The organism is Nocardia sp. NPDC004123 (genome assembly GCF_053603795.1).
In genome coordinates this window covers 1-57,671 of sequence record NZ_JBSGGG010000043.1, presented here as the reverse complement: position 1 = coordinate 57,671, position 57,671 = coordinate 1, and the positions used below count along the sequence as shown (strand labels likewise).

The 57,671-nt window shown below is 66.4% G+C and carries 42 protein-coding genes and 1 pseudogene (1 of these 43 running past the window's edge); 24 read left to right on the top strand and 19 right to left on the bottom strand.

Annotation, left to right across the window (positions count from 1 at the left end):
* The 5 genes from ACWEQQ_RS42395 to ACWEQQ_RS42375 form a co-directional block, all read left to right on the top strand.
* On the top strand, positions 1-688 hold the end of the coding sequence (locus tag ACWEQQ_RS42395) for a flavin-containing monooxygenase (protein ID WP_452352209.1). It extends 743 nt beyond the left edge of the window; only the last 688 of its 1,431 coding nucleotides appear in the window; its start codon lies off the left edge, out of view; it ends in the stop codon at positions 686-688.
* Positions 689-704: 16 nt separating this feature from the next.
* Entirely contained in the window at positions 705-1,784 is a 1,080-nt protein-coding gene (locus tag ACWEQQ_RS42390; RefSeq protein WP_452352208.1) for an AraC family transcriptional regulator, read from the top strand.
* A gap of 80 nt (positions 1,785-1,864) precedes the next feature.
* Positions 1,865-1,987 (top strand): helix-turn-helix domain-containing protein, encoded by a 123-nt coding sequence (locus ACWEQQ_RS42385; RefSeq protein WP_452352207.1) that lies wholly within the window; start codon positions 1,865-1,867, stop codon positions 1,985-1,987.
* Positions 1,988-2,554: 567 nt separating this feature from the next.
* Positions 2,555-3,052 carry a YhgE/Pip domain-containing protein gene (locus tag ACWEQQ_RS42380; RefSeq protein WP_452352206.1) on the top strand — a complete coding sequence of 166 codons (498 nt, stop codon included), beginning with the start codon at positions 2,555-2,557 and terminating at the stop codon, positions 3,050-3,052.
* A gap of 266 nt (positions 3,053-3,318) precedes the next feature.
* Positions 3,319-3,891 (top strand): hypothetical protein, encoded by a 573-nt coding sequence (locus ACWEQQ_RS42375; protein WP_452352205.1) that lies wholly within the window; start codon positions 3,319-3,321, stop codon positions 3,889-3,891.
* Between the two features lie 945 nt (positions 3,892-4,836).
* Here the strand turns inward: ACWEQQ_RS42375 and ACWEQQ_RS42370 are convergent.
* The 3 genes from ACWEQQ_RS42370 to ACWEQQ_RS42360 all read right to left on the bottom strand — a co-directional run bounded on the left by ACWEQQ_RS42370 (position 4,837) and on the right by ACWEQQ_RS42360 (position 6,680).
* Positions 4,837-5,283, bottom strand: coding sequence for a hypothetical protein (locus tag ACWEQQ_RS42370; protein WP_452352204.1), 447 nt, complete (start codon positions 5,281-5,283; stop codon positions 4,837-4,839).
* Positions 5,284-5,299: 16 nt separating this feature from the next.
* Positions 5,300-5,470 (bottom strand): hypothetical protein, encoded by a 171-nt coding sequence (locus ACWEQQ_RS42365; RefSeq protein ID WP_452352203.1) that lies wholly within the window; start codon positions 5,468-5,470, stop codon positions 5,300-5,302.
* Between the two features lie 505 nt (positions 5,471-5,975).
* Complete coding sequence (locus ACWEQQ_RS42360; protein WP_452352202.1) at positions 5,976-6,680, bottom strand: TetR/AcrR family transcriptional regulator; 705 nt, start codon at positions 6,678-6,680, stop codon at positions 5,976-5,978.
* A gap of 84 nt (positions 6,681-6,764) precedes the next feature.
* Between ACWEQQ_RS42360 and ACWEQQ_RS42355 the strand changes: the two genes are divergently transcribed.
* Together ACWEQQ_RS42355 and ACWEQQ_RS42350 are read left to right on the top strand one after the other, a co-directional pair.
* Positions 6,765-9,356: a PEP/pyruvate-binding domain-containing protein gene (locus ACWEQQ_RS42355; protein WP_452352201.1), complete on the top strand. Its 2,592-nt coding sequence runs from the start codon at positions 6,765-6,767 to the stop codon at positions 9,354-9,356.
* Between the two features lie 39 nt (positions 9,357-9,395).
* The gene (locus tag ACWEQQ_RS42350; protein WP_452352200.1) at positions 9,396-10,388 is read left to right on the top strand and encodes a DUF7065 domain-containing protein; all 993 of its coding nucleotides are present in this window, start codon (positions 9,396-9,398) and stop codon (positions 10,386-10,388) included.
* A 194-nt stretch (positions 10,389-10,582) separates the two neighbouring features.
* Here the strand turns inward: ACWEQQ_RS42350 and ACWEQQ_RS42345 are convergent, their stop codons facing one another.
* The 5 genes and pseudogenes from ACWEQQ_RS42345 to ACWEQQ_RS42325 all read right to left on the bottom strand — a co-directional run bounded on the left by ACWEQQ_RS42345 (position 10,583) and on the right by ACWEQQ_RS42325 (position 17,328).
* Entirely contained in the window at positions 10,583-10,786 is a 204-nt protein-coding gene (locus ACWEQQ_RS42345) for a hypothetical protein (RefSeq protein ID WP_452352199.1), read from the bottom strand.
* A 31-nt stretch (positions 10,787-10,817) separates the two neighbouring features.
* Positions 10,818-11,063 (bottom strand): annotated as a pseudogene (locus ACWEQQ_RS42340) (IS110 family transposase); the annotation flags it as partial.
* 69 nt (positions 11,064-11,132) lie between these two features.
* A complete protein-coding gene (locus tag ACWEQQ_RS42335; RefSeq protein ID WP_452352198.1) occupies positions 11,133-14,435 on the bottom strand; it encodes a protein kinase domain-containing protein in 3,303 nt (1,100 codons plus the stop codon).
* A 762-nt stretch (positions 14,436-15,197) separates the two neighbouring features.
* Positions 15,198-15,989 (bottom strand): Zn-ribbon domain-containing OB-fold protein, encoded by a 792-nt coding sequence (locus tag ACWEQQ_RS42330; protein WP_452352197.1) that lies wholly within the window; start codon positions 15,987-15,989, stop codon positions 15,198-15,200.
* A 337-nt stretch (positions 15,990-16,326) separates the two neighbouring features.
* Positions 16,327-17,328: a helix-turn-helix transcriptional regulator gene (locus ACWEQQ_RS42325; RefSeq protein ID WP_452352196.1), complete on the bottom strand. Its 1,002-nt coding sequence runs from the start codon at positions 17,326-17,328 to the stop codon at positions 16,327-16,329.
* 113 nt (positions 17,329-17,441) lie between these two features.
* On the opposite strand from ACWEQQ_RS42325, the gene ACWEQQ_RS42320 reads away from it, so the two are divergent.
* From ACWEQQ_RS42320 to ACWEQQ_RS42280, 9 genes are all read left to right on the top strand, one after another.
* Positions 17,442-17,903: a VOC family protein gene (locus tag ACWEQQ_RS42320; RefSeq protein WP_452352195.1), complete on the top strand. Its 462-nt coding sequence runs from the start codon at positions 17,442-17,444 to the stop codon at positions 17,901-17,903.
* A gap of 453 nt (positions 17,904-18,356) precedes the next feature.
* Positions 18,357-18,827: an HIT family protein gene (locus ACWEQQ_RS42315; RefSeq protein ID WP_452352194.1), complete on the top strand. Its 471-nt coding sequence runs from the start codon at positions 18,357-18,359 to the stop codon at positions 18,825-18,827.
* Between the two features lie 570 nt (positions 18,828-19,397).
* Complete coding sequence (locus ACWEQQ_RS42310) at positions 19,398-20,342, top strand: SDR family NAD(P)-dependent oxidoreductase (RefSeq protein WP_452352193.1); 945 nt, start codon at positions 19,398-19,400, stop codon at positions 20,340-20,342.
* Between the two features lie 52 nt (positions 20,343-20,394).
* A complete protein-coding gene (locus ACWEQQ_RS42305) occupies positions 20,395-21,273 on the top strand; it encodes an LLM class F420-dependent oxidoreductase (RefSeq protein WP_452352192.1) in 879 nt (292 codons plus the stop codon).
* 51 nt (positions 21,274-21,324) lie between these two features.
* A complete protein-coding gene (locus ACWEQQ_RS42300; RefSeq protein ID WP_452352191.1) occupies positions 21,325-22,278 on the top strand; it encodes an amidohydrolase family protein in 954 nt (317 codons plus the stop codon).
* Between the two features lie 56 nt (positions 22,279-22,334).
* Positions 22,335-22,736 (top strand): hypothetical protein, encoded by a 402-nt coding sequence (locus ACWEQQ_RS42295; RefSeq protein ID WP_452352190.1) that lies wholly within the window; start codon positions 22,335-22,337, stop codon positions 22,734-22,736.
* Positions 22,733-23,377: an alpha/beta hydrolase gene (locus tag ACWEQQ_RS42290; protein ID WP_452352189.1), complete on the top strand. Its 645-nt coding sequence runs from the start codon at positions 22,733-22,735 to the stop codon at positions 23,375-23,377. The genes ACWEQQ_RS42295 and ACWEQQ_RS42290 overlap by 4 nt, the downstream gene beginning before the upstream one ends.
* 184 nt (positions 23,378-23,561) lie before the next feature.
* Positions 23,562-23,732, top strand: coding sequence for a hypothetical protein (locus ACWEQQ_RS42285; RefSeq protein WP_452345257.1), 171 nt, complete (start codon positions 23,562-23,564; stop codon positions 23,730-23,732).
* Positions 23,733-23,761: 29 nt separating this feature from the next.
* Positions 23,762-23,875: a DUF308 domain-containing protein gene (locus ACWEQQ_RS42280; protein ID WP_452345256.1), complete on the top strand. Its 114-nt coding sequence runs from the start codon at positions 23,762-23,764 to the stop codon at positions 23,873-23,875.
* Positions 23,876-23,883: 8 nt separating this feature from the next.
* On the opposite strand, the gene ACWEQQ_RS42275 is transcribed toward ACWEQQ_RS42280, so the two are convergent.
* Both ACWEQQ_RS42275 and ACWEQQ_RS42270 read right to left on the bottom strand, forming a co-directional pair.
* Positions 23,884-26,337, bottom strand: a complete 2,454-nt coding sequence (locus tag ACWEQQ_RS42275) for a flippase-like domain-containing protein (RefSeq protein ID WP_452352188.1) — start codon at positions 26,335-26,337, stop codon at positions 23,884-23,886.
* A 69-nt stretch (positions 26,338-26,406) separates the two neighbouring features.
* Positions 26,407-27,270: an SDR family oxidoreductase gene (locus ACWEQQ_RS42270; protein ID WP_452352187.1), complete on the bottom strand. Its 864-nt coding sequence runs from the start codon at positions 27,268-27,270 to the stop codon at positions 26,407-26,409.
* A 110-nt stretch (positions 27,271-27,380) separates the two neighbouring features.
* On the opposite strand from ACWEQQ_RS42270, the gene ACWEQQ_RS42265 reads away from it, so the two are divergent.
* Positions 27,381-28,037 (top strand): TetR family transcriptional regulator, encoded by a 657-nt coding sequence (locus ACWEQQ_RS42265; RefSeq protein ID WP_452352186.1) that lies wholly within the window; start codon positions 27,381-27,383, stop codon positions 28,035-28,037.
* Between the two features lie 79 nt (positions 28,038-28,116).
* On the opposite strand, the gene ACWEQQ_RS42260 is transcribed toward ACWEQQ_RS42265, so the two are convergent.
* A complete protein-coding gene (locus tag ACWEQQ_RS42260) occupies positions 28,117-29,043 on the bottom strand; it encodes a cupin domain-containing protein (protein WP_452352185.1) in 927 nt (308 codons plus the stop codon).
* Between the two features lie 75 nt (positions 29,044-29,118).
* Between ACWEQQ_RS42260 and ACWEQQ_RS42255 the strand changes: the two genes are divergently transcribed.
* Complete coding sequence (locus tag ACWEQQ_RS42255) at positions 29,119-29,970, top strand: NmrA family NAD(P)-binding protein (RefSeq protein ID WP_452352184.1); 852 nt, start codon at positions 29,119-29,121, stop codon at positions 29,968-29,970.
* Positions 29,967-30,407, top strand: coding sequence for a nuclear transport factor 2 family protein (locus ACWEQQ_RS42250; protein ID WP_452352183.1), 441 nt, complete (start codon positions 29,967-29,969; stop codon positions 30,405-30,407). Before ACWEQQ_RS42255 ends, ACWEQQ_RS42250 begins: the two co-directional genes overlap by 4 nt.
* A 97-nt stretch (positions 30,408-30,504) precedes the next feature.
* On the opposite strand, the gene ACWEQQ_RS42245 is transcribed toward ACWEQQ_RS42250, so the two are convergent.
* The gene (locus tag ACWEQQ_RS42245) at positions 30,505-31,200 is read right to left on the bottom strand and encodes an alpha/beta fold hydrolase (protein WP_452345249.1); all 696 of its coding nucleotides are present in this window, start codon (positions 31,198-31,200) and stop codon (positions 30,505-30,507) included.
* A 162-nt stretch (positions 31,201-31,362) separates the two neighbouring features.
* Complete coding sequence (locus ACWEQQ_RS42240) at positions 31,363-31,968, bottom strand: TetR/AcrR family transcriptional regulator (RefSeq protein WP_452352182.1); 606 nt, start codon at positions 31,966-31,968, stop codon at positions 31,363-31,365.
* Between the two features lie 56 nt (positions 31,969-32,024).
* Between ACWEQQ_RS42240 and ACWEQQ_RS42235 the strand changes: the two genes are divergently transcribed.
* Both ACWEQQ_RS42235 and ACWEQQ_RS42230 read left to right on the top strand, forming a co-directional pair.
* Positions 32,025-33,263, top strand: a complete 1,239-nt coding sequence (locus ACWEQQ_RS42235) for a cytochrome P450 (RefSeq protein ID WP_452352181.1) — start codon at positions 32,025-32,027, stop codon at positions 33,261-33,263.
* A 64-nt stretch (positions 33,264-33,327) separates the two neighbouring features.
* Positions 33,328-33,675: a nuclear transport factor 2 family protein gene (locus tag ACWEQQ_RS42230; RefSeq protein WP_452345246.1), complete on the top strand. Its 348-nt coding sequence runs from the start codon at positions 33,328-33,330 to the stop codon at positions 33,673-33,675.
* A 57-nt stretch (positions 33,676-33,732) separates the two neighbouring features.
* Here ACWEQQ_RS42230 and ACWEQQ_RS42225 read toward each other — a convergent pair whose 3' ends face one another.
* The 4 genes from ACWEQQ_RS42225 to ACWEQQ_RS42210 form a co-directional block, all read right to left on the bottom strand.
* On the bottom strand, positions 33,733-33,879 hold the full coding sequence (locus ACWEQQ_RS42225) for a hypothetical protein (RefSeq protein WP_452352180.1): 147 nt from the start codon (positions 33,877-33,879) through the stop codon (positions 33,733-33,735).
* A gap of 100 nt (positions 33,880-33,979) precedes the next feature.
* Positions 33,980-34,303 (bottom strand): putative quinol monooxygenase, encoded by a 324-nt coding sequence (locus ACWEQQ_RS42220; RefSeq protein WP_452352179.1) that lies wholly within the window; start codon positions 34,301-34,303, stop codon positions 33,980-33,982.
* A gap of 42 nt (positions 34,304-34,345) precedes the next feature.
* Entirely contained in the window at positions 34,346-34,480 is a 135-nt protein-coding gene (locus ACWEQQ_RS42215) for a hypothetical protein (protein ID WP_452352178.1), read from the bottom strand.
* Between the two features lie 5 nt (positions 34,481-34,485).
* Positions 34,486-34,719: a hypothetical protein gene (locus tag ACWEQQ_RS42210; protein ID WP_452352177.1), complete on the bottom strand. Its 234-nt coding sequence runs from the start codon at positions 34,717-34,719 to the stop codon at positions 34,486-34,488.
* Positions 34,720-34,847: 128 nt separating this feature from the next.
* On the opposite strand from ACWEQQ_RS42210, the gene ACWEQQ_RS42205 reads away from it, so the two are divergent.
* Entirely contained in the window at positions 34,848-35,666 is an 819-nt protein-coding gene (locus ACWEQQ_RS42205; RefSeq protein WP_452352176.1) for a MerR family transcriptional regulator, read from the top strand.
* A gap of 56 nt (positions 35,667-35,722) precedes the next feature.
* On the opposite strand, the gene ACWEQQ_RS42200 is transcribed toward ACWEQQ_RS42205, so the two are convergent.
* On the bottom strand, positions 35,723-36,376 hold the full coding sequence (locus ACWEQQ_RS42200; RefSeq protein WP_452345241.1) for a TMEM175 family protein: 654 nt from the start codon (positions 36,374-36,376) through the stop codon (positions 35,723-35,725).
* 979 nt (positions 36,377-37,355) lie between these two features.
* Here ACWEQQ_RS42200 and ACWEQQ_RS42195 point away from each other — a divergent pair.
* The gene (locus tag ACWEQQ_RS42195; protein ID WP_452352175.1) at positions 37,356-37,736 is read left to right on the top strand and encodes a hypothetical protein; all 381 of its coding nucleotides are present in this window, start codon (positions 37,356-37,358) and stop codon (positions 37,734-37,736) included.
* 8 nt (positions 37,737-37,744) lie between these two features.
* On the opposite strand, the gene ACWEQQ_RS42190 is transcribed toward ACWEQQ_RS42195, so the two are convergent.
* Positions 37,745-55,966 carry an amino acid adenylation domain-containing protein gene (locus ACWEQQ_RS42190; RefSeq protein WP_452352174.1) on the bottom strand — a complete coding sequence of 6,074 codons (18,222 nt, stop codon included), beginning with the start codon at positions 55,964-55,966 and terminating at the stop codon, positions 37,745-37,747.
* 850 nt (positions 55,967-56,816) lie between these two features.
* Between ACWEQQ_RS42190 and ACWEQQ_RS42185 the strand changes: the two genes are divergently transcribed.
* The gene (locus ACWEQQ_RS42185) at positions 56,817-57,563 is read left to right on the top strand and encodes a glucose 1-dehydrogenase (protein WP_452345238.1); all 747 of its coding nucleotides are present in this window, start codon (positions 56,817-56,819) and stop codon (positions 57,561-57,563) included.
* Positions 57,564-57,671: the final 108 nt, after the last annotated feature.

The following is a 57,671-nucleotide window of genomic DNA, read 5'->3' as shown; positions in this document are numbered from 1 at the left end:
CAGCGTTTCAGTGCCGCGCTGGATCGAGCGCCCGCTGGTGACAGCACTGCTGCGACTGATCGTCGGAGACGTCACCAGATGGGGGCTTCCCAAGCCCGATCACAAGTTGTTCGAAACACACCCGCTGCTCAACAGTCAACTGCTGCATCACCTCCAGCACGCCGATATCACCGTCAAACCAGATATCGCCCGATTCGACGGCCCTGACGTGGTTTTCACAGACGGATCCAGGACGCAGATCGACCTGGTGGTGTACGCGACCGGCTACGAGATGCGGCTCCCCTACCTCGACGCCGACCTGTTCAGCTGGAACGGAGATCGACCCGCGCAATACCTGACCGCTTTCAACCGCCGGCACCACAATCTCTTCACGGTCGGCTTCCTCGAGACCAACTCGAGCGCATACACGCTGTTCGACAACATCTCCAATGTGGTTGCCCAGTATCTGCGCGATCAGATGAACAACCCAGTGCGAGCTGAGCGATTCGACCGCCTGATTCGCGACGACCAGCCCAATCTCACCGGGGGTTTGCGCCTCGTCGATTCCGCTCGCCATGCCGGCTATATCGATTCCAAGACCTACAAGAAGGTGCTGACCGGCATCCGTCGGCAAATGGGCTGGCAGGCTCTGACACCGGGCTTCGCCGACCATCTGTCGCAGGCGACTCTGCCGGCAACTGTTCGCTGAGCGGCTGAATCACCGGGTGAGTACGCAGCTGGACTGGCCGATCATCCCGCCCTCGATATTGAGCGGCATCGTGAGGATCGGCCAACGCGAAGGCACTGACGTCGCGCCATGGTTCGCCGGCACGGAGGTGGATTACAGGCGTCTGGTGGCTGCGGACTCCCCGTCGGTCTCGTACCGCCAGGCGATTACCATTCTCCGTCGCGCAGTGCGAGATCTGCCCAACCGACCTCTCGGAATGGAGGTCGGTACGCGGGACCCGCTGCTGACGATGGGGATGGTGGGTGTGGCGATGCGGTCATGCGCAACGGTCGGGGAAGCACTATCGGTCGGGCTCGATTTTCACCTCACTGCGGGCAGCCTGCTGGATATCACGCTGGAGCAATATGGGGACGAAACGGCACTGCGTTTCCACGAGCGCAGCCCTGAGCCCGAACTCCTCACCTTTCTCTGTGAGGAGGCCCTGTGCAGCGCAACGGTTTTCGCGCGGTCCCTCATAGGCGAGCGGTGGTCGCCGACCAGAGTGGAGCTCGGATATCCGGCCCCGTCCTACGCCCGTGAGTACGGACTGCTGCTCCGATGTCCAATCCAGTTTTCCACCGAGGCCAACCGGGTCTGCTTCCCGTCGTCGATGTTGGCGCAGCCGCTGTCTACCCACTGCGAATCGATAAAGACGCTGGCGATCGATGTCTGTCATCGGATGCTGGGTCTTGGCAGGGCGGCGGACATCACGATGGCGGTCGAGACAGTCCTCGAACGCGACCTGCCTCGGCCGTTGTCCATGGCAGACGTCGCGGCGCGCCTTCATGTCTCCGAGCGCACTTTGCGCAGGCAGTTGGCCTTGGCGGGCGAAAATTTCAGCGCGATCCGCGACAGGGTTCGCCAACGTCGCGCAATGTACATCCTCCGCGAGTCGGCGCTATCGATCGCGGCCGTGGCCCGAGAAGTCGGCTACAAGGACATTCGAGATTTCCGGCGAGCATACATCCGCTGGACAGGGCACGTACCGAGCGCCGAGCGTCGAATATCCGGACAGCCGAACACGATTCCCGCGCCCGGCTCCAGGCATGAGGGGCCCGGCCGACCGGACACCCGGTAGGTCTGGAACATGACAATGGCACGGAATTCCAACGGGGAGAGCACATTCCCCCGCATCGTCCGTCTTCTCGATGCCTTCGAATGCGAGGATGTGGACACAACCATTTTGAGCTGGCCCAACGCACCGACATGACAGGCCCCGCCGTTTACCGGCTGGTGTCGGAGTTGGTGGAGCACGGATGGCTGCAGCGGACATCGGCGTGACGAGTGCGATTCGGAACACGACTGTGGGAGCTGACCTCGTCGACCGCCCGGTTCGCAGCAATACGGCGTGCCGCATTACCGGCACTTTCTCAGCTGCACCGCGTCATCGGCCAGGACACGATGCTGGCGGTGCTGGACGGCCAGCGGGCTATCGCTGTCGAACACCTCGCTCCACCTGGGACCGATCGCTGGCCGCGAGTTTTCGGCGACCGCTGATGTGACTCAGGCTGTTCGCGATCGTCCGGAGATCGGCTAGTTGCATGCGGATGCAGACGCCAGGCGATTGAACCGGCATCCGTTGCCGGTGGCTTTGTCTGTGTGTGGTGTCAATGCATGGCTCAGGACGGGGGATCGGCAGCCATACAGGGGGCTGTGGCGGCCAGCTTGTCGCCAGCAGATGTGATGGCGCCCACCTGGCCGTAATTTCCTCCACAGCTATTTGCGCGCTCTCGCTATGAGTGTCGCGGCTGCGCCGCCCGTATTCGGGGGCGTCGTCGAGAGAGGATCTCCATGCCACGTGTTCCGTTGTCACTGCCAACGAATCGGGAGCGTAGGTTGGCGCGACAGTTGCGCTTGATCAAAGGTTCCAGAGTCGCCGCCGCAGCGATGGTGCTGGTGCTGGTCGTCCCGACTCTGCTGTCGGCGCTATACATGTGGATTCTGTGGGATCCGACGAACTACCTCAGTGAGATTCCGGTCGCGGTTGCCAGTGACGATGCCGGCGGTACCTCCGACGGGCAGCGGGAGAACCTGGGCGCTGCGATTCTCGACAATCTCACGGCGGGTCGGCGGCTGGATTTCCACCGAGTTGACGGCGCGGAGGCAATCGAAGGATTGCGGCAGAACCGCTACACCTTTTCGGTGGTCATACCCTCGGACTTCACCAGTCTCGGAGCCGGATTGGCCGACGCCTCCACCGGTGCCGGGCAGTTGAACGGCGGTACCCAGCAATTGGCCGACCCGCATTCCAGCCGTTCACCGATCTCGCCCCGATGGCGTTCGCCCGCCGCGCAATTATCCGATGCCACATCGCTTTGTACGACCGAATGTTCGGGGTGCCCATAGGAATGCTGCGACCGGCGTAGGGGCTGGGGGATCGACGTCGTCCGCAGTCTGAAACCCGTCGAGTAGTTCACCTCGCCGTCGAGGCGGCTCTCGACACGAGTTCGAGCTCAGTCCAGCGGCGTGACAGGCAGGACCGCACGCGGAGGGCGAGAACGGACTGACATCTCGATGAAGACAGGAGGTAGCGGGCCCACCTATCGCAGAACAGGGCCCATCCTGCCCAGCAGCACCACGAAGTCGCTCGAACAACTCACGAAAGAACCGCCATGATGAAATACGACACTCGAGTCCGCATCGCAGCCACTGTAGCCGTCGCCGCGGTAATGGCGCTCGGGGCCGAGGCCGCCGCTGCGAGCGCCGCGCCGGTAGTCGCGCAGAGCACCGCCATGATCGCCAGCGATGAACCCCAAGCTATCGGGACCGACGTTGAAGCGGTTCCCATCGCCGGACTCGATACATCCGCAGAATTGACGGCGGTCACGCAGCCACAGACAGCGATCAGCAATAACGACGCGGTGCCCGTTCAAGCTGCCACGCCTGTCGATGCCCAAGCCGACATCAACAACGCCCTGAACCAGGCGGGCAGTGAATTCATGCTGGCGGCAACGATCGGAAGCATGGCAGGAGGCGTTGTCGGCCTTGTCGGTGGCTGCGTGGTCGGCGCAGTCGTCGGTGCGATCGGTGGGTGCATTCCCGGGTTGGGAATCGGAGCTGCGATCGGCCCGATCATCGGCGGAGTCGTCGTCGGCGTGCCTGCGGGTATCGCTGCGCTGATCCAGGCATACAACACTCTGAACGCAGCCGGCGAGATCAGCGCGCCCAGTGCGGCGATGCCCTGATCAATCGGCGAAGGTGTGGGGTTCGCTCCACACCTTCGCACCTGTGTCCGACCGTCCCAGGACGCGGTCAGCCGATCCGAACGACCTCGGCGGAGGAGGTAATACGATCAGCATCGGAGCAGGCCAAGCTGAACCAGTACTGGCTGGCCGACCCGAGCCGGGGCCAGCTTCTACTGTCGCGCTGAACCCCAACCCCACACCGATGCCCAGTCTTTCGCTGACACCATGTTCCGGGGAGTCAGGCGCGGTCCCGAGCGCGGATACCGACACCGCAACTGACATGATCACCAATTATTGGCGAAAACTGTTGCGAAACAATACAACCCAGGGGAGTACCCCACCCGCCCTTTGCGCCTCGACGTCATGACCGAAGGCCAGCCCGCGCTGCACATGCCGGTCCCCACCTCCTGTGCCGACCGGCAATTGACAGGCACTCGGAACAGGGCCGCCTGCTCTCCACACGCCTTGCCAACGTAGGGCGAGCCGGCGTGACAGAGTAGGGTCGGCATCGTCTGCCGAACTGGACAGCCGCTGCCGGTGGGTGGCAACACGGTTGCCACCCACACTCCCGGATATCACCCGTGCTGTCACGGTGACGTCATGAGTCCGAGTGGGGAACGGCGGACGCCATCGGCGGGTGCCGTGTAGCCCATGCCCCGCGCCTTCGCATGTCGGCCCGGATCAGCGCGGCACTGCTACGGACACCGGAGCAGGGAGTCGCCTAGGAAATGAAGCGGGGCCAGAGAAATTCCTTCAGTTCGGGCATAGGACCAATACGAGAACCTGCAGCTCGAGCGCTTCCAATATGAAGCAGGACTTGAGAACCTACAGTCGTCATCATAGTCGGGTATCTGAGTAGTGGTGTTCCCGACGAAGAATCGTGTCCACTCGCAACAGGTTTGGTCCCGACGTCAGCCAAATCACTGCAGCGCCAGAACCTCCTCGCTACAGCCAGTACTTTTTCGCCAGGGCTGCCAGTACAAACCCGATGAACATGCAGACGATGGACGTCCAGATCGCCACTTTGCCGAGCGGATGTCCCTTTCTGGCGGCCGTGAGCCCGAGAAAGATCCCGGCCCAACCGAATAGGCACGGCACCCCGAGTGACAGCACAGCGAAGATCAGGGCCGTGATCGCCAGCCCCTTGCCCTCCGGTGGCGAGCTCACTGGAATGTGGGCATAGGGCCGGTAGCGCGGCACCGGTGGCGTGGGCCGCACCGCCTGTTCGGGATAGTCGAATTGCGGGATGTATTCGCCACTGCCCTGGAGGTATTCAGGTGGCGGCGGGGGAATCGCGCCGGGCGCCTGCGGCTTCCAGTAGTCGTCGTCGGTAGGTGGCTGCGGTGGTGTGCCCATGACGTGATCCGTTCCGCTGTAGGTGGTTTCGAACATTACGTCGGGAACAGTTTCAGCGTCGGCGGGCCGGAGCCCTTACTTTCCGGGGCCGCTGAGCGGCCCACCAGTCGATGAGAGCGGGCACCTCGTTGCCCATCCACGCGATGACGTTGTGCATCTCGCGAACGCGGGCGGCGTCGGGCCGGCCTGGATTGTCGAACAGCGCCAGTCCACGTTTGGTCATCGCGGTGAGGTTTGTCGTAGGTGGTGCGCTGCCGGCGGGTGAGTTCGGGCAGGATGCTGGGCTGGATCAAGGACAGGTCGCGGCGCCGGGCCTGCTGGCCTATCGACCCACTGCACGGTGGTGAAGGTTTTGAGCCGGTTGGAGATGGATCCCTTGGAGTCCCGTGGCGCTGCGGGGACCTGAGTGACGTTCTGCTGCGGCTAGGAGCGCGCGGACGGCACGTCGTTCGGCCAACGAACTTGCTTGCTGATCGCGCATGTTCGACGGTCCCTTGGGGCCACCTTGTTGAACGCGCGGTCGGTCAGCGCAGACCTCGATCTCCCTGTCCGGTGTGCGCTGGTCAGGGGCGCGAACGCTACGAACGCGTCGCACAAGCATTTTCGCCTGTAGCGGCCTGTGCGAACGCTGCGTGTCGCGGCGACGATCACTGGCTCAGCGGAGCGTTCGATCAGCAGTCCAAGGACGGGTTGGCGGTATCGAACGATGTCGGCGGCCCGGTGTGGTGTCAGCTGAGCGGACTGGATGTGTCGTCCGGCGGTCTGTGCTCTTGCAGGGCCCGCAAGCCCAGGATCGTGGCGTCCAGACCGTACCGGGTCGCTTCCATCGAGTTGCGGTTCGAGTAGTTGTCGGCGAGGGCGCGCAAGACCGGGAATTCGGGGCCAGGCGATAGGGTCGCACGTTGCCCGTCGTCAGTGGGGCGGGTCCGGCGCTGACTGTCGGCGATGGCGACGCTGCCCAGAACGTATCTGCTCAGGGTGCCCAGTGCCGCCAACGCGTCGTCGCCGGCGAAGCCGCCGGCCATGAGCAGTTTCAGGAGGTGCTCCCGAATCCGGTTGGTCGCCGCGTCGTCGGCGGCACGGGCGATGAACAGCTGCGCGACCCCGGGATGGCGCACGATCGCGTCGTGGATATCGAGCAGATAGTCCCGTAGCTGTTCGTGCCATTGCTGAGCGGGGTCGATGGCAGGCTCCGGTGGCGCGGGCATCACCTTGGCCACCAGCGCAGTCTCCAGGTCGTCCTTGGATCTGAAGTACCCATAGAGCGCCGCGGCCGTCAGCCCGACCTCGGTGGCGAGGCGCCGCAACGACAGCCGGTCCGACCCCTCGGCGGCAATGATCGCCAGCCCTGCCTCGACGATGTCGTCGCGACTGAACCGGGGCTTGGGCCCTGGAGGGGTGCGCGGTCGTGTCATGGCGGTATTTCTCGTCACTCTAGTGAGGATATGTGACCGCTATCTCTAAACATTGTATAGTGTTAGCTCTTGGGTGCTGCCCATGTAGTACGAGGAGGTTCCATGAATGTCACAGCAATGAGCGGAGCGGACGTCGACGTGCCTGTCGTCCTGCCGCTGGCAGCCTGTTCCCCCAGGAGGGCAGGCGAAATCGGCGGCAAGACACGAGGGTTGTACAGCCTCATCGACCTCGGGCTGCCGGTGCCTGACGGCTTCGCCATCACCGCCCAGGCCTACCGGGACGCCATCGCTGCGACCGGCGCGGATGCTTCCATCGCAGAAATCCTGGCCAGCGCCGATGATGACGAGGCGAAATCCCAGCGCATCCGTGAGGTCTTCGCTGCGATGCGCCTTCCCGATGCATTGGCCGCCGAGATCACTCGCGCCTACACCGAGATCGACGCACCACCGGTCGCGGTGCGATCCAGCGGCATCGCCGAAGACACCGCCGCAGCGTCATTCGCCGGCCAGCACGACACCTACCTCTGGGTCGAAGGCGCCGACAATGTCTGCGCACATGTAGTGCGCTGCTGGGCGAGCCTGTTCAATGCTGGAGCAATCGGTTACCGCCGCCGCTTCTCGATACCCCCCGAAGACGTTGCGATGGCTGTTGTAGTCCAGCGCATGGTCGCGGCCCGAGCGGCGGGCGTGATGATGACGCTGGAACCGGTCACCGGGGACCGCGGCCTGATCTACATCGAGGCCGCCCACGGACTCGGAGAAGGGGTGGTCGTCGGAGATGTCTTGTCGGATCAGTTCTGGTACGACAAGGCCACATTGGAACTGTCACGCTCGAGCATCAAGGAGCAGACCAGTCAGCATGTCTTCGATGCCGACGCCGGCACGGTGGTGGTCAGCACGCTGGATCCCGCGATCGGGAGAACCCCGGCACTCGACCCCCACATGGGCTTGCAGCTCGTTCGCCTGGGCCGCGATGTCGAGGACGCGTTCGAGTGCCCGATGGACATCGAGTGGGCGGTGTCCGGTGACGGCGAAATCCTGTTATTGCAGGCCCGGCCCGAGACCGTCTGGAGTAACCGGCCTGCAGTATCGCCGACGGCCACCGTGTGCTGCGACAGTGTCACTCACGGCGACCTCGATCCCGAGAAGTTCTACACCACCTCCAATATCGGTGAGGCCGCTCCGGGCGTGCTCACTCCGCTGACGTGGTCGGTGTGGGGGCCTGCCGCGGAGATCGCCGCGCGCTACGGCTTCATCAAACTGGGCGCCCTGGAGTCCTCACGGTCGGGGGAACCCGTCGACCCGCATGACCGGTTCATACAGATCGCGTACGGTCGCGCGCTGATCTCGGCGAGCGCGTTTTACGAGATGGGTGAGCGGATACCCGGCACCAGCGGGGAGCTGCTGGTGAGTTCCTTCCTCGGTGAAGTGCCTGAGGGGATGCGCCCGCACCCCACCCGGCGCCGTTATCCACATGCGGTGTGGACGATGCCGCGTGCATTCGCCGAGACCAGGAAGCTGCTCGTCGCCGAACATGCAGACGTCGCGGCGTGGTGGCCGCGGGAACTGGCCCGTACGCCCCACCTCGACCTGGCCGGGGCACGAGCGCAGTTTTGTGCCGCCAGGCAGAGGTTCATTCGCGCCACCTCGTTGCAGTCGCAGGCCAACGTGGTGGCGATCCCTCCGGTATACCAGGCGCTGGAGAAGCTCGTTGCCGACGCTGGGATGCAGGAGCACATGGGGGCGATCACGGCTGGAGCCGGTGACCACGCCGAGGCCGAGGTCGTGATCGATCTGTGGGATCTGGGCCGAGGCGAGCTGTCGGAGTCAGAGTTTTTGAGCCGGCACGGCTTCCACGGAACCCATGAAGGCGACATCGCGGGCCGGGTGTGGCGTGAGGATCCCACCCCGATCCGGCGGCTGGCGGCCCTTTATCGCGAGCAGGACAGTAAAAAGGATCCGCGGGTCGCCGCGTTCCAGCGCACCCACGAGCGCCAAGCCGCAATTGCCGAGCTGATGTCTCGGTTGGGGCCGATAGGCCGAATCAAAGCGGGCGTTATTCTTCGGCTCGCTGACAGCCGTATGCCGTTGCGCGGCATCGGGAAGGCGACCTTTCTGCGCACGCTGGACATCACCCGCGCCGCTGCCCGGCGTATCGGCCAGATCCTTGTTGCGGAGGGGCTGATCGACGACGCTGACAACGTCATGTACCTCACCGCCGATGAGCTCACATCACCGCAACTACCGGCAAATATCGGCGTCCTGATCGCCGAACGCAAAGCCCAGCACGAGTTGTACCGCACCTATGAACTGCCACCGGCGTTCTGGGGCGTTCCGGAACCGGCGGCAGCCACCGCGAAGGCGGCAGTCGACCAGCTCTGCGGTGTCGGTGCCAGCGCAGGGATCGTCGAAGGCATCGCCAGGGTGGTCAGCGACCCGAGCTTCGCCGAGGTCGAACCCGGCGAGATCTTGGTCGCCTCCACCACCGACCCGTCCTGGGCGGCGGTGATGCTTATCTCGGCAGCGCTTGTCGTCGATATCGGCGGCGCGCTCAGTCACGCGGCAGTGGTGGCCCGCGAGCTTGGTATCCCGTGTGTGGTCAATACCGGCATCGGGACGACCGCGATAGTCACCGGTGACCGCCTGCGCGTCGACGGGCTCGCCGGCACGGTCGACGTGCTCGAACGTGCTTGAACACCAACGTGACTCAACGTTTCATTCGAAAGAGGAATCATGGCAATCTTCCCCGCTGACGACTATCTGCACGAGCCCTCACCCAGCCCGTACTGGAACGAGGTGGGATGGTTCTCGTTCATGGCACCCGAGCGCGATCTGTGCGGGTTCCTGTACATGTATCACCGGCCCAACGCAGGCTATACCGTCGCAGGTGTCGCGGTATGGGATCCGGCAGGCACCGAGACCTACGACTGCCTGCTCTACGACTGGGGCGAGGCCTACAAGATCAGCCCGGACACCGAGATGTTCGACTTTTCCGTGGACAACGGGTTGTCGGTGGCGGTCATCGAGCCGCTGCGCCAATTCCACTTCACCTATCACGGCCAGACGGCCTACAACGGGGACGTCAGCCTGGACTTGGTATTCACCTCAGATCAGGAGCCCTACGCAGGCGACTTGGCATCCGAGGGCATGCAGGAGTGGGGCGCAGGTCATTTCGACCAGTTCGGCAGAATGTCGGGCCATTTGGTGATCGACGGCGAAAAGATCACCATCGACTGCGCCGCCCAGCGGGACCGTTCCTGGGGTGTCCGCAACATCGTGAACAACCCCCGCGGAGAGTTCGTGTGGGGAGTCGGTGAGCACAGCAGCTTCCAGGTGCTGGCCGTCAACACCTTGCCGCCGGCAGCAGATCCCGGCGTCGGCACCACAGAGGACGTGGTCTTCGGCTACTACGTCAGGGACGGCCAGTACGGCGCGCTGACGAAAGGCACTGGCGGAAAAATCGAAGTTACCCAACGTGATACGCGCGGACGCCCGGTCACCCTGCGCATCGATGCCACCGATTCGCTCGGCCGGCACCTGGAGGCGACCGGACGCGTCCGCAGCCTGCTCAACTGGCAGGGCTATTCCTGGTTGACCATCTTCTGGTGCCTGGTCGAATGGGACTTCGACGGCCAGAAGGCCTTCGGTGAACTCCAGGATTACTGGCCGCTGCACCATGCCCGCAGTTTCCTTCGCGGCCAGTATGCGCTGACCAACCATTCGTGACGAGCCGGACGGCCGCCGCCGTTGACGCACCCCGAGCGTCATCGGGTGCCGGCGGCCGTCTGCGTCGTTCACGCCGATTACATCGGGTTGGCCGATGCTCAACCGGGCGTAAGTAGGTCACCCTCAGGTCGCTGGGGCCGGCGCCGTCGTAGAGATCGTTCGCAGGCCGGACACTGGGAATCTCAATGGTGTTGTCAAGCCGCGGATTTGGTAGTTATGGGCGGCTTGTCGGTGTAGTAGCGTTGGTCGCGCACGAGTGCCCAGAGGACATCGAGTCGACGTCGGGCCAGGGCGATGATGGCCTGGGTGTGGGTGCGTCCGCGCTCGCGTTTGTGCAGGTAGTAGTCGCGGTTGGGTCCGGCGCGCATGGAGCTGGTCCGCGCTGCCAGATAGAACACGTGCCGCAGTGGTCGGCTCGCCGGTGTAGGCGGCGCTCATCGCAGCCACCATCCGACCGGATGCGTAACGAATCGCCTGCTCGGCCCCAGTCAGCAGGGCCAGCAGCAATGCCGACGGTGCGCCGAGAATATCGACCGCCCAAACGATTTCATCGGCGAGCGACCTCACTCGCGAGATCGTGGTAGTGATCTCGTTCTCGTCGTTGGCCACTCTCGCCGACCACACTGCTGTGCCGGCACTGTCGACCAGGCACACCCAGTGGTAACGCTTGCCGATATCGACTCCAGCCCACGTGACCTGACGCTCTTGGGGTCGGCCTCGATCACACGTCCGGTCAACTCGAGGTCATGAACTCCCTTGTCTGGCATCGTCGATGACCCAGGCGGCGATCTGCACGCGCGAGGTGAATCCGAGTTTGGCCAGGATGTGCTCCACGTGGCCCGCCGCTGTGCGTTGCGAGATTACTAATTTCGTGGCGATCTGCCTATTGCTCAATCCTTGGGCGACCAGGCCGGCGACCTGCCGCTCACGCTTGGTCAACCCTACAAAGGTGCCCGAGGCATGCCCCTCATCGGCGGGCTGTTCTCCAAGTGCGTACGCGACAGCGGCATCGGCACCCATCGCCTGGCCGCGGCGGAAGGCCACCTCGAATCCACGGGGGCCGAGGATATCTCGCGTTATCCGCTCACATTCGTCGTGAAAGCCGGACATGTTCTGCACGACCGTCCTGACGTTGCTTCCACTCGGCCACAGTCCCTGCGCGGCTCCCAACAGGACAGCCGCGCGCCCGGCGTCGCGATCGGCGACGATCCAGGCGAGCGCCTCGAAAGCGAACGCGGTGAGGATCGGGCTCTTCGCCCGGTGAGCGACCCGCAGCGCTCCCTCGAGCAATTGCTGGGCACCGTCCCGCTCGCCTCGGTGCCATACGGCAACACCCATGCCGCGCAGGGCAAGCGAACGATAAAGAGTTTCGCCGCACGCTTCGGTGAGGGTAATTGTTCGGCGGTAGTACTCGATTGCTCGAGTTGTATCGCCCCGCAGTTCGTATGCCCAACCGAGGACGGTCAGAGCACTTATGTACAGAGATCCCGTTCTGCTCGAGCAGAGCAGTTCCACGGCGCGTTCGATGGCAGCGGATGCGTCTGGTGCGCCGCTGGTGAGTGCGAGGATACCGGCGGCATAGTTGATCTTCGCCTGGATGAGGGAGGTTGGAGCCCGCTCGGCTAGTACCCGTGCCTCCTCCAGAAACGCGGCCGCAGACTCGAAGTCCGCCTGCCCCGAAGCCAGCTGGCAGCCGACTCGTAACGCATCGGCGCAACAGCCGGGTGCCGACTGCGCCCTGGGGTGAGCGAGCACACGGTCTATCCAGAATCGACCTTCGCTATACAGACTGCGCCAATTCCAGAACTCGAACAGTACCGCCGCGCCACGCAGCCCCGCTTCAGCCGCTTCTTCGGTGTCGTCAGCCAAGCAGGCTTCGAGCGCCGCGCGTACATTCGGCTGGTCACGATCGAGCCGCGCTATCCAGTCCAGCTGCCGGTCACTGATCCACCCGGCGTCCGCGTCCATCGCCAGCTGTAGGTACCAGTCGCGGTGCCGTCGGCGCAGCTCGGTGATCTCTCCGGACTCCTGCAACCTTTGCTGGCCGTAGTCGCGCAGCGTCTCGAGCATCCGGAAACGCACCACCGTGCCAGACTCTTCCCGGATCACGATCGACTTGCCGACCAGGGACGACAGCACATCCAGCGCACTGTGCTCGGTCACGTCGAGTTCCGAGCCACAGGTGAGGTCGGTGCCGCAAATCTGTTCGGCGGCGTCGAGTTCGAAGCTGCCGGCGAACACGGACAGCCGGGCCCACAGCCGCTGTTCGATCCGGGTGCACAGCTGATAGCTCCAGTCGATGCACCACTGCAGCGTCTGCTGGCGGGTTGATGCGGTGCGGCTGCCGTGGGTGAGCAGTGTGTACCGATCGGTGAGCCGCGTGAGAATTTGCTGCGGGGACAGCGTGCTCATCCGAGCGGCAGCGAGCTCGATCGCCAGCGGCAAACCGTCCAATTGGGCACAGATCCGGGCCACGGCGGCCTTGTTGTCCTCATCCACCTCGAAGCCGGGCACCGCGGCCGCAGCGCGGTCGGCGAACAACGTTACCGCATCGAAGGCGGACATCCCGCGCAGCGTCGACTGCCGCTCCGGATCCGGGACCGACAACGGCGGCACCCGCCGCACCACTTCTCCGGCTATATTCAGCGGTTCGCGGCTGGTGACGAGGATCCGCACACCGGGACAGGTCTGCAGCAAGGTTTCGACCAGCTCTGCCGCAGCCTCCACCACGTGCTCCGCGTTGTCCACGATAAGCAGTGTTTCCCGCGAACTCAGAAACTCGACCAGCGCCTCGAGCAACGGCGTCGCCGACTCGTGCCACAAACCGACGGTCGACGCCACCACATCCACCAGCAGCGCAGCGTCGGATAGTTCGGCCAGTCCGATCAACCACACGCCGTCGGCAAAATCGCGCCGCGCATTCGAGGCTGCCTGCAATGCCAGCCGGGTCTTGCCGACACCCCCGACCCCGGTCAACGTCACCAGCCGCGACGCCGACAGCAGACCCTTGACCTCGGCGACTTCGGTACGCCGTCCGATGAAGCTGGTCAGTTCGAGTGGCAGATTGCCAGCGCCGCCGCGGCCGAGCACCCTTGCCTTCATGTGTTGCGATACCGGCGGTTTCTGGTTCCCGGGTTCAAGATCCACAGCGCCCTGTAGTGTCACTTCGCCAAGCCGCAGCCGGTGGCGCTGCTGCACCTGCCGTATGGTAGCCCCCAGCGCCGCCGCTGACGGCCGCTGGTGGCGGTCGCGGCTCATCGCGGCCGCCACCAGCGCCGATACATCGTCGGGTATGCCGCTGTCCCGCAGGTCCGGCACTGGCTCGGTGGTTATCCGCAGAAACTGGGCCACCACATTCTCACCACTGCGACGCTCGAATGCTGCATGCCCAGTGAGTGCGCAAAACAGGGTGGCGCCGAGCCCGTACACATCCGCCGCCGCCGTCGGGGCCTCGCCTTCGAGGACCTCCGGCGCGGTAAACGCCGGTGACCCGGTCACCACGCCCGAAGAGGTCTGAAACTCACCCGCGATATGGGCGAGACCGAAATCGGTCAACGCCGGCTCGCCGTCCTCGGTGAGGAGAATATTGCCCGGTTTCACATCCCGATGCACGATATCCAGCCGATGGGCGCCCGCCAGCGCGCCGGCGATCTTCACACCGATCCCCAACACCTTGTCCAGCGGAAGCGGGCCATGCCGACGGATCCACGCATGCAGGGAATCCAGGGGGTGATACGGCATCACCAGATACGGCCGCCCACTGTCGGTGGTACCGGCCTCCAGCACCGTGACGATATTCGGATGCCCCGTCAACCGGCCCATCGCCCGCTGCTCCCGCACGAACCGCGCCTGATTATCCGCGTCCAACTCCGCAGTTAACACCTTCACCGCCACGATCCGGTCCAACCCTGGCTGCCGGCAGCGATACACCACCCCGAAACCACCCCGGCCGATCTCCACCGCATCCTCGAAACCAGCCGCCTCCAACTCCGCCGTGACGGGGGTCGTCACATCACGGCGTGTGGGCAGCGGATCGTTATCAGTCATCTACGTACGTATCGACCATGTCCGGGAGCCCAAGCAGCATGCGCTCCCATCCGCCCCTCAGCGTATCGCCGAAGAACGTCGAGGGCTATCGAGCTGGAAACGGTCGTGTCCCGACGATGCAGTCGCGGCCAGCCGTCGGATGAGCCCTGCAGCGAATCAGCCTCACTTCACCGGCAGTGCGGCGTCCTATCAAACGGTGATGGTGCCAAATCAAAGAACGCGATCGCGCGTCCAGCGCCACAGCCAACCCATCGCGCCGACCCGCATTGGGGTTCCGGACCGGCACAGACCGCTGTTTGAGTAGTCCGATGTGCTGTCGGGCTGCGCGCACCCTCGGCTCCAATAATGGCCACAGACAAGCGGTGTGGCTGATGTAGGCGCCAAATCGCTGCAGCGGCAACTATCTTGGAAATTAATCTGACCGAGATGCTGCGGCGGGCGCGGTGAGGTTCCCCCGCGGCCTCGCGCAGAGCTCCTGTTCTGTCAGCTGGGCCGCCGACGTGGAGGAATTTGACAAAACGATGAAAATGATCCGTGACAAAACGGTGAGAAAGAACCATGAAATTGCAGATGGTGAGTGCGACCGATGTCATCTATCGAGGGAACCTACATCCCCCTCCTCCTCGTCCTCGTGAGGCAGTGCAGGAGGGTTCTCAAAACTCAGATGAGAGTGCTTCGCGCGAGACTATGTCGCCCCACACGATTCGCACCAAGGCGCCGGGTACCGCTGTCCCTCGACGCAAACAACTTTCGAAACGCGGCCTAGCAGGGGACGTAAGCGGTCGAGGAGTCGGGGTAGGCGCGCCATGCCCATGACAGTGAGTCGAGCAGGTTGCGTTTGAGTGTGCGCGCATCGCGGGTGTCGCTGGGGCGTTGGACGAGGGCCTCGCGGATCATCTGCACGAACCGCCAGCGGGTGACGCCGAAGGCGACGAGCAGCTCGCCGGCGCTGGCGCCGCCGGAGGGGGCCTGTCGGATCGCGTACTCGACCACCGATCTGGCGGCCGTGTCGAGTGATCGGTTGGCCGCCAGGAAATCGCAGTGTGTCATCGACGAACGAACCCATCCCGGGTCGTGGTTGGTGTGTGCCGCGGGGGACGTCGTCGGCTGGGGGTTGTTCGGGTCGTCCGCGGGTGGGGTGCTGGCGTGCGGGGTCTGTGGGGTGGTGGTGTCGATGGTGAAGACCGGGAATCGGTCCTCGGGTGGGTCGGGTTCGTAGCGGACGCGGATCGGCTGGTCCGAGGGTGGTGGGAGTTCGCCGTAGATGGTGGAGTAGATCCAGGGGCCGTCGTCGAGTTCGACGATGGCGACCGTGGACTGCTCCCAGGTGCCGGTGTTGGAGGGGTGGTGGGCCACTTTCCACGACACGATCGACCCGGTGCCGGTGGAGGGTACCCAGTCCAGGGTGGTGGCTCGGCAGGATGAGCAGGCGTTGGTCATTGGTGCGACCAATGTTGCGCAGTCGGTGCAACGCCGGATCATCAGGGTCGCGCTGTCGTGGCGCCCGGTGGGGTCGTTGAGGTGTCGGGGGTTTTCCGGCTTGTGGTCGAACATCGCAATCCTCGCCAGTTCTTGCCTGCGCTGTCACTGACGAGCCTGCGTCACGGAGCGGCCTGCCCGCGACGGCAGAACTACCCACGACATACCTATTTTTGCCACCCCCGCCCAGCGGGGGTGCTGGTCGACGCGGGTTTCACCGTGTCCAGGCCATCAGCACAAACGGGCGGTCGTGGCCGATGGTCGCTCAGGGGCATTGGAGGTCGGCGGTATGACGACGTGCCGGCCTATCGAGGCCGCGCCTGGGGCATCGGCAGCGTCGAGGTCTCGTAGGAAAGCGAGTTGCAGATCTGGGAGGGGGTGCCAGGTTCCGGCGGCGGCGGTGCCCTCGAACCTATGTCCTCGTGCGTGCGGCGCGGGCTGCGCGGCGCGACAGTTCAGCGAACGCGTCACGTAGCGGATCCGGGCCTATGACTTCGATTTCGGTGTCGAAACGTGCCAGCGTCGCCGCGAGTGCGGGCCAGGACCAGGAGCCGGTCAGCAGTCTGGTTCGGGTGGGGCCGAGTTCCTCGATGATGCCGTCGGCGGCGAAGGGGGCCACCTGGGTGGCGGGGAGATCGAGGATCACCTCGCCTTGGCATGGCCAGGAGTTCGCGCCTTCGGAGCCTTTGAACCGAGCGGAGAGGAAGGTCGCGATGTCGCCACCCGGCAGTTGCCGGGGGGTGAAGCGCGGCCCGTTGGGGATACGAAGTGTCATCCGGTCGGCGCGGTAGATACGCCAGTCCGAACGGTGCGGGTTCCATCCGATGAGATACCAGCGTCCACCGCGGAACACGAGGTGATGGGGCTGTACTCGTCGCGGCGGCTGCGGGTCGGTGTCGTGCGGCGGTTCCGCTGACTGGTAGTCGAACCGCAGTTCCTCTCTGGATCGGATGGCCGCGCTCAGCGCGAGCAGGACGTGGGTGTCGATTTGGGGATCGGTCTCGCGCGCGGCTGGTTCGACGGTCGTGATTTCGAGCATGTCGATGCGCTGGCGCAGGCGGGATGGCAGGACCTGGCGGACGGTCGTCAGCGCTTTTGCCGCAGCTTCTTCGATACCCGCCCCGGTCCCGGCCGCGATCCGCAATGCCACGGCCAGCGCGACGGCCTGCTCGTCATCGAACAGCAGCGGCGGCAGTTCGATCCCGGCTTCGAGCCGGTAGCCGCCCTCGGGTCCCTTGACCGCTCGGACGAGGTAGCCGAGCTCGCGCAGGCGATCGACGTCGCGGCGCACCGTGCGTTCGCTGACACCGAGCCGCTGGGCGAGCAGGCCTCCCGGCCAGTCACGGCGGACCTGCAGCAGCGACAGTAGTGAGAGCAGGCGGCGGGAGGTCACCGTCGAGGAGGCGGTCGGCATGGCGGCCAGACTGCCATAGGTAGCGGACGTTCCCTGTCCGGTATTGCTGACAGGGTGGCTCTCGTCGCGGGAAGAACCCGCGTCGAAACCACTTGTGAAGGGACCGAATCACCATGTCGGTAAACGCTGTTGCCCACCTCAACTTCCACGGACAGGCTCGTGCGGCCCTGGAGTTCTACCAGTCGGTGTTCGGCGGTCGACTCGCTGTGGCCACCTACGGTGACTTCGGGATGCTCGCCGAATTGCCGGACGCCACCAAGGTCGTGTTCGGCCAGGTCATCGCCGACAACGGATTCCGGGTCATGGCCTACGACGTGCCCGGTGAGAACGCGCCGGCCGCCCAGGGCGCGCCCACGACCCGCCGCGAGAACGGCACCACCATCACCGCGGAGCCGTTCTTCCTCTCCGTGCGCGGTGACACCATCGAGGAAGTCGGCGCGTTGTGGGAACGCCTCGCGGCCGGTGCGACCCTCATCGAGGAATTCGGTCCGGCCCAGTGGGCGCCCGGCTTCGGGATGCTGCGCGATCGCTTCGGTATCACCTGGATCCTCGACGTCGCGCGAGCAGCCCAGTAACAGTCCCCCGATCGCCGAGCCCGGCCATGACTGGGAGGCCGACCCGATCGCTCTGGACGGAAACCACTCCACGCCACAGGAATTCGTCGACGGCGCTCGCACACGACAAGTGCTCTCCGATGTCCGGTCACAGGGTTCGGTCGGCGTCGCCTCCCACGGCGACGACGTAGTGATCCTCCCCCTGAAAGACACCCCTTCTCGCTGAACCCACCACCTCGCAATGCGGATCCGTTCTCGGCGCATTCGTTCGGACAAGGCCCCACCATGATTTTGCAAGGGCGACAGGCATTCCCGACTGAGAATGGGCAGAGAGCGGGCGGCGAGGCCGGATCGACTGTCGATGCCCCACAAAGGTGCGTCCCACCCGAGTGGGGCACACTTCAGCGCACTCGAGTGGCTCGTCCCGCTTGGCACCCGTCGGTGCAGCTGATGCGGGCTCGCTAATGTGTGGAGATGAGCGATTGGCGCAGTGACCGGATCGGCAGCGCCTTGCGTGGGGCGAATCCAACAGTGATGTGTCGGCTCACGGCCGGGCTCGCCGTCATCGGTGATACTCAGTTCCTGCCCGGCTATTCACTGCTACTGACCGATGATCCTGCGGTGCAACGCCTTTCCGAGTTGTCGCGCCCGCGGCGTGCTGCGTTTCTTGCCGATATGGATCGGTTGGGGGAGGCGGTGGAGCGGGCGTGCACCCGACTGGATCCGGCCTTCCGGCGGGTGAATCTGGAGATCCTCGGCAACACCGATGCCTTCCTGCACGTTCACGTGTGGCCGCGATTCGATTGGGAGCCAGACGATCTGGTGGGCGGCCCGGTGTGGCTCTATCCGCCCGATCGATGGACCGATGAGCGCTATGTACTCGGCGCACGCCATGACCAGATCCGGCAGGCGATCACCGGCGAGCTGCATACGCTGTCCGCTTGAGAACGGCGCGCCCTCGTCAACGTTCGTACCGGGGAGCTTGATGACTAGCCCGACGTTCGGTCTCACGAAAAACTCTTGTCCCGCTTGGTATTCGGGCTTCCTGAAACTGCCTGCCCGGTCCGCCACTCAAAAGATGGAGAGATTTGCCTACGGTGAAAAGCATTCGATAGCAGATCGGACATGAACAGGACCGTCCTGGTAATTACACCGTTTCGGTGACCGATGCTGGGCGTACGAGATACGACGATGCCAGGCCGGGGGGAAATCGGGGTGCGGAATCTGCGGCGGCGCCTGCGAGGTAGATGGAATGTTCATGTGTACATCGACTTCGACTGTGTTGGGCGTGACAATTGGATTGCTGGTAAGAGCGTCCTGGTCGGGAGTCGGTGCGGGCGGAGACGTTTTGCGGCTCGCCAGGCGGTGAAATTGTCGTGCGGTCGGTTGGATGGCCCGGCGGCGGGTTGGAGGAGTCCGGCGCGCACGGCGCCGATCGGTATTGCCGGCGGTGGAGACAGACGTTTTTTGCGTGTGCGGACGACGTGGATTCGGTTCACACGGAAGGAGCTCACGATGCCCACTACTGTTTACGGCGCCGCGACCACGGCGGCCGAGATCGTCGCCGATATCGATCTTCATGGTCGGCGTGTCGTCGTCACCGGCGCGAGTTCGGGGATCGGTACCGAGACCGCTCGTGCGCTGGCCTCCGCCGGTGCGGAGGTGACCCTGGCGGTACGGAATGTAGAGGCCGGTAGGCAGGTTGCGGAGGAGATCGGGGAGAAGCTGCCGGGCGGGGGCGGTGGGGTGCACGTGGCCCGGTTGGATCTGGCCGATCCTGAGTCGGTGGCCGATTTCGGGCGTGCCTGGGACGGGCCGTTGCACGTGCTGGTCAACAACGCCGGCGTGATGGCTCTGCCTCGACTCACCCGCACCCGGGCCGGGTACGAAATGCAATTCGCTACCAATCATCTCGGTCATTTCGCATTGACGACCGGCTTGCACCGGTCGCTGGCGGCCGCGGGCGGTGCCCGGGTGGTCTGCGTGGCCTCGATCGGGCATTTGTTCTCGCCGGTGGTCTTCGACGATCTGCATTACCGGTTCCGCCCGTATGACCGGTGGACGTCGTATGGTCAGTCGAAGTCGGCCAATATCTTGTTCGCTGTCGGTGCTGCACGGCGTTGGGCCGATGACGGTGTCATGGTCAATGCGTTGATGCCTGGCAATATCGCCAGTACCGCGTTGGCGCGTCATATGAGTCCGGGCGACCTCGAGGCTTTCGGGGAGCAGACCGACCTGTCGTTGCCGCCGGTGAAGACGGTCGAGCAGGGTGCCGCGACATCGGTGCTGCTCGCCGCCAGCCCCCAGGTGGAGGGCGTCACGGGTCGCTACTACGAGGATTGCGCTCCGGCACCGAAGATCAGCGAACGCGCCGGCCACACCGGTGGGGTCGCGCCCTATGCACTCGATCCGGACAATGCCGAGCGTCTCTGGCGGGTCTCGGAGGAGCTGACCCGATGATTTCGAGGTTGATCCTGCCAGGAAAGGCTCGATGACGTCGCGAGGAGCAGCAATGACCGCACCAGAGAAGGCCACCGGCGACCTCGGCAAATTCGGCGTTTTCACTTTGTATGGCGCCAGCTCGGGCGGCCCCACCCCCGAGCTGGCCCAGGAAATCGAACGGCTCGGCTACGGCACGTTATGGGTCTCCGGTTCTCCGCCCGCCGAATTATCGTTCGCGGAGCCACTTTTGGAGGCGACAACCTCGCTGAAGGTGGCGACCGGCGTTGTCAACATCTGGTCGGCGGACGCCAAATCTGTCGCCGAGTCGTTCCATCGCATCGAAACCGCCTACCCGGGCCGATTCGTGCTCGGCATCGGGGCCGGTCATCCCGAGCACACCGAGGAATACCGCAAGCCCTACGACGCGCTGGTCGACTACCTCGACGCGCTGGACGAGAACGGCGTACCGGCTGATCGGCGCGTGCTCGCCGCGCTCAGGCCGCGCGTGCTGAGGCTGGCGGCACAACGCACTGCCGGGGCGCACCCGTACAACACCACACCCGAGCACACCGCACAGGCCCGCGACATCATCGGGCCGAACGCACTGCTGCTCCCCGAGCACAAGGTGGTGCTGTCCACCGACACCGACGAGGCCCGCGCGATTGCCCGCAAGGTCATGGCGGAAACGTACAACTACTTCGCCCTCACGAACTACGTGAGCGCCTGGAAGCGGATGGGTTTCACCGACGCCGACCTCACCCGGCCCGGCAGCGACAGGTTCATCGACGCCCTGGTCGCCTACGACACCCCCGACGACATCGCGGGCCGGCTGGGCGAGCATCTGCGGGCCGGCGCCGACCACGTCGTGATCCAGGTGCTCGGCGGGCCCGACAAGCTGTTGCCGACACTGTCCGAGCTGGCCGGTGCGCTGGGGCTGACTCCGCCATAACTTCGTCCTTTCCGGAGCGCCGATCGGGTCCCGAGAGTAGGAGGTATCCGAGTGCGAGTAGATGTGCATGCCCACTATTGGACCGACGACTATCTCGACCTACTGGTCGATCTGGGCAAGACCGACACCGATACTCAGCGCGGCATGGGTGCCGGCGGGGGCACCGAACTCGAGGCGCGGCTGCGGCTGATGGACCGCGCCGGAGTGGATGTGCAGATTCTGTCCGCGGCACCCCGGCTGCCCAATGGCCGCAACCGCGAAAAGGCCGTTGCCGCAGCACGCTTCGTGAACGATCAGTACGCGGACGTGGTGGCGCGCCACCCGGATCGGTTCCTGGCCTTCGCGACGACGCCCATGCCGCATATCGACGAGTCGCTCGCCGAGCTCGGCCGCGCGATCGACGAATTGGGCATGGTCGGAGCCGTCATGAACACCACGGTGCTCGGACGGGCCCTGGTCGACCCGGAATTCGCGCCGGTGTTCGCCGAACTCGATCGCCGTGGCGCGGTGCTGCACCTGCACCCCGCGGGCAACAGCGCGTGCAGTCCGCTGATCGCCGACTACAACCTGACCTGGATGGTCGGCGCGCCGATCGAGGACACGATCAGCGTCATGCAGTTGATCACCCACGGATTTCCGGTGCGCTACCCGAACATCAAGGTGATCAACTCGCATCTGGGCGGAGCCCTGCCGATGCTGTTGCAACGTGCCGACAACCAATACCGTTGGGAGGCACCGCAAACCCCGGACCTGCCGAGCGCTCTGGCCCGCCGGATGTGGTACGACACCGTCGGGCACGGCCATCTGCCCGCCCTGCGTGCCGCCATCGATTCCTTCGGCGCCGACCGACTGATCCTGGGCACCGACTTTCCCTACGAGGCCGACGACATCTTTGTCCGTGCCGTCGACTACATCAACAGCCCCGACATCGCCGCCGCCGATGCGAAGGCGATCCTGGAAACCAACGCCGAACACCTCTACCGCATCTCTCGTCGATATGGCTGAAACTGATTCGGGCACAATCGACTTCGGTCCGGCCCGACCCGATGCTGGGCAACCGGGTGGACGTCCTGACCCACGTCGTGGTCTTCGGCGATGTCAACACCTACCTCAGCGCCGAGCTGTCCGGGCTCGACCTCCGGTATCCGATGCCCGGCGACCACCCACTGCCGGGAGGCCGCGTCCCCGACGCGGACATCAACTCCGCGGCAGGCGACAAGCGGTTCTTCGACCTGCTCGTCACGGCACGCCCTGTCGTGCGCGCCTTGGCGGCGGGTGGGTGTCGTGTTGCCGGTCTCGAAGTGCCCTGGGCAGTCGACGACGGGCCGGACGCCGCGACCGCGCTCACTCATTCGGGTGAGTGCGACAGCTACGCCGACTGCTGCAAAGTGGGAACATGCCGAGCGCCCAGCAACCAACGAAGCGGTTACCGACCGGAAATGGACGCGAGGGAGGTTCGATGACCAGGACGCACATGATCGTGCTGCCCGGCGGTGGATACGCCGAACACGCACCACACGAGGGAGAACCGGTTGCCGACTGGCTGCGCTCCATCGACGTCCAGGCAAGCGTCTTCCGATATCCGCTCAATGTCCGGCACCCGGTTCCACTGAGGGCTCTACGCGCCGAGATCCGGCGCCGACGGGCCGAGGGGGCACAACGAGTCGGGCTCGTCGGATTCTCCGCCGGTGGCCATCTGGCCGGAATGGCGGCGTTGGCGCCCGGCGCGGACACCGACGAAGCGGTTCAGTTCGCCGTGCTCGGCTATCCGATCACGTCGATGGAGACCGAGACCTACCGTCCTTCCCGGCTGATCCTGCTCGGTGCGGATGCGGGCCCGGAACTACGCCGGTCGACCTCGCTGGACGCCCTCGTGACGCCGCAATCACCGCCGTTTTTCATCTGGCACACCGCAGAGGACGCCTACGTACCGCCCGAACACACCTACCGTCTGGCTTCCGCATTGGCTGCGAACGACGTGCCCCATACAGCGCACGTGTTCCCGCATGGCCCCCATAGCCTCGGCCTGGCACGCGGTGCCGGTGACGCCGCGATCTGGACCACGCTGGCCCAACACTGGATCCATGAACAAGTGAGAGCCTGATGCGTTTGTTCAGTTGCCGCAGGAACTGATCAGGACCACCTGACGATCATGCGGCATGGCCGGCGTGGCGGCGGACGCGCGGGCCGCCACGCCGCACGGTGAAAATCGGTGTACCGGAACACCTTCGGTGAGCTCGCGTGATCCCGGATAATCGACGCACGGCGATCAGGAAGGCAGGTCCGTCATGACTGCCGTTGAGCCTCTGAACAATCCACTGTCCATGATGGCCCGGGTGGCCTGGCAGACGATCCTCCTCACCGGCATCCTGTCGGCCGTCCTCGGCGTGTTGATCCTGGCCTGGCCCTCTCCGACCCGGCGGTCCCGGCTCGTGGCTGGCAGGTCGTCTTCGGACTGATCATCGTGGCGGGTGGCATCGTCCTGATCGTGTCTCCATTCGCCTCCATCACCGCCCTGGCCCTGGTCACCGGCTGGTGGCTGATCGTGCTCGGCGTCATGGCGGCCATCCATGCCGTCCAAATGCGCCGCGCCACCAGCTGACCGCGGGCTCATACGAATTCGCGGCGCTGCGCGATGCCGAGGGCGGCCCAGCCCACCGGGACGTTGAGCCAGAAGCTGAGCAACCGGTAGACGAGCACGGCCGAGGTGGCCGCGCCGGCGGCCGCCCCGAGCGCGGTGAGTCCCGCGATGAGCGCGGCCTCGAGCGCGCCGAGCCCGCCGGGTGTGGGCGCGGCGTTCGCGAGCAGGCGAGCGCCGATGTACACCGCGCCCACCTGTACGAACGGCAGGCCGACGCCGAACGCGTGCAAACACAGTGCCAGACCGGCCATTTGCACGAGCGGCAGACCGAGCCCGCCCACCACACAGCGTGCGAGCTTGACCGGGTCGGCGGCGATCGCAGCGATCGCGTCGGCCGCAGAGCGCAGGAACCGCCAGACCTTCTCGCGCAGGAACCGCCGGCCCGGCCCGGTCATCGCCACACCCACCCCGGCAACAATGAGGACGAGCAGGACCGGCGCCAGCTCGCGGGTGGTGGGCAACTGCAGATGCACCTGGCCGCCGCGTCCGGTCCAGGCGAAGAAGACGACGGCCACGACCACCGAACCGAGCCCATTGAGCAGAGTCTGCAACCCGACCGAGGCGGTCGCCGCCCCGGCGTCGACTCCGGCCTTCTGCAGGAACCGCAGATTCAGCGCCATGCCCCCCACATTGCTCGGAGTTATCCGGTTGAGAAACGAGGCAGCGAACTGGACTGTGTAGTTGGGCAGGAACGGCAGTCGCTCCGGAATCGTGCCGGATTGCAGCATCGTCGAGAAGAGTTGTGAGACAAAGGTCGTCGGCAGGGCGGCCAGGATCCACCACCAGTCGGCAGTGCGCAGGGCAGCGACAGCGGCCCCGGCGTTCGACAGCTGCGGCAGGATCAGATGCAGGACCAGAAATCCGCCCGCGAGACCCAGCGCCTGCTTCCACGTGAACCGGGCGAGCGGCGCGGGTTTCTGCTCCGGGGCATTCGTTGCGGATCGCACGTGCGTGGCCAGGTCGCGCAGCAGGCTCGGGCGTCCGCCCGGATGTAAGGTCCGGCGTCGCTCCGACGCACGCGCGGCGCGTGTTTCGGCTCGATCCCGGTCGGTGACCGCGCGCCGTGTCGCGCTCGTCAATGCCAGCGGCTGGAGATATGGCATGACGCTGGCCAGCCGCTCCGGACCGAGTCCGGTGAGCGCGGCGGCGACGGCACGCTCCGGTCCGACCTGAATCGCGGTGGCGGCCAGCAACTCCGCCACATCGGACCCGAGTTGTCGTGTCGTCGCCGCGAGCCGTCCCCGGGCGAAGGCGGTCAGTCGGATGCGTCCATCCGGTGTCACCAGCACATGGTCGGGCCGCAGGGCGCGGTGGGCGATGCGATGCTCCTGCAAGCGCGCGACCGAGGTCCAGACGTCGGTGAGCAGCGCATCGGAGGGGTTCCGCAGGGTGGTCGTGGTGACGGGAGTGGTGGCCAGCAGCGCACCGCCTCCGGCGACCGGGTAGGCGATGGCCGGCTCGACCACCCGCGCGCCCGCGCGGTCGGCAGCCACCAGCATGAGCAGCTCGTGTTCGGTTGCGGCCAGAGGTGTTTGGGCGACATCGCCGGGTTCGCGCAGCAGGAGCCACCGCGACCAGCGCCGGAACAGGTCTCGACGCTGGTCGTCACCCGCGAGCACCCGGATGGTGAACGCCGGGCCGGAGGTTTCGGCGAGATACAGCACCCCTTCACCCGGGATGCGTTCGGCGGCAGGGAGTTCGGTGAGGCAGGTGACAGGTATCCCGCAATCGACGAGCGCCGCCGCGACGGCTCGAGCCGAGGGCCGGTCATCGGGTGCGCCGCCGATCAGCAGGATCGCGGATCCGGCGACCGCACCGATGGCCGGCGCAGCCACTGCCTCGAGCGGGAGGATCGAGGCGGTGGCGGCGCTCAGAATCGCGCACCACATCGGCAGCGCCCACACCGCGCGCCGTCCGCGTGCCGGGAGCCAGGGTCCGGCGGCGACGGCGGCCGCCGCGCATCCGGCGAGGTAGATCATGGACGGCCAGCCCGCGGGAACGAGGCCGCCGCGCCCGGCCAGAACGTCGGGCCACTGTCCCGGCCTGCTTCCCGCCAGCGCGAGATCGCTGAGCAGCCAAGCGATCAGCACGCCGAGCCCGGCCGCGGGAAGTATCCGCGCCAGCGCGTCCCAACGCTGCCGGGTACGGACCGCCCACAGCGCGGTCAGCGGTGCGGCGATGGCGACGACCTGCACGATTCCCACGAGCGCATCGCGCAGTCCCGGGGGCAGCGCGGTCACGGCCTGCAGCAGTCCCTGCTGTGAGGTCTGCGCGAAATAGCGTGTCGCGGTGGCCAATACGACCGTTGCCGTCAGTACGGCGAGGGCTGCTGTCAGTCGAAGGGCATCGGCCGCGCGGCGGACGTCGCCCGGTGGCGGGGCGTCGATCACCGGCGGGACATCGGCGACGGTCCGGGTCGGCATGCAAACGCCCCTTTCACGGTGCTGCGGCCGGTTCTCATCCTTGCCGTCCCGGCCGCGATTCGCAGGGCTTCAGTTGTTCGGTGAGCTCGCTACCGGCTGCGGCATCATGGCCTGCCACAGCGGGGTCGGATCGCCGTGGGCGGCCCGGCGGAATTCCTCCCAGTACCAGTCCTGGCCGAGCAGTTGCTTGAGGCGGGGGATCGCCTCGCCGTCGGGGCCACTGTAGTAGCGGACCTTGCGGGTGTTGCCGTCGGTCACCATGCGGAAGATCACGTCGGCGGTGAGGGCCGGGTCGGAGCGGACCAGGTTCAGCGATCCGAAACGTGTCATCGAGTCCAGATATTCGGCCGGGACGTCGGTGGCGCGGTCGACCTTGTCGAAGATGCGGGTGTCCATGTTGCCGGGCAGCAGCGCCTTGACGACGACCCCGAATTCGGCGAGTTCGGTGTGCAGGCCCTCGCTGAGCGAGACGACCGCGGCCTTGGACGCCTCGTACACGGAGGTGTACGGATACCCCTGATCGGCGCTGATCGAGCCGACATTGACGATCACGCCCGAACCCTGCTCGCGCAGGATCGGGATGAACGCCTTGTTGAGCGCGATGAGCCCGAACACGTTGGTCTGGAACTGCCGGTGCGCCTGGTCCATGGTCGTGGCCTCCAGCGGTCCGGTCTGGCAATAGCCGGCGTTGTTGACCAGGGCGTCGATGCGGCCGAACTGCGCGAGCGCGAGTTCGCCGAAGGCCAGGTCGGCGTCCTCGTCGTCCACGTCGAGCAGCAGGGTCGAGACATTGTCGATTCCCTTGTGCACGTCCAGATCTGATTCCTTGCGGACCGTCGCCACGACATTCCATCCGGCCGCGGCGAACCGCTCGACGCTGAGACGTCCGAAGCCGCTCGAGGTGCCGGTGATCACGATGGTGGGCTGGGACATTGCCACTCCTCACTGGTGGGTGCTGGTGAAACGAAGGGGCCTTCGAACCACTGGAGTTAGTACAACACTGTTTCGTTAATAGCGCAACAGTGTTGCGCTAGGATGCTGTCATGAGTCCGACCCCACCCCTGCGTGCCCGCAGTGCCGAGGCCAAACAGCAACGTGAACAGGCGATTCTCGATGCCGCGCGGACGCTCGCCGGTGAGCGCAGCGTGCGTGAGGTGACGCTCACCGATATCGCCGCTGCCGTCGGCATGCACAAATCCGCCATGCTGCGCTATTTCGAGACGCGGGAGCAGATCTTCCTGGCGCTCACCGCCGAGGGTTGGCGGGATTGGTCGGCCGAGGTCGGGACCCGGCTGGGCGAATCGGCCGATCGCGATCCCGGGGCGATCGCGTTCGCACTGGCGAGTTCGCTCGTCGCGCGCCCGCTGTTCTGCGACCTGCTCGCGCAGGCCCCGATGAACCTCGAACGCAACGTCTCCCTCGAGGCCGCCTACGCGTTCAAAACCGAGGTGCTCGCCGAAGTCGCCACTCTGGCAACCGCATTGCGTCAACTGCTGCCGATCACCGAAATCGCGGCGACCGATGTCGTCTCCACGGCCACCAGCATGGCCGGGGCGCTGTGGCAGATGGCCGCGCCCGGTACTGGCCTGCGCGCGCTCTACGAGTCCCGCCCCGAACTGTCCCACGCCGTGGTCGACGTCGAACCGAAACTCACCCGCATCCTCACCGCCCTGCTGATCGGACTCGAAACGGGAGCGTGACCGATGGTCCTTCCGAGATTGGGACGGGCGCAACGGAATTGAATACGGGAGGTGCCGGGTCCGGATCGCCGTCGTCTGCTCATGTCCCGTGGATCGGCTCGTCGGGTCTCGCGAGCTCGGTCTGACGCCACCGGCCCGGCGGTTGCCCATGATGGCGGCGGAAGGCGGCGGCGAAGGCGTTGGGTGAGGTGTATCCGGTGCGGTCGGCGATCTGGGCGAGGGTCAGCTCGCCGGTACGGAGATGGTCACGAGCAAGGGTCATTCGCCATTCGGTGAGGTACTGCACGGGTGGTTGGCCGAGTGCGCGTTCGAAGTGCCGAGCGAATGCAGGACGTGAAAGCCGGCTCAGAGCGGCCAGTTCGGGCACCGTCCATGGATGACCGGGGTCGGAGTGGATGGCGTGCAGTGCTGGGCCCAGCCGGGAATCGCCGGCCGCTCGGTACCACGCGGGGGCTGTCGGGTCCTGTTCGAAGCAGGCACGTATCGCCAGCACCAGCAGCACGTCGAGAAGCCGGTCGAGGACGGTTTGCTGTCCGGGGGCCGGTCCGCTCAGCTCGCGCGACAGCATGGCGATGACATCGTGGAGGGGATCACCGGCGGTGGTGCGCAGGAGCAGGATCGGGGGCAGGGTCCGGATCAGGCCGTGGCCGACGTCGCCGGCGAATCGATATGCGCCACACAGGAATACCGTCGCATTCCGGAGGTCGGCGTGCTGGTCGCCGGTGTGGAGTTCGCGGAAGCGTTCCGGTGAGATGCAGGCTGCTCGGGCTTCGTGGGCGATGTGGTGGTCGGGGCCGCCGCGGACCAGTGCCAGGTCGCCGGGAGTCAGTTCGATCGCGTCCGTGTGATCGTCGAGCCACAGCCATGCGCGGCCCTGTACGACGGTGTGCGCGGTGAGCTGGATGGTGCCGGGCAGCCGCAGCCCCCACGGCGGCTGGGCGACCGAGCGAGCGAAGACCCCACCCGACGCGCGGGCACACGCCAAATGGTCTTGCAGAACATCCACTTGATGAGAGTATCTCATCGTAATTAGAGCGTTTCGCGCATTGATAAGCTCAATCGACGCCGCCAGGATGATCGTATGAAGAATCCGACTGCTATCACCCTCGTGCTCGGCGCCACCGGCAAGACCGGTTCGCGCGTGGCGAGCACGCTGCGCGCGGCTGGGGTCGGGGTGCGCACCGCGGCCCGAACCGGCGCCGACGTGCGCTTCGATTGGGACGACGCCCGCACCCATACACCGGCACTGGCGGGCGCCGAACGGGTCTATCTCGTCGGTCCGGTCGGGCGCATCGACTTCGCCGGGCAGGTCTCGGCGTTCCTGGATCGGGCCGAGGTCGCCGGCGTCGGTCACATCACCTATCTCAGCGCCTACGGGGTCGACGCCGCGCCACCGGAAATGGCCACGCGCAGTGTGGAACTCGACCTGATCGGTCGTACGGGCCTCGGCCACACGATCCTGCGCCCGGCGTGGTTCATGCAGAACTTCAGCGAAACCTTCCTGGCTCCGGTCAACGGTGTCATCGCGGTCCCCACCGGCAACGGCGCGGAGGCGTTCATCGACGCGGACGACATCGCCGCGGTCGCGAGCGCGACCCTCGCCGATCCGGCCGCGCACGCGGGCGCGCAGTACACGCTCACCGGTCCCGAAGCGATCACCGTCGCGGACGCGGCCGCCATCATCAGCCGCGTCTCGGGCACCACGGTGACTCATCTCGACATCGACCGCGACGAATGGATCGCCGCCGCCATCGCGGGCGGAATTCCGGACGAGTATGCGTCGGTACTGCGCATGCTGACCGAAACCATCGCATCCGGACATGGTTCCCGGCCCACCGGTGATGTGGAGAAGGTAACCGGTTCGGCGCCAACGGACTTCACCGATTTCGCTCACCGCACGGCAGCAGCCTGGAGTAAGGAGACAGCCCGATGACCCGGATCGCCAATCTCGAGGATTTCCGTGCCCTGGACCCGTTCTTCCGAATCATCGAGCAAGGCGTCGACGGCCTCGTGGACGGCGACCATTTCTTCGACATGCTCGCCGAGGACGTCGTCATCGAATACGTGATCACTGTTCCCGGCTATCCACGACGGGTGGTCGGCCGGCAAGCCATCGCCGACCTGTATCGCCCCTACGGCGAGACCTTCGTCCTCGACCGCTGCCACGACCTGGCCGTCCACCACGACAAGGACACCGGCGTGGTCGTTCTCGAATACGCATCCCAGGGCCGTACCGTCGCCACCGGTGCCGCCTACGCCAACCGCTATATCTCGGTGCTGACCATCGCCGATCGCAAGATCGTGCACTGGCGCGACTACCTCGACCCGCTGGCGGTCTTCGACGCCATCGGATGGCCCACCGCCTCCTGAGGTCTCCCGGCAATGATCTTCGCGCACAACGAAACTCGAGCAGCCGCTCGAATTCTCTCGAGCGTCTGCGGAAGCTCTTCCCGCTGTTCGGGGCCGGCTACGCCCCCTGGCAGGATTTCGCGGCGGTGCGGATCACATCGATCACCAGGCCGGGGTGGGACAGCATGGGGACATGGCTGCTGTCCACCTCGTAGGTGCTGGCGTTCATGCGTTTCGCGCAGAAGCGCTCCAGCTCAGGGTGCACGGTGCGGTCGTTCCTGGCCACGATGTACCAGCTCGGCTTCGACTTCCACGCGGTGCCTGCTACCTGCTGGTCGAAGAGGTCCGCGGTGGGGACACCCTGGGTCGCGAGCACGAGTTGCTGCTCCTGTTCGGAGAGATCGCCCGCGAAGTACTCGATACCGTCCGGCCGCAACCAGATTCGACCCTCGGCGATCTCGATGTGCGCGAACAGCTCCGTCGTGGGGAACTTGGCCTGCAGACCTTGCGACGTCTCGTCCTCGTCCGGGGCGAGCGCGGCGATGTAGACGAGTCCCGCGACCCGGTCATCGGTCCCCGCGGCCGTGATGACGGTGCCGCCGTACGAGTGACCGACGAGGATGGCCGGACTGCTGACCCGGCCCAGCGCCCGCTTGACCGCGGCGACGTCACCTTCCAGGGTGTCGAGGCTGTTCTGCGTGGACACCACCTCGTGTCCCTCCGCCTGCAATGTGGGAATCACCTTGCTGAAGCAGGACCCGTCGGCCCACAAGCCGTGAGCGAACACGATGCTCGGTGTGGTCGGCGTCGACATGATGCGCACCCTTCCTCGGCACGGATCAGCCGGATCCGCACCGCACTAGGTTGGTTCTCCGTCTTCGAGCCGTGACGGCCGGATCGGCCCCACAGCCACCATCGTCCTCCCGCGAACCACGCTGGGCCGAGCTTTCGCGAGGTTTTGTCCGATCGGTTGGCGTTATGGTCGGGTCTTCAGCCCGAGAGCGGGTACGAGTCGGCGGCGCAGATAGCCGCGCAGGCGTTCGGAGTCCCTGGTGGCGGGGGTGTCGAATTGCAGGATCGAGATGAGGAATCTGATTGTCGTTTCCGCGATTTCGTCGAGGTCCAGTTCCAGGTCGGGCTCGTATCGGCGGATGGGTTCGAGGTAGTGCCGGGCCAGCCGCAGCGACTCTGGTGTCATCAAGGTGGCGAGCCACTCGGCGTCGGCGGAGTCGGCCGAGGACAGGGCGGTCCGCTGGGTGTCACGCAGTAGTCGCGCGCCCGCGACGGTGGCCTCCACTACGAAATCCGCTGCCGTGGACGCATGGCTCGCCTCGTCGACGATGTGCTGGAACAACCCGGCCGAGACATGCGTCGCGGCGAGTTCGATCAACTCTTCGCGGCCGCTGAAGTGTGCGTAGACGGTCGGTCGTGAGACCCGCGCCTCGGCGGCGACCACGCTGATCGACGTGCGCGCGCGACCCAACCGGATCAGGCATCGGGCCGCGGCCTCGACGAGCCGCTGCCGCGCGCCGGCGCCGTCCATGGGTGGATCCCCACCCCAGGCCAACTTCGGAGCTGTCACGGTGGGTCATCCTAGGTGCTTTACAGATTTATCTAGAAGTGTATAGCTTGTAACACATGGCTGAGTCGCTCTCGTCCGTGGATCTCACCGATCTGGACAACTTCGCCGCGGGCTTCCCGCACGGCCTGTTCGCCCTGCACCGCACCGAATCTCCCGTGTACTGGCATGAGCCCACTGCGCACACTCCCGATGGTGAGGGGTTCTGGTCGGTGGCGACCTACGCCGAGACCAAGGAGGTCCTGACCAGTCCCGCGACCTACTCCTCGGAGACCGGCGGCGACCGGCCCTACGGCGGCACCGTGCTGCAGGACCTGCCGATGGCGGGCGTGGTGTTGAACATGATGGACGATCCGCGGCACTCCAGGATCAGGCGTCTGGTGTCGAAAGGCTTGACGCCCAGGACGGTTCGCAACCTGGAAGAGGATCTGCGGGCGCGTACCGGGCGCTTGCTGGACACCGTCGTCAGTGGCGGCGACCACGACTTCCTCACCGAGATCGCGGCCGAGCTTCCGATGCAGGCGATCTGCTTCCTGCTCGGCATCCCCGAGACGGACCGTCACCGCCTGTTCGGGCTCATCGAGCATGTCTTCGACCTTCCCGACGGCCAGGACTACCTGACCATGAGCCCGGAGCGGACGGCGGCAATGGGCGAACTCTACGAGTACGGCTTGGCGCAGATCGCCCAGCGCCGGGCGGATCCGGGCGCGGACATGCTGTCGCTGGTCGTCCACGCGGAGATGCCGGACGAGGACCCGCCGCGCCTGTCCGACGAGGAATTGCGATCGTTCTTCAATCTGCTGTTCTCCGGCGGCTCCGACACCACCCGCAACGCCATTGCCGCCGGACTCCTCGCGCTGATCGAAAACCCTTCGCAGCTGGCCGAATTGCGTGACAACCCGGAACTGCTGCCGGTCGCCATCGAGGAGATCGTCCGCTGGACCGCGCCGTCTCCGTCCAAGCGCCGCACGGTCACCCGCCCTGTCGAACTGGCCGGGCACCGGCTGCAGCCGGGCCAGAAGGTATTGGTCTGGGAGGCCTCGGCCAACCGTGACGAGCTCCGATTCGACCATGCCGACCGCTTCGATATCCATCGAGATCCCAACCCGCACTTGGGATTTGGCCAGGGCATCCATTTCTGCCTCGGGGCTCATCTGGCCCGGTTGGAGATGCGGGTCGTATTCGAGGAGCTGTTCGCCCGCTTCGACGGCTTCGAACTCGCCGGACCGGTCGAGTGGACACGCAGCAGCCGCCACACTGGACTGCGTCACCTGCCGCTGCGCATGACCGCACGCTGACCGAATCCATTGCCGCCCTGCGGTACTCGCCGGCCAGACCCTCGCGAAGAAGAAAGTTGTTTCCATGGGCAAAGCTCGACAACTCGCCGACCGCTATGTGGACAGGGTCAACGCCGGTGACCTCGACGGCATCGTCGCGCTGTTCGCCGGCAACGCCGAGCTGCTCAATCCGTTCGGGCATTTCGCCGGTGCCGAGCAGATTCGCGGCTTCTACGAGAAGACCATCCTCGCGGTGACTCCCAGGGTCACCGCCGCCGGGTGGATCGAGCAGGACAACCGAATCGCCTTCGAACTCCAAGCGCGAGTCGACGGCTACGACGCGGTCCAATACGCCATGGACCATCTCACCGTCGCAGCCGACGGCGGCCACATCGCACGCATGGCCCTCTACTACCGTCAACTTTCGCAGTGACCCCGGACTCGACGAAATAGATTGCACAAGTGGAGATTCCGCGTCTGAGCGATGTGCTCAGGGGGAGCTGGGGCGCGTGTCGGTCCAGTCGACCATGAGGTTGCGTTCGGCGAACAGCCAGACGCCGTCCTGCTTGACCATGGTGTCGAGGTAACGGATCCAGGCCGTCATGATGGTGCGGGACCCGCCCTCGTTCTCGGTCACCGGATCAAAGGCTAGCCCAGGGACCATCCCGGCAATCGGCAGTGGCGGCTCGCGCGGCCGGGGACCATCCGCTGTAAAACGGAATGGGGTTGCCGGGCTGTCAGATTGCTCGTGTGCGTGCTGCGATGCCCTGGTTCTGGAAGATCTGGTCGTAGTAGTGGATGACCAGGGGGTGAGTGAGCATGGCCTCGAAGGTGGCGGTGAAGCCGTGTTCGGTGCGCCAGCCGAGGTAGTCGGTGTAGTTGTGCCGCTCGGTCCATTGGGTCAGGCCTGCGACGTGGTCGGCGTCGTCCCGATCGCGCAGGATGCGGATTTCTTCGCACCCTTCGTGTTCGAGGCTTTCTCCCAGAATGTCCAGCAGTTGCGCGACGTCGTCGCCGCGGCCGGGCTGGGCAAAGAATTCGGCGGTGACCAGTGTGCTCATGGAATACTCCTGCAAGGTGTCGGCTGCTGACGTGGGCGCGGTTCAGTAGGGGGCCGGCTGGTTGTGCACGATGATCAGGGAAGTGATCTTGCCGTCGGCGGTGGTGAAGTAGCTGGTGAGTATCAGTTCGTCGGGCACATTCGTTTTTTCGTACTGCCCGTCGTAGCGTGCCCGCACGATCGTCAGGCCAGGATGGGGACGACCTCTGCCACCTCCATGGTGACCTTGTCGCCGACCAGTTCGTGGCGCGCCCAGGCACGGATGGACGGGGTGCCGGCGAATTCTCGGCGTACGTCGTTGACCAAGGCGTCCTCGGCGAAGGTGGCCACGATGGCATCCAGGTCGAAGGCGTTGACCGCAGCGATATGGGCAGCGACGACCTCGGGCAGTGCGTCGGCCGGGACGGTGGCGTTCATGGGAACTCCTTCGATGGTCTCGGGGTGGAACGGTGCTCACCGAATACGTTGGGCGCTACGGCAACCGGAGAGTCAACGGTGATCTCCTGCTGGACCCTCCGGTCGGGGGAGGGTTGATACTGGCAGTCATGCAGACAGGGCTGACGGTCGGCGAGTTCTCTCGGGTGTCGCATCTGAGCATCAAGACGCTGCGGCACTACCACGACGTGGGGTTGCTCGCGCCGGCCGAGGTCGCCCCGGACACGGGCTATCGGTACTACTCCCTCGACCAGGTGCCCACGGCGCAGGTGATTCGTCGCCTGCGGGATCTGGAGATGCCCCTGGCCGATGTGAAAGCCGTGCTGGCCACCCAGGATGTGACCACTCGCAACGAACTGATCAGTGCGCACCTCGCACGGTTGGAAGACAGGCTCGCTCAGGCCCAGAGCGCCGTGGAATCGCTACGCGAGCTGCTGGTCCGGCCCGAGCGCGGGCCCACGATCGAGTACCGGACGGTTTCGGAGCTCCCGGCGATCGGGATCCGCGAAGTCGTCGACCGGCACGACGTGCTGAGCTGGTGGCAGGGTGCCCTCGGCGAACTGCACGGCTTCGTCACCGCCCAGCGCCTGCACTGCACCGGCCCGATCAGCGGGTTGTTCGCGAGCGAGCTGCTCGTGGACGAGCGCGGTGAGGCGATGGTGTTCATCCATACCGACCCGGACGTGCGCCCGGTCGGCCGGGTCGGCCCGTTGGTCGTGCCCGGCGCGGAACTCGCGATCGCTGTCCACCATGGCCCCTTGGACACCATCGACCTCACCTACGGCGATCTGGGCAGCTACGCGGCACGTCACGAGATCGGCGTCGACGGCCCGCTGCGCGAGTACTACCTGCGCAGCCCCTTGGACGTGGCCAGCGCGCAGGACATGGTGACGGAGGTCGGCTGGCCCATCTTCCGCTCCAACCGCTAGCGGCGGACAGGCCAGTCGGGGCCGAGGCTGCGCAACGTCCGATCCTGGTGTGGCAGTCAGTGTTCCGCCACGCGGCCCCCGCCCCAATGCCGCCGTACCACGCCTGGCAGCGGCGCGGTGGCCACCAGCAGCAACAGTGACCACAGCCCGACGTGCGGCACCGCGACCGCCACGACCAGGGCCGCACCCGCGGCGGCGACCGGAAGCCACCGGCTCGCCAGATCCACCGCCGTCAACTCGTCGGTGTCGATGAGCAGACGGGCGCGGAACAGCAGCCATTCCTCGATTCGCGCCACGGCCATCGCAAAGATGATGACGCCCACATAGATTCCGATGGCCAGTCGGTCGTCGTGGTGAGCGTAGACGTCGAGCACGGTGGCCACCGGAATCGCGACAATCGCGATCAGCCACAACATGTTCACGCGAATCAGCAAGGCCGTGTACCCCGTGGCACGTTCGAACAGGCGATGATGATCCCGCCAGAAGGCGCTGATGACCACGAAGCTGATCCCGGCGGCTGTCAGCGCATAGCTGTTGTCCGCCAGGAACTTCGAGGTGCTCGAGTCCGCAACGCCGCGTGCGCTGTCGACCAACGGCAACGCGATCAGCGTTATCGCAATGGCCACCACGGCATCACTGAAGAAGACCAGCCGCTCCAGCCCGCGCTCGCTGTGGTCCGGACCCGACGAGGCGTGTTTCCGATCGCTCACTCCGCCGACTGTAGAGCCGCATCCGAGAGGGCGGCCACATTTGTGCGCTGCCCTGGAGAAGCCACCCGATTCCAATCCACAACGCCAGCAGCAGAATAGATTCCAGCGCGCCCCGGAAACAGCCACATTGGCGTCTGTGAACTCGATCTGAAACAACCCCGGCCATGGAATGTCGGTGAGCCATATGGCAGCGGTCGCGGGCAGTTCGCATACATGGTCTCTCCGCGTTGCGCTTCCGTGGAACATGTGTGGCACTTGCTCGTTTCGCGGCGCGGAAGAAAGCCGCGACTCGATGAGAATCCGGGGCCCTCAATTCTCATAGGAGTCGCCGGCATTGCGATCCCGCGCCGCCCTGGCCCGGGCTCAGGTCCGCGGTCGGGAGCGCAGCGCTGGCCCGAACTGAGTAATTCGATGACAAGTAGCTAACGGTTGGCGCGGTTAGCGGGATATCGGCCGGGAGCATTCGGATGGCAGAGGGTGCTGCGCAACGTCTAGCGTGGCCACGGATTTGCCAGGTGCGCATGGAATTCGGCATTTCTTCCCGATCCGGCCGTGCCTGCCGCTTAAGCTATCTACGCCGTACGACAAATGCTCGATGCAGAGAAGCTTTGAGTCCAGGAGGTGCGGAATGCCGGAAGCCAGTCGTTGGTGCCGCTCACGTCCACTATTGATTGCGAGTTTTTTGCCGGTTGCCGTCATCCTCGGAACCGGAGTCGCCGCGGCATCCCCGGATGGCACCGCGCCGCCACCGGCCGCGCTACCCACGACAGCGGACTGGCTACCGCTGAGGCAATTCCCGCAGGGGCAGGATCCGTTCGCGCTGCCGACCGAACTCGCTCCGCTCGTCCAGTCGCCGGTCGGCGTCGCGCCCGCGGTCGATAGGAGCAGCGGCGATCCAGCCATCGGCCCGGCGAATCCGCTTGCCGCCGCGGGTTGGACCGGAATCGAGAATGCGGACGCGGCGGATTTGATGCCCCCCGTGGATCAGCAACCGGTCCAGACGTTCTGCGCGTACCTCCCGGTGGATCCCCAGCGATGCTCCGTCGCCGTGGTCGACGCGGGCGTCGGTGCGGCAATCGGTGCGGGCCTCGGCGCGGGAGTGTCCGCGCCCATCGTGATAGGTGCGGCCCTGGTCGGGGCCGCCGTCGGGTTCGTCGTCGGTATCCCGTTCCTGCCAACCGGTTTGGTTGTCGGCCCGCTCCTCGGCGCGGCGGTCGGCGTGGCCGTCGTCGCCGGACCGGCCGCCCTGCTCGGTGGGGCGTTCGGGGCGTCGATCGGGGCGATACTGGGCCTCGCTTCGCCCCTCCCGCCGCCGGGCGGCCCGACCGACGGATCCGGCGCGCCCGTCACTTCGCCCTGAGGACGCGGTCATCGCTCCAATCGCGTGTTGAGAATCCGGGCGATCTGAGCAACCGCGCCCGGTTCGGTCATCGCGAGGTGGGCCGCATCGATGTCGAAGGTCGAGATCCGACCACGGACCACCTGCGCCCACCCCTCGTGACCCGCGGCATCGGATCGCCTGTTCTGTGTCGCGGTGAAATAGAGCATGTCGCTGTCCAGGACCGTCGGCCGCCAGGCACTGGCTGCCCGGATCGCCAGGTTGTAGGCGTCGGTCAGGCGCTCGATCATGGCGGCGTCGATGCCCAGGCCGCCCCCGAGGTGCCGTTCGATCAGATCGGCGGCCTCCTCGGCGGTCGCATCGGCGCTCACGAAATCGACGCCCATGACCGGGCCGAGATTGCTGATCAGCTCGCCGGCCGTGACGGCGCGGACCGTCGACTCGTCGACACCGCCCAGTTCGGCATCCAGCAGTGCCAGTAGCGCGACCTCTTCACCGGCGGCGCGCATCTCGACGGCAATCGCATGGGCGATCACGCCACCCAGCGACCAGCCGAGGAGGTGATAGGGGCCGTGTGGCTGAACCGCCCGAATCTCCTCGAAATAGCGTTCCGCCATGTCCTGGATCGACGTCGGACCGGGGTCCTCGCCGCCGATCTGCGGCGCCTGAATGCCATAGATCGGCCGGCCGTCGGCGAGGTACCTGTCGAAGGTGCGGTAACACCACGACAGGCCCAGGGCCGGGTGGATACAGAACAGTGGCGGTTGCTCACCGCCGGTCCGGATGGGCAGTAGCACGTCGAAGCCGATATCGGTCCGCTCGACGGTGGTACCGGAGCGCATTCCGGATTCGATCCGCTTCGCCAGGTCGGCCGGGCAGGGATCGGACAACATCCAGCTGATCGGAACCTCGTAGTCGAGTCCCTTGCGCAACTCGGTCACCACCTGCACCGACTTCAGCGAGTTGCCGCCCAAGGCGTAGAAGTCGTCGTCGGCACCCACCCGATCCACACCGAGGACCGCTCCGAAGGCCCGCGCGACCTCCTCTTCCAGCCACGACGAGGGCTCCCTGAACTCTCCCACCGCGAGCACCGGCTCCGGTAGTCGCGCACGGTCCAGCTTGCCCGACACGGTGAGGGGCACCGAGTCGAGCGCCATCACCGTGGTGGGCACCATGTAGTCGGGCAGTTCGCCGGCCGCGTGCGCCAGCACCGCCGCGGGGTCGATCGTCGCGCCTGCGGCGGGCGCCACGTAGCCGACGAGGTGGTCCGCCGTACCGGTGGTGTGCACCATGGCGATCGCGCGGGCGACGCCCGGGTACTCGGCGAGTACGGCCTCGATTTCACCGAGTTCGATGCGCAGGCCGCGCAGCTTCACCTGGAAATCGGTGCGGCCCAGGTATTCCAATTCGCCGCTGTGGCGCCAGCGCACCAGGTCGCCCGTGCGGTACAGGCGCCCGCCGTCGCCGTACGGGTCGGCCACGAACCGTTCCGCGGTCAGGCCCGGACGTGACTGATAGCCGCGCGCGAGCTGGGCGCCGGCCAGGTACAACTCCCCGGCGACACCGGGCGGTACCGGATGTAACCGGTCGTCGAGTACGTATGCCCGCGCGTTCCATACCGGTGAGCCGATCGGCATGGTGCCGCTGTCGGATTCGATCACCCGATGCGCGGTTGCGGCCACGGTGAACTCGGTCGGTCCGTACAGGTTGTGCAACTCGACCCCGGGCCAGGTTCGCCGCACCTCGGCCACCACGTCGGGCCCGAATGCCTCGCCACCCACCAGGAGCGTCCGCACCGACTCCAGCGACTCCGCAGGCACCGCGTCCGCGAATACCGCCAGCATCGACGGTACGAGCGCGGTGATCGTGACCCGCTGGGCGGCAATGGTTTCGGCGAGATAGGCCAGGTCGGTATGCCCGTCGGCGCGCGCGATCACCAGCCGCGCCCCCATCGCCAGGGTCGTGAACACTTCCCATACCGACATGTCGAACGTGGCGGGGGACTTCTGCAGCACCACGTCGTTCGACGTCAACGCGTAGGTCTCGGCGTGCCATCGCAGCTGGTTCACCACCGAACAATGCGATACCGCAACACCTTTCGGCCGACCGGTCGACCCCGAAGTGAAGAGCACGTAGGCGACGTTGTGCGGTCGCAGCGGTGCGAGCCGATCGGCGTCGGTGACCGGCGCGTCATCGAATCCGGACAGCTCCAGCCCATCGAGGGTCGACAGCTCCAACACCGGTGCGGCGATCGACAGCATGTACTCGATGCGGTCGGCCGGCAGGTCCGGATCGACCGGCACGTACCCACCACCGGCGGCGTGCACCGCGTACATGGCGGTGACCTGGTCCAGTGAGCGCCGCATGCGCAGCGCCACCAGCGACTCCGGACCCACTCCACGGCCGATCAACCACCGCGCCAACCGGTATACGCGAGAAGCGAATTCCGCATAGCTCAGCGACTGTTCGCCGAACATCACCGCGGGCCGGTCCGCATGCGCCCGCACGGAGTCGGCGAAGACCGAGGCGAGCGTCTCGCCCGGAGGGAGCCGGTGATCGGTCGAATTCCACTGCGTCAGAACGGCTTCCCGTTCATCGGCGCCGAGCAGATCCACCTCGTGTACCGGCTGCGTCGAATCGGCCACCAGTGCGCCGAGCAACCGCAGCAGGCGATCGGCGATCGTGGTCACCGTGGTCGCGTCGAAGAGGTCGCTCGCGTAGGTCACCGCGCCGCTGATGCCGGCCGGGGCGCCGGTGGAGTCGTAGGAATCCGACACCGTGACCAGCAGATCGAACAGCGCGGTGTCGGTCTCGGCCGTCACGGCCGAGACCGAGAGTCCCGGAAGGTCGAACTCGGCCTTGGCGACGTTCTGGAATGCCAGCATCACCTGGAACAGCGGATGGTGGGCGTGCGACCGTACCGGGTTCAGCTCCTGCACCAGCCGCTCGAACGGCACATCGGCGTGCCCGAACGCGGCCAGATCGGTCCCGCGCACGTGCTCGAGCAGCTGAGTGAACGTCATCCCCGGGGTCAACCGGGTCCGCAGCACCAGGGTGTTGACGAACATCCCGACCAGATCGTCGAGTTCGGGCTCGCCGCGTCCCGCGTACGGAGTGCCGATCGCTATGTCGTCCATATCGGCCAGCCGGGCCAGCGTGGCCGCCAGCGCCGCGTGGAAGACCATGAACAGCGTCGTGTTGTGTGCTCGCGCGACCTGCTGCAATGCCGCGTGCAGGTCGGCACCGACGGTGATCGGTACGGTCGCGCCCGCATAGGACTGCACGGGCGGCCGCGGCCGGTCGGTCGGTAGCTCCAGCAAGGGCGGGAGTTCCGCCAATTCGAGTGTCCAGTAGTCGATCTGGGCACGGAGTACCGAATCGGGATCGTGTTCGGTCCCCAGCACCGTCCGCTCCCAGATCGCGTAGTCGGCGTACTGCACCGGCAGCAGCGGCCAGCTCGGTGTCTCCCCGAGCAGGCGTGCGGTGTACGCGGTCATCATGTCCCGGGCCAGCGGGCCGAGCGACGACCCGTCGCAGGAAATATGGTGCGCCACCACGGCCAGGACCCACTCGTGCTGCCCCAGCTCGAACAACCGGACCCGTAGCGGCGCGTCGACCGTTACATCGAACACCGTCGAGACGAACGCCGACAACAACTCGGCCAGTTCCGATTCCGTCACCGGGGTCGCGGTGATCGGCGGAATCGCCTCGGTTGTGCGAAGAACAACCTGCGACGGCTCGCCCTCGGCATACGGGTAGACGGTCCGCAGTACCTCGTGCCGGTTCAGCACATCCGCAATGGCCGCGTGCAGCGCGTCGAGATCCAGCTCTCCGGACAGCCGCAGGATGATCGGAATACTGTAGGCGGCCGAGCCGGGCTCGAGCCGGTTCAGGAACCACATCCGTTGCTGTGCGTACGACAGCGGAATGCGCTGCGGCCGTGGCTGTGCGGTCAGCGCCACCCGCCCGGTGTGGGCCTGCGATTCGGCGCGTGCGGCCAACCTCGCGACCGTCGGCGCCTCGAAGATCATCGACACCGGCACGGTCGCGTCGAGCGCGGCACCGATCCGGGCGGCGACGCGGGTCGCCACCAGGCTGTTGCCACCCAGTTCGAAGAAGTCGTCGTCGGCGCCGATCGGAGCGTCGATGCCGAGGACGTCGGCGTAGACGCCGGCCACTATCTCCTCCACCGGTGACGCCGGGGCCCGGAATCGCCTGGCCTGCACGACGGGTGCGGGCAGGGCGGCGCGGTCGAGCTTGCCATTCGGCGACAGGGGGATCGCGTCGAGGATCATCACCGCGGCGGGCACCAGGTACGACGGCAGCATCTCGGCCAGCGCCGCCCGCAACTCCTCGCCCGAGAGGCTCGTCCCGGTTTCGGGCACCACATAGGACACCAGCTGCGCGGGGCCCGCGCCCGTACGCCACGGCGTCGTGATCGCGTATGCCACGTCCGCCCGCGCGCTCAGCGCCGCGTCGATCTCGCCGAGCTCGACCCGGTAGCCGCGGATCTTCACCTGGAAGTCGTTGCGTCCCAGGAATTCCAGGTCACCGTCGGCATTCCAGCGCACCACATCACCGGTGCGGTACATACGGCGTCCGGGTTCCCCGAACGGGTGCGCCACGAACCGCGCCGCACTCACCGCCGCCTTGTCCAGGTACCCGCGCGCCAGCGCCGGGCCGGCCAGATACAACTCTCCGGCCACCCCCACCGGAACCGGCTGCAGCCGGGCATCCAGGACCAGCGCCTGGATGCCCTGCAGCGGGGCGCCGATCGTCGGCCGGTCTCCCGATCGCAGCGCACCCGTCGCCGTGGCGACAATCGTGGCCTCGGTCGGCCCGTACAGCTCCCGGAACTTCCGGGCGCCGGCGGGATCGGTTCCCGCCCAACGGTTCACCAGATCCACCGGGACCTCGTCACCGCCGGACATCACCACCCGCACGTGGTCCAGCCCGGCCGGATCCACCGACGCGAGCGCGGCCGGGGTCATGAAGGCGTGGGTCACCCGCTGCTCGCGCAGGAGCGCGGCCAACTCTCCGCCGCCGTAGATCCCCGTCGGCGCCACCACCAGCGCACTGGCCCGGCTGACCGCCATCAGGGTCTCCATCAGGGCGGCGTCGAACGACGGCGACGCGAAATGCAGCACCCTGGACGTGTGCCGGAGGTCGAGGTCGGCGCGGAGCGACGAGACGAAATCGGCGATGCCGGAATGGGTGACGGCGACGCCCTTCGGCACCCCCGTGGATCCGGAGGTGAAGACCACGTAGGCAACGTTCGAGGCCCGCAGCGGCCGGAGTCGCTCGTCATCGCCGACCGGGCCGCTCGCCAACCCGTCGATCCGTGCGGCCACGGCCGCGTCGTCGAGCACGATCCAGTCCACCGAATCGGGCATTCCGGCAGCTGCCGACGACACCGTCACGCCCAGCGCCGCACCAGAATCCGACACCATCTGCGCGATCCGGCCTTCGGGATAGGCAGGGTCCACCGGCACGAAGGCCGCACCCGACTTCACCACCGCCCACCACGCGACGACGGACTCCATCGACCGCGCTGCCGCCACCAGCACCGAACTCTCCGGTCCGGCGCCTCGGCTGATCAGCAACCTCGCCAGCCGGCTCGACCACTCGTCCAGCTGTACATACGACAACGTGGCATCTCCCGCGACGACGGCGATACCGTCGCCGTTGTCCCGGACGGCCGAGGCGAGGACTTCCGGCAGCAATCCGGACGGCTCCGGCGCCGCCGAGGTGCGTGCCCCCACCCGCGAGGTGAGCGCCGAGCGCTCGTCGGCGTCCAGCCAGTCGATATCCCCGACCACGACGGCCGGATCGTCGACGACGGCTTCCAGGACCCGCATCAGCCGCCGGATGATTCCCGCCGCGGTCGGCTCGTCGAACAGATCCCGCGCATAGCTCATCATGCCCGAGATGCCTTGCGCTGCACCGGCATCGGACGATTCCGACAGCACCAGTTGCAGGTCGAACTGGGTCGCCCCGGTATCCACCTCCGCCCGGGCGACCCGGACATCGGGCAGCGCCACCTCGACGTTCGACAGATTCTCGAACGCCAGGGCCACCTGGAACAACGGATGCCGGGCCGCCGATCGCTCCGGCTTCAACTCCTCCACGACCCGCTCGAACGGCACGTCCGCGTGTTCGAATGCCAGCAGGTCCGTGTCCCGGGCGCGCGCCAGCAACTCGGTGAACGGCTCGCCGGTATCCACCCGGGTCCGCAATGTCAGCGTGTTAACGAACATCCCGACCAGCCCGTCCAGGCCGGGCTCGCCCCGCCCCGCGATCGGGGTGCCGATCACGACGTCGTCGGTATTGCCGAGTCGCCCCAAAACCGTTGCCAGCGCGGCATGCATCACCATGAACAGCGACGATCCCCGCGACCGTGCCAGCGTGAGCAGCTGCTCGTGCAGCCTGGCGCCGATCTCCAGCGGTACCCGGCTTCCCGACAGCGATGCGACGGCCGGGCGCGGCCGGTCCGCCGGGAGGTCCAGCCGGTCCGGTGCGCCCGCGAGCGTCGAGCGCCAGAAGTCCAGCTGGGTGGACATCAACGACGCCGGATCGTCTGCGGCCCCGAGCATCTGCCGTTGCCACCACGCGAAATCCGCGTACTGCACCGCGAGTGGCTCCCACTCCGGCGCGTGCCCGGCCAGTCGCGCGGCGTACGCCACCATGACGTCATGGGCCAGTGGGCCCATCGACTGACCATCGCCGGCGATGTGATGGACCACCAGCACCAGCAGGAATTCTCCTGTGTCACTGCCGGGTTCGGCGTCGAGCTCGAACAATCCCACTCGCATCGGCACGCGGGCGGTCACATCGAATCCGCGTCGCACGAATTCGCCCACCACATCCGGGACCGCATCCGGCGGTACCCGCTCCGGCTCCATCGGCACCGCGGGCTCGTCGAAAACGACCTGCCGCGGCTCACCGGAGACTTCCGGATAGATCGTCCGCAATACTTCGTGCCGTCCGACCACGTCCGCGAGCGCGGCCGCCAGCGCTTCGGTGTTCAGCCGCCCGGACAACCGCAGCATCACCGGAATGTTGTAGGCCGGGGAATCCGGCTCGAACCGGTTCAGGAACCACATCCGCTGCTGCGCCAGCGACAGCGGCACGGGGTCGGGGCGCACTCCGGACACCAGGGGCACGCGGCCCCCATCGCCGAGTGACCCGGCGCGCGCGGCCAATTCGGCGACGGTCGGCGCCTCGAAAACCGATCGCACCGGCACTCGCACGTTCAGGGCCGCACCCAGGCGCCCCACCACCAGCGAGGCGCTCAGCGAATCGCCGCCCAGCGCGAAGAAGTCGTCGTCGGCGCCCACCCCGTCCACGTCGAGCACCTGCTCGAATGTTCGCGCGACCAGCTCTTCCATCCCTGGTGCCGGTGCCCGGAACTCGCGCACGACGGCAACCGGCTCGGGCAGTCGCTCACGATCCAGCTTCCCGTTGGCGGTCAGCGGTACCTCGTCCAGCACGATCACCGCGGACGGCACCATGGTCCGGGGCAGCGTCTCGGCCAGTGCCGCACGCAACTCCGCGCCCGATACCTCGGTTCCGGTCGCGGGCATGACGTAGGACACGAGCTGCACCGACCGGCCGTCCTCGCGGCGGGGCACGGTGACCGCGTATGCCACATCCGCACGCGCGCCCAGCGCCGCGTCGATCTCCCCGAGCTCGATTCTGGTGCCGTGCACCTTGACCTGAAAATCGTTGCGTCCCAGGAATTCCAACTCGCCATCGGCGCTGCGGCGCACCACGTCACCGGTGCGGTACATGCGCTGACCCGCTCCCTCGAACGGGCATGCGACGAACCGCGCCGCGGTCAACCCCGTCCTGGCGACGTAGCCATCGGCCAGTCCGGCGCCGAACAGGTACAGCTCGCCCGCGATACCGTCCGGTACGGGTCGGAGCCAGGTATCCAGGACCACGGCCGCGACGGTGCCGATCGGCCTGCCGATCGTGATCGCGGCACCGGGCGCCAGCGCAGTGCTGGTGGTAGCCCAGATCGTGGTCTCGGTCGGCCCGTACAGATTGACCATGGTGCGGCGCGGCGCCCACCGATCGACCAGTTCGGTCCCGACCGGCTCACCGGCTGCCGCGAGCACTCGCAGCTCGTCGAGACCGTCGGGCGAGACCGTCGCGAGCGCCGAGGGGGTCACGATGGCGTGCGAAATACGTTCATGTGCAATCAGATCCGCCAATTGGGGGCCGGCGTAGATCTCGGCGGGAGAGACGACCAGCCGGCCGCCCGAACCGTGCGCCATCAACAACTCGAACACCGAGGCGTCGAAGCTGGGCGAGGCGACCTGCAGGACCACAGACATCGGGTCGGCGCCGAACAGTCGCCGTTGCGCCGCGACGATTTCGGCCAGGCCGCGATGGCTGACGAGTGCGCCCTTGGGCGTTCCGGTCGACCCGGAGGTGTAGCTCACGTAGGCGATCTGATCCCGCCGGATCGGCCCGCCGCGTTCGGCATCGGTGATCGGCAGGGCGGGCGCCGAGTCCACGGCGCCGAGCGCCTGGTCCTCGTCGAGGATCAGCCAATCGGCGCCGTCGGGAGGACGTTTCCCGGTGGACGTATCGGTCAGTCCGAGCACGGTTCCCGAGTCGGACAGCAGAAATTCGATCCGGTCCGAGGGCAGGGCCGGATCGATCGGCAGGAATGCGGCACCGGTCTTCGCCACGGCCCACACGGTGACGGTCGCCGCCAGGGAACGCGGAAGTACGGAGGCGACGACCTGTCCCCGCCGGGCGCCGTGCCGCAGCAGGACCCGGGCCAGACGGGTGGATCGCTCGTCGAGCTGGCGGTAGGTCATGGTGGTCGTGCCGTATCGCACGGCGATCGCGTCGGGATCGGCGGCAGCGGAGGCGGCGAGTATCCGGTCCAGCGTGTCCGGGACCGTAGCTTCCGCACGGGAATCCGGCCACGATGGCCGCGGCTCCTCGTCGAGCGGTAGCTCACCGAGTCGCGTATCGGCGTTCGCGGCGAACCGGCACAGCAACTCGACGAAGCGGTCGAGGATGCGGCGCGCCGAGACGGTGTCGAATTCACGGTCATGGAACCGGAGGGTGATCCGCAGTCCTTGTGGCTCGCCGTGCTCGGACTGCGTGGGTTCCACGATCAGGCTCAGCGGGTACGGTGTCGCGTCCAGTTCACTGAGTTCGTTCACCCACAGGCCCGCCGAATCGACGAGCTGCTGCAATGCCCTCCGGTCGACGGGGAACGACTGGAAGGTGAGGGCGGTGTCGAAGAGTTCGGGCAGGCCGGCGCTGCGGTGGATCTCGGGCAGGCCGATATGGTGATGCTCCAGCATGCGGGCGTGCCGCGCCTGAATGCCGATCAGCAACTCGCGGACCGTCATCGTGGGTTCGAGCGGGACGCGCACGGGAATCGTATTCAGGAACATGCCGAGCGCCTGATCGACCAGCGGCAGTTCCGGGGGCCGGCCCGACACCGAGGAACCGAAGATCACGTCGGTCTCGCCGGTGAGTACTCGCAGATTCAGGGCCCAGGCCGCGGCCACGGCCGTATTGATGGTGACGGCCGCCTCCGCCGCCATGCGACGGAGTGCTCCGAAACGATCCGCCGTCACCTCGGCCCCGACCTCGGCGGCGGATACCGCGCCCGCCGCGCCCGCGTCGCGGGACACCCGGGTGGGTGCGCCGACATCCGAAAAGGCTTGCGCCCATGCCGCTTTGGATGCGGCGCTGTCCTGCCGGCCCAGCCAGGCCAGATAGTCGCGGTAGGAGGGCGCGGGTCCGGCGGAGTCGATATGTTCGGGAGATCCGTAGTAGTCGAGCAGCTCTCGCATCAGCAGCGGCATCGACCAGCCGTCCAGGATCACATGGTGATTCGTGACCAGCAGCCGGAAGGACTCCGCATCGAGACGGATGAGCGTCAAGCGCAACAGCGGGGGAGCCGACAGGTCGAATCCCGCCGCCGCGTCCGCCGCGGCAATCGATTCCGGGTCGGCCGGGGATTCCGCATCGCCGCCATCGGCGAGATCGATCTCCCGGAAGTCGATCTCGGCATGGTCCAGCACGATCTGGCACGGCCCGGCCGACGTCTCCGCGAAAGCGGCCCGCAGGATGTCGTGCCGGTCGACCACGGCCTGCACCGCACGCCGCAGGCGCTCACCGTCGACCGCGCCGGAAAATCCGATCATCGTCTGGACGGTGTAGTTGTCCGCCGCTTCCGGATCGAACGTCGAGTCGAAGTGCATTCCGGATTGCATGGGCGACAACGGCCATACGTCGGACAGCCCGGGGTACTGCCGCTCGAGCCGATCGATGTCCTGCTGCGTGAGCGTGACGAGCGAAGAATCCGAGGCGCGATACGCGTGATCGGCCTTCGGGAGTCGCGGGGGTTCCTCGATGGTCACCGGAGCCGCATCGCCGCCCGCCGTCACGGCGAGAGCGGCAACTGTCTTGCCTTCGAACACATCTCGCGGCGTGAGCGTGAGCCCGGCGGATCTCGCCAGCGCCACCAGCCGCATCGAGACGATGCTGTCCCCGCCGAGCGCGAAGAAGTTGCTGTCGGCGGACACGGTGTCGAGATGGAGCACATCGGCGAAGAGTTTCGCCACGATCTGCTCCGTTGGCGTCGACGGCGGTCTGCCGCCCGTGGCGTCGGCATCGAAGGCACGCTGCTGCAAGGCTTTCCGATCGACCTTGCCCGTGGGTGTGCGCGGCATCTCCGCCAGCCGCACGATCGCCGCGGGATTCATATAGCGCGGCAGCCTGCCCGCGAGATCGCCCTCGATGGCCGCCACATCGACGGCAGCGCCCGGCGCGGAGACGACATAGGACACCAGAACCGGTTCGCCGGCAGGCCCTTGCACCGCCACGGTGGCGACGCTCGCCACGTCCGGGCGCCGGGCCACGTGCGCATCGATTTCCCCCGGCTCGATCCGCAGGCCGTGAATCTTGACCTGCTGATCGCAGCGGCCCAGGTATTCCAGCGCCAACCCGGCGGGTCCGCGCACCCAGCGCACGGAATCACCGGTGCGGTAGATCCGCTCGCCGCGGGTGGATCGCGGATCCGCGACGAAGCGCGACGCGGTCACGCCGCGTCGGCCGACGTATCCGCGGGCGAGTCCGGGTCCGCCGATATAGAGTTCGCCCGCGACACCGACCGGCACCGGTCGCAGCCACGGGTCGAGCACCATCGCGGACGCGCCCCGGATCGGGCCACCGATCGTCACCGGGTCGCCGGGTGCGAGGGCATCCGACCCCGTTGCCCAGATCGTGCACTCGGTCGGGCCGTAGTGATTCATCAGCCGTCGCCCCGGGGCCCACCGGTTCACAGTGTCCGGCCCGACAGCTTCACCGACGACCGCGAGCGATGTCAGCGACGGTATCCGGGACGGATCCATGGTATTGAGCACGGTCGGGGTGATGATCGCGTGCGAAACCTGGTGCGACCGAAGCAATTCCTCGAGGTCGGTCCCGGCGAATACCTCCGGCGGCGCCACCACGAGACAGGCGCCGTTGCTGTGCGCCAACAGCAACTCCGCCACGCAGGCGTCGAATCCCGGCGACGCGACCTGCAACACCACCGAATCCGGCGTCGGCGCGAAGGCATCGGCCTGCGCCGCGACCAGATCGGCCAGACCTCGATGGCTGAGGTGGACCGCCTTCGGTGTGCCGGTCGATCCGGACGTGTAGATCACGTATGCCGCATTGTCGGCCGACAGGCGGTCGCCCCCGGCCACACCGGACGGGTGGGGGAGACCCTCGTGCGCGTCCGATGTGACAGCATCCAGGATCAACCAGTCGACGGTATCCGGAAGCTGCTGTGCCACAGCGCTTGTCGTCACACCAAGCGTGGTCCGTGAGTCGGACAGCAACTCCCCGGTCCGCGCGGCGGGATTGCCGGGATCCAACGGCAGGAAGGCGGCACCTGTTTTCGCCACCGCCCAGATCGCGACGACGAGTTCGGCCGAGCGGGGCAGGGCCAGGGCGACGATCGACTCGGCACGAGCACCGCGGCCGACCAGCAGGCGAGCGAACGCGTCGGCGCGATGCTCCAGCTCACGATAGGTCCACGTGGTGTCACCGCACCGGACGGCCACGGCATCCGGATACCGCCGCGCGGTCCCCGACAGCATGTCGCGGAGCACGAGGTCCGCGGCCGGCTGCTCGTTGCCGACCGAAAGCAGTTGCGCGCGTTCGGAATCCCAGCAGGAGGAGATCGAGGAGACCTTCCGGGCGGGATCGCCGACGATCTGCGTGAGCAGCAGCTCGAATCGTTCGAGCAGCGTGCGGGCCTCGTCCGAGTCGAATCGGTCGGTGGCGAATTTCAGTGTCACCGTGTAGGTTCCGGGCTCGCCGGTGTCCGGTCCGCCCTCGCGACTCGACCGCGGCGGGGTCACCTGCAGACTCAGCGGATACGGCGTGGCATCGTGCGCGACGATCTCGACGAGCCGCAATCCGGCGTCGGAGAGATCGTGTGCCAGCAATTCCCGGTCGAACGGATAGGACTCGAGCACCGTCGCGGTATCGAACATGTCGGTGATGCCGGCGGCCCGCTGCAACTCCGCCAAGCCGATGTGCTGATGATCCAGCATCGTCGCCTGCTCGGATTGCACGCGGACGAGCAGGTCGCCGACGGTCTCGTCGGGTTCGAGCCGGACGCGGACGGGCAGCGTGTTGACCATGAGCCCGACCATGCGCTCGACGTCCGGAATCCGCGGCGGGCGGTTCGACACCGTATTGCCGAACACCACGTCCGGCCGTCCGGCCTGGACGGCCACCAGCAATGCCCACGCCACGTGCAGGGCCGTGTTGGGGGTGACGCCATGCGAGCGGCCGAGGTCGAGAATCGCGGCGGTGGTCGCGGCGTCCAGGTTCAGGCCGACTTCGTCGGCGTGCGCGGTGACGGTCCGATCCGGCCCGTTCGTGATGCGCGTCGGACTGTCGATTCCGGCGAGCATCTCCCGCCACGCGGCGGTCGCGGCGTCTCGGTCCTGGGCCTGCAGCCACTGTAGATACTCACGGTACGAACGCGGGGGCGCGAGCTGGGCCGTATCGCAGTCGGATATGTACAGCGCGAGTAACTCGTGGATCAGCAGGGGCATCGACCAGCCGTCGAGCACGAGGTGGTGGTTGGTGACCAGCAACTGGAACATTTCGACGCCGGTGCGGACGAGGTGGAAACGCACCAGCGGCGGCCGGGCCGGATCGAACGGAGCCGCGGCCGCCGTCGCGAGTCGCCGCAGTGCTTCCGCCTGCCGGCCGACACCGCTGAGATTCGACTCGCCCCAATCGACCGTGGTGTCGCGCAATACGATCTGGCGTGGCCCATCGTCACTCTCGACGAACGCGGTCCGCAGACTGTCGTGCCGGTCGATGAGCACCTGTGCGGCCCGTCGCATCCGGTCCCCATCCACCTGCCCGGCGAACGTCAGCGCCGCCTGCACGATGTAGCCGTCGACGCCGTCCGGGTCGTAGATCGTGTGGAACAGCAGCCCGGACTGCAGGGCGGTGAGTGGCCACACATCGGTCATCGACGGGTATTCCCGCAGCCAGCGGTCGACATCGTCCTGCGATACCGCGGTGAGCGGGAAGTCGGATGGCGTGAAGCTGTAGGTGGTTTCGGACCGGACGTGATCGGCCAGCGCCCCCAGGGCTCGAGCCCACAGTCCGGCGAGCTCGCCGACCTCCTCACCCGTCAACACCTGTGCGGCGAACTCCCAGGTCGCGGCCAGTTCGAGCCCGTCGTGGCCTTCTTCGGCGATCGCGTTGATATCGAGCACGGCCGGCAGCGCCATCGCCGGATCGCTCGTCGCGGTCAGCGCGGTGAATTCCGTGGTAGGTGCCCAGGGCCCCGAGCGTTCACCGGAACCCACCCGCCCGAGGTAGTTGAAGCTGACCTGAGGTTCGGGCAGCTCTGCGAGCTCGGCGCGGCCCTGGGAATCGAGATGACGCAGTACCTGATAGCCGATGCCGTTGCCGGGCACCGCGCGCAGCTGCTCCTTCACCTGCCTTATCGCCAGTCCCGCACTCACGCCGCCGGCCAGCGCATCATCGAGATCGACGTTCTCCCAGTCGATCCGGACCGGGAAGCGGGTGGTGAACCAGCCGACGGTGCCGCTCGGATCGGCGCCGGGTACGGCCGGCTCCTCACGGCCGTGTCCTTCCAACGAGATCAACTCTCCGGCCGCCGCCGTACCACGCCTGCGCCGCCACTCACCGAGGGCGAGCACCAGAGCGGCCACCAGCGGATCGTTGGCGCTGCAGTGGAAGCGGTCCGGAATGGTGGTGAGCACCGCCTCGGCAACCGCTGCCGGGATACGCTGATCGACCCGGCCCGCCGTGGCCCCGATGTCACGATCCGGGATCAGACGACGCGATCCGAGTAGATGATCGCCGCGCTCGAGGACGTCTTTCCACAGGTCGAGCTCCGCCGCCCGCCTGCCCGGCGCCTGCTCGACCAAGCCGTGCACCCATCGCCGAAACGAGGTGGTGAGCGGGCCGAAATGCGGCTCGCCGCCGGCGGAGACCTGCGCCCAGGCCTGCGCGAGGTCGGTGAGGATGATGCGCCACGACACCGCGTCGACGGCGAGATGGTGGATCACCAGCCACATCAGGTCGGGTCCGGAGCCGCTGCGATCCTGAATCCAGACGGCCTGCACGAGCGCACCGTTGCCCGGGTCCAATCGATCCGCGGCTCGGTTCAGGTGCCGGTCGACTTCGGCGGCGTCACGTCGATCGAGCCGGACTTCGACGAGCGCGGCCTCCGGGTCGACCGCTTCCCGATCGAGTACCTCGACGAACCGATCGGCCGAACCGCTGCCGCGCAATACCGCGCGCAGCATGTCGTGGCGGTTCAGCAGGGATCCCAGCGCGCGCACCAGACCCGCCCGATCGACCCCCTCGGGCAGCTGCACCAGCGCGGCCTGCGCAAATCGGTCGTAATGACCGCGGTCCAGCATGGCGTGCATGATCGGCGACAACGGCATCGGTCCCACGCCGCCACCGGGCAACTCGGCCAGCCCGGGAGTATCGCCGACTTCCGTCGCCGTGGCCGCCAGGCCCGCAACGGTCTTGTGCACGAACACGTCCTGCGTGGAGAAGCTCAGGCCTTCGGCCTTGGCCCCCGCCACCAGCCGGATCGACAGAATGCTGTCGCCGCCGAGGGCGAAGAAGCTGTCGTCCGCCCCGACCCGCGGCACGCCGAGCACCTCGGTGAACAACCGTGCGATCGTCTTTTCCCGGGCCGTGGCCGGTGCCCGCCCGACCGGCGCGGTCCCGAATTCGGGCTTCGGCAAGGCGTGGCGATCGAGCTTGCCGAAGGCGTTCACCGGGAGGCTGTCCAACGGGAGGACCACCGCCGGGACCATATGCGGCGGTAGCGAATCGCGAGCGAAGCGCAGGATTTCGACCGGATCGATCCGGCGGCCGCTGACCGGGACGACATAGGACGCCAGCACGGTCGTGCCGACGTTGTTCTGCACCGGCACCGTGACACACAGATCCACGTCGTCGTGTGTGGTGAGCGCGGCGTCGACTCCACCCGGTTCGATCCGGTATCCGCGGATCTTGATCTGGAAGTCGCTGCGGCCCATCAACTCCAGCGTCGTCTCGCCGTTCTCGCAGGTCCAGCGCGCGATGTCGCCGGTGCGATACATGCGCGCGCCGGTGCCGCCGTACGGATCGGCGACGAACCGGGCGGCGGTTTCGACGAACAGATGGCTGTATCCCCGGGCCAATCCCGGCCCGGCGAGGTACAACTCGCCCGCGGTGCCCCTGGGCACCGGCTGCAGCGCCCGGTCCAGCACCATGGCCGAGACGCCACGGATGGGGCCACCGACCGTGTGGGCGCGGCCCGGTCTCAGCATGGCGCCGGCGGCGGTCACGGTGGATTCGGTGGGACCGTACTCGTTGTACATGGACGCCGACAGGGTCCACCGCTCCACGAGGTGCGGTGGGCAGACGTCGCCCCCGACCACGACCACCTGCACGTCGGTCGGCAGCTGCGGGTCGACCGTGGCCAGCATCGTGGGTGTCAGCGTCAGGTGGGTCACGTGCTCATCGGCCAGCAGTTGCGTGAGCGACTCGCCGCCGGTCACCTCGGGCGGCACGATCACCAACGTGGACCCGCTCGCGAAGCAGGTCAGAAACTGTTCCAGGGAGGCGTCGAAACTGGGCGAGAGGGCATAGGACACACGGGATTTCGTGTCGATGCCGTACGTGGCGGCGCGATCGGCAACGAGATTCGCGAGGCCGGTGTGCGTGACCTGGACGCCCTTCGGTGCTCCGGTGGATCCCGAGGTGTAGGTCATATAGGCGACGTTGGACGGTCGTAGTGGGCGGATGCGGTCCGCATCGGAAATCGGCCCGCTCGCGGTGTCGCCTCCGGCCAGGGTTGCGGGGTCGTCGAGAACCACGGGGTGAATCCCCCGCGGGAGCCGCCCGCGCAGGGCGTCGACCGTTATCGCCACGGTCGCGCCGCTGTCGGCAACCATGTGGTCTATCCGCTTCGACGGGTACTCGGGGGCCAGCTGGACGAACGCCGCCCCGCTCTTCGCGACCGCCCATGTCGCCACGACCGATTCGACCGAGCGTCGCAGCATGATCGCCACCGCCGTGTCCGGACCACACCCCAGCGCGATCAGATGCCGGGCCAGCTGCGAGGATCTCGTGTCCAGCTCGCCGTACGTCATCGTCTTGCCGCCCGAGACGATCGCGCACCCGCTACTGTTCCGGCGCGCGCTTTCGCTGAGAATCTCTGGAAGCAGCCGTGTTTCGACCGCGCTGGGCCCTCGCACGGGTAATAGCGCAGAGCGTTCCTGCATTTCGAGTAGCGGCAGCCTGCTGACCTTGCATTCCGGTCCGCCGGCGAGGAATTCGTGCATGAACATGCGGAACCGTCGATGGTGATCAGCGAGCTCCTCAGGGCTGTACGAATTCGGATTTCCCTGGAAGTCGATATGCGTGCTCTCTCGGCCCGCGCCCGGGTAGATATTGACGAAGAGGTCGGCGGTGGGTCCTGAGGTGAGGACGTGCAGGCGGCCTGTCGTGTTGCCCAGTACAACCTCGTTCTCGACCATCATGAGGTTCACGGCCGGCCCGAATGATGCCGCCTCGTCGCGCGCAATCCCCATGTCATGGAATATGTCCTCTTGGCGGTAGCGCTGCCGCCGGAGTGCACTCGTCAACTCGCTTTTCACCGCGGCGATCAGTTCACCGACGCTTTGACCGGCGACCTGTACTCGCAGCGGGACCACATTTGCCACCATCCCCCCGGAACGGCGCAGCACGGCGGAGTGCCGGCCCGAAACGGGCAGGCTCAGCAATACTTCATCGCTTCCGGTCATCCGCGCGAGATAAGCCGCGAACGCCGCAACGATGATCGGAGTCACGCTCGACTCGTGCTCGAACGCGACGTTTTCGAGCAGCTGCGCGGTGTCGTCCCCCAGCTCTGTGCTGACCAGCGTCGGATGAATGGTGGGTTTGCTCAACCGGGCGGCCAGGCTGACGACGGGAGGTGCGCCCGCCAGGTGCTCCATCCAGTGTTCGCGGTCATTGTCGAGACGCGTCGAATGGCGGTACGCCAGATCTTGCTCGACGACTTCTCGCAGGTCCTGCGCCTGGCACGGCGCCGGCTCCTCGGACTTCACCCAAGCGTTGTACAGCTCGGTCATCCGATGCAGCATTGTTACCGCGGCGAATCCGTCGAGCGCGATGTGGTGTGCGCGCTGATACCACAGGTAATGGTCCTCGCCGACCTGGAACACGATGCTCGTCATGAGGTGGTCGTTCAGCAGGTCCAATGGAGCGGAATAATCCTCGACCATCATTCTGTGCGCAGTCGCAACGGGATCGACGTGCCGGCGCAGGTCCATGACCGACGCCGGGCCGCCATTTTCCTCGTCGACGAACTGGCAGGGCTCTCCGTCGACCTCGATCAGGCGCAGATGTCCCGATCCGAACTCCCGACCGGCGGTTCTGCATGCCTCGGCAAGTAGTTCCGCATCCAACTCGCCGACGATCTCGACGTATTGGGCGACAGATATCGGCGTGGATTCCGCGAGATGCTGAGCAAACCAGATTCCCCGCTGCGCCGACGTCAGCGGAAGAATATCGGCCGGCGATGGATTACTGCTGGGCGTGTTGGAACTGTTACCCGAATGTGTGTGCCTGGAGGATTGACTGGAGGATTGAAATGTGCCTGTTGGCAACGATTTGGAACGGTCGGGATTGCTTTCGATGCCACTCTCCGGTTGGCGCATTTCGACCTCCGCAAAATATCGTTCATTTCAGGAACTCAAAACGCCCGAGGACCGGCTGATACGTTGTTGCGCGCCGGTCCGGGGACCACGAACGAGGCCAGGGCGGGGACCATTTCCAAACCCGCATAGTGCTGAATACGTCGAGTCCGTCGCCAAGATCATTACAGCCGATGCCGACCGATTCGGGACTCATTACGCCCACGGCTAATTTCCGGCCACCAGTTGCGGTACCTTCGACCGGCGCTCGACCGTCGACCGATACACGATGGCAACATCCCCGACCCCGGTAACACCCCCCGACTCCTCGACGAACGGTCCGGTACGTCAACGCCCCCAGCGTCGACCACACCCCGTCGCAGACGCCGCTGTACCGACCGGCAAACCTTCCCCGGCGGTCCCTCCGCCGACGCAACCCCGCGCACCACCGTCTGCTCCGTTGCAGCTTCGACTGAGGCCATGCCGGACATCCCAACTCCAAAACCGACTGTCCATTATGATTCGACGCCGACGCCGCAACCGATTGGTCCCTCGACCAAAATTTTTGAAACAGATGCACTCCAGTGATGCATGTCTACGTTGTCGAGCGCCTCGGCAACCGGTCTGACCTGCGTAATCGGTGTTTCTTGGTTGCGGTTCGGCTGGTGGCGCGACCGGGCGACACGCCGGAAGCTGCCCGCGCTGACGGTGTCGATCGGCGATGAGTGGGCGGTCGGTGAACAGTCTGCAATCCCTGGTTCCGTTCCAATGGGGGCCATACCGCATTCCACTGTTTCAATCAATGATTGAAACAGTGATTGAAGACATGCTTAGCTGCCCTCATGACCGAGAAGCTCTCAATGGAAGGCCGAGCATGAACAAGCGAGTCGCGGGCAAGGTGGCCCTCGTCAGCGGAGGCGCGCGTGGCATGGGCGCGGCGCATGCCCGTGCTCTGGTCGAGCACGGCGCCCGCGTGGTGGTCGGTGACCTGCTCGAGACCGAAGGCAGAGCGCTGGTGGCCGAATTGGGTCCGGCGGCTCGCTTCGTTCACCTGGACGTGACCGACCCCGAGCACTGGAAGCGGGCCGTGAGTGTCGCCGTCGAGGAGTTCGGTTCGCTGACCGTCCTGGTGAACAATGCCGGAATCGTCAACGGCAACACCATCGTCGACTTCGAACTGGCGGCCTGGCAGCAGATCGTCGACATCAATCTGACCGGTACCTTCCTCGGCATCCAGGCCTCGGCCACGGCGATGATGAATGCCGGCATCGGGTCGATCGTGAATATCTCGTCGGTCGAGGGCCTGCGGGGCAGCGTCGGACTGCATGGCTACACCGCCACCAAGTTCGCGGTCCGCGGATTGACCAAATCGGCCGCACTCGAGTTGGCACAGCACAACATTCGCGTGAACTCGGTCCACCCCGGCATGGTGCGCACACCGATGACCGAGGGCATCCCCGAGGACTTCCTGCAGATCCCGCTCGGCCGCGCCGCCACCGCCGACGAGGTCGCCAATCTCGTCGTCTACCTGGCCAGCGACGAATCCAGCTACACGACCGGCGCGGAGCACGTCATCGACGGCGGGCTGATCGTCGGCGTCCCACACAAGACGCTCGGATAACGGCGCTACCCAACGGATTCGAGGATTTGATTCATGACCAATGCCGTTGATCTGCAGGCTCTGGCCGCTCGGGTGGCCGGGAAGCTGACCGGGCCGGGTGGGCCGTTC

What these genes read in the sequence shown, in the direction of transcription:
- ACWEQQ_RS42330 (WP_452352197.1), bottom strand. Translation starts at nt 15,989, where the DNA reads ATGTTCGACCACAAGCCGGAAAACCCCCGACACCTCAACGACCCCACC.
- ACWEQQ_RS42350 (WP_452352200.1), top strand. Translation starts at nt 9,396, where the DNA reads ATGGCAATCTTCCCCGCTGACGACTATCTGCACGAGCCCTCACCCAGC.
- ACWEQQ_RS42285 (WP_452345257.1), top strand. Translation starts at nt 23,562, where the DNA reads ATGACTGCCGTTGAGCCTCTGAACAATCCACTGTCCATGATGGCCCGG.
- ACWEQQ_RS42370 (WP_452352204.1), bottom strand. Translation starts at nt 5,283, where the DNA reads ATGTTCGAAACCACCTACAGCGGAACGGATCACGTCATGGGCACACCA.
- ACWEQQ_RS42310 (WP_452352193.1), top strand. Translation starts at nt 19,398, where the DNA reads ATGCCCACTACTGTTTACGGCGCCGCGACCACGGCGGCCGAGATCGTC.
- ACWEQQ_RS42355 (WP_452352201.1), top strand. Translation starts at nt 6,765, where the DNA reads ATGAATGTCACAGCAATGAGCGGAGCGGACGTCGACGTGCCTGTCGTC.
- ACWEQQ_RS42205 (WP_452352176.1), top strand. Translation starts at nt 34,848, where the DNA reads ATGCAGACAGGGCTGACGGTCGGCGAGTTCTCTCGGGTGTCGCATCTG.
- ACWEQQ_RS42325 (WP_452352196.1), bottom strand. Translation starts at nt 17,328, where the DNA reads ATGCCGACCGCCTCCTCGACGGTGACCTCCCGCCGCCTGCTCTCACTA.
- ACWEQQ_RS42255 (WP_452352184.1), top strand. Translation starts at nt 29,119, where the DNA reads ATGAAGAATCCGACTGCTATCACCCTCGTGCTCGGCGCCACCGGCAAG.
- ACWEQQ_RS42210 (WP_452352177.1), bottom strand. Translation starts at nt 34,719, where the DNA reads ATGAACGCCACCGTCCCGGCCGACGCACTGCCCGAGGTCGTCGCTGCC.
- ACWEQQ_RS42185 (WP_452345238.1), top strand. Translation starts at nt 56,817, where the DNA reads ATGAACAAGCGAGTCGCGGGCAAGGTGGCCCTCGTCAGCGGAGGCGCG.
- ACWEQQ_RS42235 (WP_452352181.1), top strand. Translation starts at nt 32,025, where the DNA reads ATGGCTGAGTCGCTCTCGTCCGTGGATCTCACCGATCTGGACAACTTC.
- ACWEQQ_RS42375 (WP_452352205.1), top strand. Translation starts at nt 3,319, where the DNA reads ATGATGAAATACGACACTCGAGTCCGCATCGCAGCCACTGTAGCCGTC.
- ACWEQQ_RS42230 (WP_452345246.1), top strand. Translation starts at nt 33,328, where the DNA reads ATGGGCAAAGCTCGACAACTCGCCGACCGCTATGTGGACAGGGTCAAC.
- ACWEQQ_RS42270 (WP_452352187.1), bottom strand. Translation starts at nt 27,270, where the DNA reads ATGTCCCAGCCCACCATCGTGATCACCGGCACCTCGAGCGGCTTCGGA.
- ACWEQQ_RS42365 (WP_452352203.1), bottom strand. Translation starts at nt 5,470, where the DNA reads ATGACCAAACGTGGACTGGCGCTGTTCGACAATCCAGGCCGGCCCGAC.
- ACWEQQ_RS42290 (WP_452352189.1), top strand. Translation starts at nt 22,733, where the DNA reads ATGACCAGGACGCACATGATCGTGCTGCCCGGCGGTGGATACGCCGAA.
- ACWEQQ_RS42275 (WP_452352188.1), bottom strand. Translation starts at nt 26,337, where the DNA reads ATGCCGACCCGGACCGTCGCCGATGTCCCGCCGGTGATCGACGCCCCG.
- ACWEQQ_RS42305 (WP_452352192.1), top strand. Translation starts at nt 20,395, where the DNA reads ATGACCGCACCAGAGAAGGCCACCGGCGACCTCGGCAAATTCGGCGTT.
- ACWEQQ_RS42190 (WP_452352174.1), bottom strand. Translation starts at nt 55,966, where the DNA reads ATGCGCCAACCGGAGAGTGGCATCGAAAGCAATCCCGACCGTTCCAAA.
- ACWEQQ_RS42315 (WP_452352194.1), top strand. Translation starts at nt 18,357, where the DNA reads ATGAGCGATTGGCGCAGTGACCGGATCGGCAGCGCCTTGCGTGGGGCG.
- ACWEQQ_RS42220 (WP_452352179.1), bottom strand. Translation starts at nt 34,303, where the DNA reads ATGAGCACACTGGTCACCGCCGAATTCTTTGCCCAGCCCGGCCGCGGC.
- ACWEQQ_RS42245 (WP_452345249.1), bottom strand. Translation starts at nt 31,200, where the DNA reads ATGTCGACGCCGACCACACCGAGCATCGTGTTCGCTCACGGCTTGTGG.
- ACWEQQ_RS42265 (WP_452352186.1), top strand. Translation starts at nt 27,381, where the DNA reads ATGAGTCCGACCCCACCCCTGCGTGCCCGCAGTGCCGAGGCCAAACAG.
- ACWEQQ_RS42335 (WP_452352198.1), bottom strand. Translation starts at nt 14,435, where the DNA reads ATGACTGATAACGATCCGCTGCCCACACGCCGTGATGTGACGACCCCC.
- ACWEQQ_RS42385 (WP_452352207.1), top strand. Translation starts at nt 1,865, where the DNA reads ATGCGAGGATGTGGACACAACCATTTTGAGCTGGCCCAACGCACCGAC.
- ACWEQQ_RS42250 (WP_452352183.1), top strand. Translation starts at nt 29,967, where the DNA reads ATGACCCGGATCGCCAATCTCGAGGATTTCCGTGCCCTGGACCCGTTC.
- ACWEQQ_RS42320 (WP_452352195.1), top strand. Translation starts at nt 17,442, where the DNA reads ATGTCGGTAAACGCTGTTGCCCACCTCAACTTCCACGGACAGGCTCGT.